The organism is Promicromonospora xylanilytica (assembly GCF_054782895.1).
In genome coordinates, this window is record NZ_BAAGRP010000066.1 from 1 (window position 1) to 55,657 (window position 55,657).

Consider the following 55,657-nt stretch of genomic DNA (forward strand, 5'->3'; position numbering starts at 1 on the left):
CAAGCCCTGCGCCATCACGCCAGAGACATCGACCGGCCCATCCACGCACTCCTACAGTCATGACTTTGCCGGGGCCCTGGGTGCTCGGCGTGGCACGAGTGGTGTCAGGAGAGCTGTCGAGAGAGTTTGGCCAGACCGTCACAGCCGCCGATTACGAAGATCTGCTGTGACTGCTCCGCTCGCCTTCCTGCTTCGCCGCGACCCCTGTCCCGTTGGGTAGCTCGAACAGGTCGCCCAGGCCGCAGGCATCAACACCGTGAAATACCAGCCGCTCCACCCTCTCCCCCTGCAACCAGTCGGTCTCGCACTGACTCTGGACGAACTCAGGTCCAGTCCGAGCGTGGGGGCGGGGACCGCCATCACGCAGCCCCCGCCCCGTCACGCTCAGCCGGCCACCAGAACCTCACCGCCCCCCGATACTCCCGTCCCGCCGGTAGTCGGCCCCGCCCACCAGCCCGTCCGAGGTCACCTGGATGACGCTCAGCCCGCTGGCCTGCTCCGTCACCGTGACGGGATGGCCGCGAGCCTCCAGCGCGGCCCGCAGTGCCGCCACGTCGTAGTCCAGCGTGACGCCAGGGATCGGCGGCTCCAGCGCGGTCGAGCCGTTGTTGTTCTGGACGTGCGGCACGTTGATCGCCTGCTGCGGATCCAGCCCGAAGTCGAGCACGTTGACGATCGACTGGGCGGTGTAGCCGATGATCCGGGAGCCGCCCGGGGAGCCCGTGACCAGCTCCAGCCCGCCGTCGGCGTCGCGCACGATCGTCGGCGACATCGAGCTGCGCGGACGCTTGCCCGGCTGCACACGGTTGGCGATCGGTGTGCCCTCGGCGTCGGCCGCGGCGAACGAGAAGTCGGTCAGCTCGTTGTTGAGCAGGAACCCGCCGCCGTCGACCATGACTCCGTTGCCGAAGCCGCTCTCGACGGTCGTGGTCATCGACAGGGCGTTGCCGTACCGGTCGACGACCGAGACCTGGCTGGTACCCGACTCGTTCGACTCGGTCTGCGGCGCCGTCGGGTCGAACTCCCCCGGCGGGACGCCTGGCTCGGCGGTACCCATGTCCTCGTCGGTGATCAGCCGGGCCCGCTCGGCGAGGTAGTCCGGGTCGAGCATGCCCTCGGCCGGCACGGTCACGAAGTCGGCGTCGCCCACGTAGAGGTTGCGGTCGGCGAAGGCGAGCCGCCCGGCCTGGGTGAACAGGTGCACCGCGTCGGGGCTGAGCGGGTCGTCGCCGAGGTCGAAGTGCTCGAGGATGCCCAGCATCTGCCCGACCGCCAACGCGCCGGAGGACGGCGGGCCCATGCCGCAGACCTCGTGGCCGCGGTAGTCGCTGCACACCGGCGACCGCTCGGCCACCTCGTAGCCGGCCAGGTCTTCCAGCGTCATGTCGCCGGGGAGGTGCGGGTCCTCCTGCACCGCCTCGACGACCGCCTCGGCCAGGGCGCCGCTGTAGAAGCCCTCCGCGCCCTCGTCGCGCAGCGTCCTGAGCGTGTCCGCGTAGTCGGGGTTGCGCATCCGGGTGCCGCCGGGCTTGGCCGCGCAGTCGGTCTCGGACCCGTTGGTGAAGTACTCGAACGCCACCGGGTCGCGAAAGAAGAGGCGGTCGCTGCAGCTGTCGTTCTCGGCCAGGTAGGAGTCGACCAGGGCGGCGGTCCGGTCGGTCATCTCGTAGCCGCCCAGCGCCAGACGCAGCCCCGGCGCGAACAGCCGCTGCCACGGCAGCTCGCCGTGCCGGGTATGGATCTCCTCCATCAGGGCGGGCGTGCCCGGCACGCCGGCCGACAGCCCGCTCTGCCAGGCGTCGGTGAACGACAGCCCGGCGAACCGGTCCTCGGTCGCTGCCAGCGGCGCTTTCTCCCGGCCGTCGTAGGTGGTGACCTCGCCACTCGCGCCGTCGTGCCACACGACGAACGCGCCACCGCCCAGGCCGCTGGACTGCGGTTCGACCAGGCCGAGCACCATCTGGGCCGCGACGGCCGCGTCGGCGGCGGTCCCGCCGTTGCGCAGCACCTGCTCGCCCGCTCTGGTCGCCAGCGGGTTAGCGGTCACCACCATCTCCTGAGCGGTGGTCACCGCCTCTGGAAGGGTCGCTGCCTCCGGAACGGCCTGTTGCAGCGCGGCCACCGGTGCCGCGGCCGTGGCGGCCAGGGCCACGGCCGTGGTCAGTGCGCCCAGGCCTCTCCTCGATCGAACTCGCATGGGTTCCCCTCTCCGGCGGGTGGCGAGCTGATCACGAGGTGAGGGCCTCGGCTCTCCACGTTGGAGAAGAACCTAGATGCGTGACGACGCCGAAAGATCCTCCCGGAAGGAGGATGCGCCGGCGCTGTGCCGGTGTTCGTGGACGCCTGGGTCCTGGAGTCGAGTCACTGGGCCAGCTCGGCGAGCAGATCCCGCCGGGTATCGACCCGCAGCTTGCGAAGAACGCTGCGCATATGGGTCTTGACCGTCGACACCTCGATCGTCAGACGTGCCGCGATCTCCGGGTTGGTGAGTCCGTCGACGACCAGGCCCAGGATCTCCTCCTCACGCTCGGTGAGCGGTTCCACAGCGTCGAAGCTCGCCGCGGCGACCTGAGGCGTCGGGCCCGTCCCCACGAACAGCGCCTGCCGACCGGCCCTCACCTGCTGGAGGGCACCGATGAAGACGTCGCTGGGTGCGGTCTTGCTGATCAGTGCGTCGGCGCCGGCCAGCATCGCGACCTGGACGTCGACCGTCCTGGTGAAGGACGTGAAGACGACCACCCGTGCGCCGCACACGCTCTTGATCGACCGGCAGAGCTCGATGCCGCTCCGGGTGCCCCCGAGCCTGACCGGGACGACCACCACGTCCGGCTGCAGCTCACGAGCGCACCGCAGGGCCTCGGCCGCGGTCGCGGCGTCCCCCACGACGTCGATCGTGGGGTTGTCGGTGCAGATGGCACGCAGGCCGTGCAGCACCACGGGGTGGTCCTCGACCAACAGGACTCGCATCCGAGCGTTCATATCCTGTGCCCTCTCTCTGGATCAGGCCCTCGTGCTGCTCGCCGGAGCATAGCCCCTGCACGGTTGCTTCGCGCTCGAGCGACGACCCGGCCGTGAGGAGGGATCAGGCGGTGCGCAGCGCGCGGCCGTACCTCATCAGCCGGCCGTCGTACCGGTCCGGGCCCAGCCACGCGTCGTCGGCCGGCTCGACGCCGTCGACGACGGCGTCGGTGATCATCCGGGCCGTGACCGGGGCCAGGATCATTCCCCACATCCCGTGCCCGGTGGCGACCGAGAGGTTCTCCACCGTCCTCGACCGGCCGATGACCGGCACTCCGTCCGGGGTGCACGGCCGCTCGCCCGCCCAGCGGTCGATGACGACGGCGCGCTCCAGCCCGGGGAGCACACGTGCGGCCACGGACTTCAGCGCTTCCGCCCGGCCCGGATCCATCGGTCTGCGCTCGTCCCCGAACTCGATGGATCCGCACACGCGGACGCGGTCAGCGAGCGGCGTCACGACGACGCGGTGCTCCTTGATGCGAACGGGCATCGTCGGGGCGTGGTCACCGGCAGCGACGTCGATGACGTAGCCCCGGCCACCGCGTAGCGGAAGATGCAGGCCGGCCTGAGCCGCCAGCGTCGCTGACCCGAGCCCGGCCGCGAGGATCACGTGGTCGGCGATGAGGGTCGTCCCGTCCGTCGCGACCCCCACGACCCGCCCGTGCTCCGTCAGCAACCGCTCGGCCGACATGCCGAAGAAGACGTCGGCGCCCTGACGGGTCGCGTCGTCCAGCATGGCCTTGACGTAGCTGCGGCTCTCCAACGTCCACTCCTCGGCGTCGTGGGTTCCCGCAGCGACCGGCGCCAACGACGGTTCGATGGCTCGCAGCCGTTCGAAGGAGAGCAGGTCGGCACGACGGCGACGCGGTGGGCGGAGATAGACGTCGATGGCCCCCGTCTTGCGCAGCGTCGGGCTGAGGCCCTCGTCGGCCAGCCTGCAGTGGAGCCGGGTGCTCTCGGCCGCCAGCCTGCTCAACCGCTCCCCGGCCAGGTGGGCGCGCCGAGGAGCGGCGGACGCCACCAGGCTCCCGGCCCACGGCAGGATGCTCGGATCGGGCTGCATCCGCACGGCCGGCGGTCGGCGGAGCATCTGGACCGGGGCCTCGCGGAGCAGTGCGGGCGTCGCCAGGGGCGTCACGTGGTGGGGTGCCACGATCGCGGCGTTCGCGTAGGAGCAGCCGCCGCCGATCCCGGGCGCACTGTCGATCAGTGCGACCCGGACGCCGCGGCGGGCGAGCTGTTGGGTGATGGTCGCTCCCACGACGCCCGCGCCGACGACGACGCAGTCGACGCGGCGGACGCGCGGCAGGGCGCTGCGGGACTCCATGCTCCGACCGTAGATACCAGGTTCCGGTCCGCGCCTCCTCCCTCAGGAGGGAGATCTTCGACGGGGTGCGGCGAAGGCCGCGACCGGGCTCGCGAAGGGGATCGCGAGGTCGGGTGGGTTCCGGAACGCGATGAGCAAGGGGTGGTGCAAGCTCGGGTTCGGTGCCTGCTTCGTGGCCGGCACCTCCTGACCGCGGACGGCACCAAGCCCATCGAGGACATCCGGGTCGGCGACAAGGTCTGGACCCGCAACCTGGTCACATGGCTGGACGAGCTGCAGCTGGTCGCCGAGACCTTCGTCCACCAGACCCTGGCGCTCTACCACCTGACGATCAACGGTGCGACCGTGTCCACCACGGCGGAGTACCCGTTCATGGTCGAGGGCCGTGGCTGGCAGATGGCAGGGAACCTGCGCCCCGGTGACGTGCTGATCACCCCCGACGGCGCCACCATCCTGGACGCGATCGCCGTCGAGGAACGCGACCTGGCCGACATCGAGAACGTCTACAACCTCCACGTCGAGAACAACCACAACTACTACGTCCACGCCGGCGACACACCCATCCTGGTCCACAACAACCACGGGAAGCTTCCGAAGGGGATTCAGAAGGCTTCCAAGGGCATGAAGGATCTTTTTGCGGATGGATCGGTCCGCGGAAAGCCGATCATCAGCATCCGTGACACGCTCAAGCGCGACGGATTCACACAGGAGCTCGCGAAGAACAAGAAGGGATACCTCTTCCGGAACAGCAGCGGGGAGAAAGTCCGCGTCATGCGCAGGAACGGCGCCTGGGACATCCGGGCACGTAACGGGTTCGGTAACTACCGTGACGAGTTCGGGAACGTTGCCGCCCCTGGACAGACTCATCAGATCGGAGTTGTATCCACATGACCGGGGTAGACGAAGCGGCAAACCGACTCGAGTCGATGTCCGGCCTCGAAGAGGCGATCCTCACGGACCTGACGACGCGGAACTTCGGGTTCAGCGTGGACCTCTTGTTCCTCATCCCTGTCGGAGCTGCGAGCGGAACTGGCCATGAGCGACGAGTGCGGATCGAACTCGACGGTGTGCACAGACTGCTCCTTCAGGGCGGCCTTACTGAGCAGATGATCAGCTCCCCCGAATCGATCAACTGGGGACTTGGTGAGGTTGCGCTCGTGAGGATCGGCCAAGAAGAGGAAGGCCGCGCGAGCATCGAGGTGCTCTGGGAAGGCGACCGAAAGATCGAAGCGATCTCTCAAGGGATCGCGATCGTTGAACTGTGACACCTCATGGAACGCCGCCATGAAACGTCCAAGGCGTTTTCCGCTCGACCCCGAGTTCGCCGCCATACTCAGCCGAACCCTCGACTCGATGATCGCCCGCGAAGCTTCGGAAGCGGCGCTCGAGTCGCAGATCAATACGGTCTCCGAGATCTCTGCACCAGGCCTCGAAGACTTGCAGGAGAACTGAGCGATCGCGTCCCGGTAGAGGCCGAGCTCCGAAGTAACTGATCGAGCCGGGCTCGCGCAGGCGGACAGCTTCGGCACACTCAAGGACGTTCGAGGAGATCCAGGTCAGGGATGAATTCTGGGTTCATAACCTCGAGACCGAGACCGAGACCGAGGCCGAGGCCGAGGCCGATGAGCCGGAGCCAGTCGTGGAGGTGTTCGTACGCACAGCCGCCGAGACCACCGTGGTGCGGTCGCCTCCTCCATGCCTGAGCATCCGTTCATGGCCCCGCGGCCGCGGAGGGCTGGACGCCACGTTCCTGGAGTTCAGCGACCCACCGCCCCCGGGACAGGCCGAATTCACCCAGCACTCAACAGAAAGCCGGGTGCGGTTCACACGTGATCGCCAGAGTGCGACCTGCCGGCCGTACGGGTCGGCGTCGCTACATCGAGGAGATCTCTGTGAATCCGGTACCTGGATCACGTACCCGCTCCCCGCGTTCGGCGCGGTTGACCGTCGGCGCCCTGGTCGTCACGCTCTCCGGCGCCCTGCTGGCACCGGTGGCCAGCAGTGCCGCACCCGCGAACAGCACGGCCCCGGAGGCGTCGTCGGCCACGGAGGGCTGGAACGAGACCGCCTACCGCGGCGGCGTCGACGTCGTCGAGGGGTCCGACACGGACCGGAAGACCGTCACGGGCACGGTCTTCGTCGACAGGAACCGCAGCTCGGCGCAGGACCGGGGCGAGCGCGGGCTCGCCGGCGTCACGGTGTCCAACGGCCGCGCGGTGACCACCACCGACCGTCAGGGCCGCTACGAGCTGCCGGTCGAGGACAACATGACGGTCTTCGTCACCCAGCCGCGCGGCTACCAGGTGCCGGTCGACGACGACAACGTGGCCCAGTTCCACTACCACCACCTGCCGGCCGGCTCCCCGGAGCTGCGCTACGGCGGCCTGGAGCCCACCGGCCCCGTGCCGGACGAGCTGAACTTCCCGCTCACCGCCAGCACGGAGACGCGCACACCCGAGCAGCACTGCGCGATCGGTGCCGACGTTCAGACGTACAACCCGAAGGAGGCCGAGTACGCCAGGGCAGGCGTCTTCGCCGACCTGGCCGAGCGGGACGACTACGCCGGCTGCGGCGTCCTCTTCATCGGTGACGTGGTGGGCGACGACCTGTCGATGTTCGACGAGACCCGCGACCTGACCGCGACGCTCAACGGTCCCGCCCGGTTCCTGCCCGGCAACCACGACCTCGACTTCGACTCCCCCGCGCGGGAGCACAACTTCGACACCTTCCGTGCCCAGCTCGGCCCGGAGTACTTCTCGTACGACGCCGGCAAGGCCCACGTCGTGGCGCTGAGCACGATCGAGTACCCGGGCACCACCAGCAGGTACACCTACGGTCTCGGTGAGCGCCAGCTGGAGTGGCTGCGCAACGACATCGCGGCGGTGCCCGAGGACCGTGCCATCGTGCTGGCCGGGCACAGCCCCCTGCTGGAGTTCTGGTACAGCGACTCGCACCGCACCAAGCAGCTGCGGGAGATCTACGACATCCTCGAGGGCCGCGAGGTCATCTCGCTCGGCGGGCACACCCACATGTCGGAGAACCTGCGCGAGGGCGACCTGATGGCGGGGTGGAAGGACCTGCTGGGCGAGGACGGTCTCCCGTTCACGCACCTCACCGTCGGGGCCGTCTCGGGTCACTGGTACGCCGGCCGCCAGCTCGACGCCGGCTACCCCACCTCCGTGCAGCGGGACGGGACGCCTCCCGGTGTGCTGACCCTGGACATCAAGAACACGGAGATCACGGAGCGCTACACCGTCCGCGGTGACGACGGCTCCCACCAGCTCGCTCTCGGGCTGAACACCCCCCGGTACCGCGACTGGTTCACCGCGAACAGGAGCAAGGTCGGGTCGGCGCCCGAGCTGGCCGAGCCGTTCACCGTCTCTCGGGGCGAGCTGGCCGAGACCTGGCTGACCACCAACTTCTGGATGGGCTCCACCGGCTCGACGGTCGAGGTGCGGGTCGACGGCGGGCACTCCGTCGAGGCCGAGCGCACCCAGCAGCTGCGGGGCGAGGACGTGCGGATCGGCGCCGAGTGGTCCGACCCGACGGCCAACCTGGAGACGCTGCCCCACGGTGGTGGCCTCGTGGAGCGGACCATGCACCTGTGGCGCCTGGAGCTGCCCGCCGACCTGACCGTCGGTGAGCACACGGCCGAGGTGACCGCCACGGACGTGCACGGGCGGCAGTTCACCGAGTCGCTGACGTTCGAGGTCACCGAGTAACCGCCGACCACCTCGGCGTCGCCGGTGGCGGCGCCGAGGTGGTCACGGCACTCGGCCGGATCGTCAGTCGCGGTCGAGCTGCTTCTCGGGCGTCTCCCCGCCGGCCCCGACCTGGAGCTTGTCGGCGCGCAGCTCCCAGAACGTCGCGTTCTCGATGCCGAGCCGCCGCGGGTCGAACTGCGGGTCGAGGCCCTGCCGCTTCTGCTCCCGGAAGTCCTTGAGCGCCTTCAGGGCGGGGCCCTGGAGGAACAGGATGCCGACGATGTTCAGCCAGGCCATCGACCCCACACCGATGTCCCCGAGCCCCCAGGCCGAGCCGGCGGTCGTCACGGCGCCGTAGGCGACCGAGACCAGCACGAGCGCCTGCAGCGCCCGCTGCATGCCCCGCGCCGCAAGGCGGTTCTTCATCTTGCGGGTGAGGTAGGTGAGGTTGGTCTCGGCCATGTAGTAGTACGCCACGATCGTGGTGAACACGAAGAACGAGAGGGCGATCGCGATGAAGGTCGGGCCGGCGCCCGGGAACACCGAGTCCAGGCCCTGCTGCACGAAGCCCGGCCCCGGCTCGACGTCGGCGCTCAGACCGCCGTGGCCCTCGTAGATCACGTCGCTGGGCCAGCTCTCGCCGGAGAAGGAGTTGAACATACCGGTCGAGATGATGATGAACGCGGTGGCGGAGCAGACGAACAGCGTGTCGACGTACACCGCGAAGGACTGCGCGAAGCCCTGCTTGGCCGGGTGCGAGACCTCGGCGGCCGCGGCCGCGTGGGGCCCGGTGCCCTGGCCGGCCTCGTTGGAGTAGATGCCGCGCTGCACGCCCCACTTGACGGCGAGGCCGAGGATCGCCCCGAACACCGGCTGCACGCCGAAGGCGCTGGCGAAGATCAGCTCGAACACGCGGGGGATGTCGCTGAAGTTCATGAAGAACACGACGACCGCGATGAGGATGTAGAGCAGGGCCATGGCGGGGACCACGACCACCGCGAAGTGCGCGATGCGCTTGACGCCGCCGATGACGATGAAGCCCAGCAGGATCACCAGGCCGATCGCGGTGACCCAGGTGGGGATGTTCCAGGCGTTGTCGATGGCCGAAGCCATGCCGTTGGCCTGGACGCCCGGCAGGAAGAAGCTCATCGCGAGGATCGTGACGACCGCGAAGATGATCCCGTAGGTCAGGGACAGGCCGCGCGCCTTGTGCTTGTACGCCTTCTCGAAGTAGTACGCCGGGCCACCGCGGTACTCACCGGTGTCCGGGTCCTTCTCCTTGTAGATCTGACCGAGCGTGCACTCGATGAACGAGGTGGCGGCGCCGAGGAAGGCGGAGGTCCACATCCAGAACACAGCGCCGGGGCCACCGAAGGCGATCGCCGTGGCGACACCGCCGATGTTGCCCATCCCCACGCGACCGGCGAGCGACATCATCAGCGACTGGAACGAGGACGTGCCTTCCTCCGACTCCTTGCCCTTCTTGAGCTGGTTGAGCATGTCGGGAAGGTGCCGGATCTGGAGGAACCCGGTGCGGAGGGAGAAGTACAGACCGGCGAGCAGACAGAGGGCGATCAGCGGGATCGACCAGATCAGCTCGTTCGCGGTGACGATGCTTTCGGCGAAGCTCATGGTTCTCCTGGGTAGGAATATTTGGACACGCGCACGCGCGCAGACCAGCGTGTCCGCGACGACACACGCGCACGCCCCACCCGTGGCAGCGAGCGACCTGTGAGCGCGGTCACGAACCAGCAATGGCGGCACACTAGCGGGTCACCCGGGGTCGAAGGTGAATTTCGGTTCGTGCATGACCGTGACATGACCTGACCTGGACGGTCCGATGACTTCGGGCCGGCCGCGCGCCGGGCGGACCGTCTCCCAAGAACCACGGACCGGCCGGCACGGCCTTGACAGGACGGACGGCGCCGCGCAACCATCACCATATGGTTATGAAACTGGTTGGTTATGAGCACGGCGACCACTGAACGGCTCGACGCCACGTTCGCCGCCCTCGCCGACCCCACGCGGCGTGCCATCGTGGCCCGGCTCGCCGTGAGCGATGCGACGGTCACGGAGCTGGCCGCACCCTTCGCCATCAGCCAGCCCGCCGTCTCGAAGCACCTGAAGGTGCTGGAGCGGGCAGGACTGGTCACCCGGAGCCGCGAGGCACAGCGCCGGCCGTGCCGGCTCGATGCGGGGCCCTTGCGGGACGCCACCGCGTGGCTGGCGAACTACCGCGACTACTGGGACGAGAGCTACCGGCAGCTCGACGCGCTGCTCGCCGACCTCACGGCCGACGCCGGCCCGGCGAACGACGCCGGGCCCACCAATGACACTTCCCGAGCAGCGGACGAGGAGCGCGCCGCTCCCCCGCGGGACGGCCGGCCGTGAGAGCGGACGGACGCCTGCACGTCACCGCACCGGGTGACCGCGAGATCGTGATGTCGCGAGCCTTCGCCGCTCCGGCCGGCCTGGTCTTCGACGCGTTGACCGTGCCGCACCTGCTGACCCGCTGGTACGGCGCCCGTGGGTGGCACCTCGTCGACTGCACGGTCGACCTACGAGTGGGCGGTCGCTGGCGGTTCGTGTCCCGCGGCCCCGACGGCGCCGAGATGGCCCAGTCGGGGACGTACCGCGAGATCGTCCGGCCGTCGCGACTCGTCTGCACCGAGGTGTTCGACGACCAGTCCTACCCCGGCGAGACCCTGGTCGCGCACAGCCTCACCGAGCACGCCGGGGCGACAACGCTGGAGACGCGCTTGCGCTACCCGTCCCCGGAGGCCCGCGAGATCACGCTCCGCTACCCGATGACCCGAGGGGTCGGCCAGTCGTACGACCGGCTCGACGCGGCCCTCACCGAGCTCACGCAACAGCAAGTCACCCACCCGCAGGAGGAGCAACCATGAAGTGGACACTCGAAGTCGTCGTCGTCCCGGTGTCCGACGTCGACCGTGCCAAGGAGTTCTACAGCGACAAGGTCGGCTTCCACGTCGACCACGACACGAGGATCGGCGACGGCCAGCGCGTCGTGCAGCTGACCCCGCCCGGATCGGGCTGCTCGATCGTCATCGGCGAGGGGGTGGTGCCGCCGATGCCGCCAGGGTCGCTCAAGGGCCTGCAGCTCGTCGTCAGCGACGTCGCCAAGGCCCGGGCCGAGCTCGCCGGACAGGGCGTGGAGGTGTCCGACGTCCAGGTGCTCGGAGCGAACCCGGCGCCCACGCCGGACCCCCTCGACAACGTGGGGTTCTGCTACTTCAACGACCCCGACGGCAACGCGTGGGCGGTCCAGCAGATCTCGACCCGCCCGTGAACCGCCCCACATCACCCTGACGTGGAGCAGGGCAGGCCCGAGGCCGCCCCGACGGCCCGGAGCCAGGTCCGCGGACCGCACGCGCCGTCGGGGCAGGGTCCTCGCGAGACGTATCACGCCGACCCCGGCACCGGAGCCCATTTGCGGTCCGGCGGACCGGGACCGTATGTTAGCGCTCACATCGATGGCGATGTTTCTCTTCAACGACGAAGGAGCCAGCATGCATGGTGTTCTGCCCACCCGGTCCGGACCTGATCGGCGACAGATTCTGCAGGTGGGAGGTCTCGCCGCCGCGGCGATCGCCCTGACGTCCGCGCCGGCCTCGGCCCTCGGCCGCGACAGCGCCGGCTCCCCGCGTCCCGGCGGGCCGGTGATGCCTTCCGGCCAGCTCTCCGAGGTGTCGCTGCGTGACGTGGCGCTGCTCGACAGCCGCTACCGGCAGAACATGGAACGCACCGTCGCGTACCTGCGGTTCATCGACCCGGACCGCATGCTGCACACGTTCCGGACCAATGTGGGGCTGCCGAGCTCCGCGGAGCCCCTGGGTGGCTGGGAAGCCCCGGACGTGCAGCTCCGTGGGCACTCGACCGGACACCTCCTGTCCGGGCTGGCGTTCGCCGCCGCCAACACCGGCGACGCCGAGCTGGCCGCCAAGAGCCGCTACCTGGTCGCAGAGCTCGCCGCGTGCCAGGCCGCGAGTCCCGCAGCCGGCTACACGCCCGGCTACCTCTCGGCGTTCCCTGAGGAGGCGTTCGTCGGCATCGAGGCCGGCCGCAACTTCTGGGCGCCGTATTACACGATCCACAAGATCCTTGCCGGTCTCGTGGACCAGTACGTCCACCTGCAGGACGAGCAGGCGCTGGCGGTCGCCGAAGGGATCGCGTCCTGGGTCGACGCGCGCATGACTCCCCTGGCGGACGACCACCGGCAGCGGGTGCTGAAGATCGAGTTCGGCGGGATGAACGAGTCGCTGGCGGATCTCCACGCCATCACGAAGAACCCCGACCACCTCCGGCTCGCGCAGCTCTTCGACGAGGCGGTGTTCTACGACCCGCTCGCCGAGGGGCGCGACGTGCTCAGCGGCCGCCACGCCAACACCGACATCCCCAAGGCGGTCGGCGCCGTCGCTGAGTACGTGGCGACGGGCGACACGCGCTACCGCAAGATCGCGTCGTTCTTCTGGGACCAGGTGGTCCACCACCACAGCTACGTCATCGGCGGGAACAGCAACGCGGAGTTCTTCGGCGAACCCGACCAGGTCGCGAGCTTCCTGGGCGAGAACTCCTGCGAGAACTGCAACAGCTACAACATGATCAAGCTCTCGCGGCGTCTGTTCCTGCTCGACCCCCGGCGTTCCGACTACATGGACTACATCGAGTGGACGCTGCTGAACCAGATGCTCGGTGAGCAGGATCCCGACTCGGAGCACGGCTTCGTCACGTACTACACCGGGCTGTCCTCCACCTCGAGCCGCAAGGGCAAGGAGGGCCTGGACAACGCCCCCGGTTCCTACAGCAGCGACCACGGCAACTTCTCCTGCGACCACGGGTCCGGCATGGAGACGCACACGAAGTTCGCGGACAGCATCTACTTCACCGAGCCCGACGCCGTCTGGGTCAACCTCTACATCCCCTCCGAGCTGCGCTGGCGTGACGGCACCCTGCGCCTGCGGACGAGCTACCCGTACGACGAACAGGTGGTGCTCGACGTCGAGACCTCCGGCCGGTTCGCGATCAAGCTCCGCATCCCCTCCTGGGTCCGGGGGCGCAACGCAGCGGTCGTGCAGGTCAACGGCCGCGTCGAAGCACGGTCTGCCGGCGGAAGCTACGTCACGGTCGAGCGTTCCTGGCAGCGCGGTGACCGCGTCGAGGTCCGGCTCCCCATGGACGTCACCTGGCTGGCCGCGCCGGACAACCCGGCGGTGCAGGCCGCCACCTATGGCCCGCTGGTGCTGGCCGGCCGGATGGGCACCGACCCCCTGCCGACGATCCCGGTCGTCGAGCCCGGTACCCTGCTGCCGCGCGGCGGCCACGACTACACCCTCGACGTCGGCGGACGACGGGTGGTGCTCTCACCGTTCCTTGACGTGCACCACGAGCACTACAACGTGTACTGGGCGGTCCCGCCCAAGAAGCAGGGCCCGAAGGTCATCGCGAGCTACGGCTTCGACGAGCGCGACGGCGCGGCGCGCGAGGCACGACGCCGATGAGCGGATGCCGAGCTCGTCGACGGCGCGGTGCGCGAGCCGCGCGGCGACGGGAACGCCGTCCTGCTCGACGGCACAGGCAGCCACGTCCGCCTGCCGGAAGGGCTGCTGTCGGGGCTCCAGGAGCTCACCGTCTCGCTCTGGACCCGGGTGGACGTGCTCGTCAACAACTCGCACGTCTTCAACTTCGGGTTCAACCCGAACAGCTACTTCTTCCTCAACGTGCGCACCGGAGCCAACCGGGCCCGCGTCGCCCTCAAGCTCTCCGGCATGGAGCGCGAGGACTTCATCGACGCCGACGGACCCTTGCCCGAGGGGCGATGGACGCACGCCGCCGTCACCCTCGGCCCGGACGGCGGAAAGTTCTACCTCGACGGCTCGCTGCGAGGTCACAACGCGGCGTTGCAGATGTCCCCGTTGCTGCTCGGCGCCACCCAGCACAACTATCTCGGCAAGTCCCAGAGCCCCAAGCACCCGTACCTGACCGGGGCGGTGGACGACCTCCGCGTCTTCGGACGCGCACTGGACGATGCCGCTGTCCAGGCACTCTTCAGCGGAACGAACAGGGGGAACCGCTGACCTACGGGTGACCGGCCGGCGGTAGGTGGTGCTCTCTCCGAGGCCACTCCTGACCTTGGTTCAGCAGGCTGCAGGGGACCGGAACGACCTCGGTAACGGTCCTCTGGAGCCTGCTGAACCGGGTCGGCTCAGGCGACCCGGAACCGCACGAAGTCGACCACGTCGTCGTCGACGACGTCGGGGTAGTAGGAGGTCCGCAGGGCGCCGCGCAGCTCGTCGGCCGTGCACCCCTCCAGCGCCGCCTGGGCGTCGGTGATGTCGGCGAACCGGACCTGCTCGACGGAGTCGACCACCCCGGGCAGGGACCGGTACCGGTCGTCGAACTCGAACAGGAGCGTGGCCGGCCCCGGCGCCGCGGGGTCGTTGAACCGGGTGGTGGCGGTCTTGACGCCGTCGATCACGTTCTGCCAGTGGCCCGGGGAGAACCGCAGCAGGCGAGGCGGCTTCGCGTCAGGGTGCTGGGACGGGTACGGGAGCAGCTCGCGGGCCGGGACGGATGACGCAGCACCGCCGTCCGGCACGATGACGCGGCTGTCCGGCTGCTGGTCGAGCAGCACCTGGCGGCAGCGCCCGCACGGCGGCATGACGCCCCGGTTCCCCGGGAGCACGGCTATCGTCGACACGATGACGGCGCTCCGTCCTGGTCACGCCGGACGAGGCTGTGGCCCTGGCCATGCCGGAGGGCTACCGGACGGCGATCCGCGAGGCCGCCGGCCGGGGGCACCTCCGGCAGCGCTGACACCCGACATGTACGGCATTCCTCATGAGTCAGGCTAGACGAAAACCCCATGTCAGACACCAAAAATGGTCGGGCACCGGAGCACGCCGTCCGCACCCGGACAGCCGAGCCCCAGCGCCTCCGCCGTCGGATACCTTGAGCCCGTGCCCGACCTCATGATCGCCCCGCGCCACGCCGCCCACCTCGACCGGGTGGCGGACGCGCTGCGGCTGGTCCATGAGCACGACGGCTATCCGATGGTCTGGCCGGACGATCCGACCGCCTGGCTCAGGCCTCCCGGCACCATCGACGGGTGGGTGGCCCTGGCCGACGGCGAGATCGTGGGCCACGTCATGCTCGTCGACGGCGCGAAGGTCGAGTTCGCCGCCGAGCTGGCGGTGGCCGCCGGCGTCGCCATGACGGGGCTCGCCGGCGTGAGCCGACTGTTCGTCACGCCCGCGGCCCGCGGCGGGCGAGTGGCCGCCACCCTCCTGGAACGGGTCGAGGACGCACCCGCCCGGCGCGGGCGCCGCCTGGTGCTCGACGTCGTGGACGACGGCGGCCCGGCGATCCGTCTGTACGAGCGGCTCGGCTGGACACGAGTGGCCGCGGGTCCGGCGAGCTGGACCGACCCGGCCGGCGTCCGACCGCGAACGGCCGCCTACCTCTGCCCACGCTGATCCGTTGAGTGCTGGGTTCTTGCCCCTCGGAACGCCTCCGAGGGGCAAGAACCCAGCACTCAACGGGTCAGACGGTTCTGGCGCCCAGCCACGGGGCCAGGTGGTCCTCGCGCCACAGCCACTCGACGCCCGCGGCCACCTCCTCGGGCGTGCACAGCGCGGCGTGGAACGCCTCGCGCAGCCGCTGTCGGTCGTCCTGGAGTCCCGGGCCCGCGCCCCGGTCGTCGGCGACCCCGACCACCACGATGCGGGTGTGCGGCGCGGTCCCCGCGCACACCTCCGACCACGGGCCGAGGTCCGCGACCGCCAGCTGCCCGCCCGCGCCGTCCCACAGGCACGCCAAGCCGGGTCGGTCGGCGACGTGGAAGACGCCCCTGGCCCGCAGCCCGCCCGAGCTCAGGTCCTCGATGCGGTCCAGCAGTCGCTCCGGGTGGAACGGCAGCGGTGAGCGCAGCTCGAGCGTCCAGCTCCGGTCGCCGGGCGCTCCGCCCGGGCCCGTGACCAGGCGCGCGCCCAGGGGATGAGCTCGGCGCTCGGCGCGGGAGGGTGAGTGAGTGGCGGTGGCGAGGTCGTGCGCCGACAGGGCGTGCAGCCCGTCCACGCGCCGCGTCCCGGCTCCGCGCAGCCGGTCCAGCAGGCCTGACGTCGTCGCGGACCACTCGTCCGGCGGCGAGCTCGTCACGACCAGGTCCGCCTGCTCGATCTGCGCCGCGAGCGCCTCCCCGACCGAGCGTTCGTCGTCGGCGGTGAGCTCGAGGCCGCGTTCGACGAGGGTGTCGTCGCCGAAGAGGTCCTGTTGGAGCGTGCCGAGGTCGACAAGGGCGACGGAGGCGGCGACGCGGGTGTGCGCGAGCGTCTCGCCGGGCGCGGTCGCGGCCGCGAGGGCGCGGGCGGCGGGCAGGGGTTCGGCGCTGACGGGGAGGGCGAGCAGCACGTGGTCCCAGCGGCCGTCGTGGGCGAGGCGGGCGATGGTCGGCACGGCGTCCTCGCGGACGGCGCAGGAGAGGCAGGCGTGCTCGAGCGGTACGAGCACGTCGTCGAGCACGCCGGTGGCGTCGAGGACGACGCGTCGGAGGTGGTCGGGGTGGATGTCGTGCCGTACGGCGACGACTCCGGGGGCGTCCATGAGGAGGCCGAAGAGTGCGGAGTCGCGGAGCACGGGATCGCTGCCGGCCAGGACGCTCACGGGGATGGTTCCGCTGGTGTTTGCGGTGGGGTGCATGGTGCCTCCTCGCCCCGGCACGGCCGGGAATTATTGATAACCGTTCTCAGTTCTGGTTCACTGTAGCGCGTTATGAGAACCGTTCTCACACGCGGCGGCCACGTCGCCGTCGCAACAGCAGGAGGTCATGTGTCAGCCAGATGCCAGGTGCTGGGCACCGTGCCGGGGTTCGGCCACTCGGTCTCGCACTCCCACGTGCGTACCAAGCGCCGGTTCGACCCGAACATCCAGAAGAAGCGATACTGGGTCCCGTCGCTCGGCCGCAACGTCACGCTGCGCGTGAGTGCCAAGGGCATCAAGACCATCGATCGCCGGGGCATCGACGTGGTCGTGGCCCAGATCCTCGCCCGAGGGGAGAAGGTCTGATGGCCAAGAAGTCCAAGATCGCCGCCGACGCCCGGCGCCGCGAGGTGGTCGCCCGGTACGCCGAGCGACGCGCCGAGCTGCGCGGCATCATCCGGAACCTGGAGCTGCACCCGACGGTGCGCGCCGCCGCCGTCAGCGAGCTGGCCAAGCAGCCCCGCGACGCCAGCCCGACCAGGCTGCGCAACCGCGACGTCGTGGACGGCAGGCCCCGCGCGTACTCGCGCAAGTTCGGCCTGTCCCGCATCCGGCTGCGCGACATGGCGCACCGGGGCGAGCTGCCCGGCGTGACGAAGTCCAGCTGGTGACCACTCGCCGACGAGCCGCCCGGCGTCAGGTTCAACATCGAAGGAGTGGCACATGAAGGTTCGCGCGTCCCTGCGGTCCCTGAAGAGCAAGCCCGGCGCGAAGGTAGTGCGCCGGCACGGCAAGACGTTCGTGATCAACAAGCTCAACCCGCGCTGGAAGGCGCGCCAGGGCTGAGCGGAAGGAGCCAGTCATGAAGAACATCCACCCCACCTACGGCCCCGTGGTGTTCCGGGACGCGAGCGCAGGATTCACGTTCCTCACCCGCTCCACGCTCGCGGCCGACACGGACTCGGGACCCGGGCGCCCGTCGGCCACCATCGAGTGGTCCGACGGCAACACCTACCCCGTGGTCGACGTCGAGATCAGCAGCGCGAGCCACCCGTTCTGGACCGGCTCGGCGCGCGTGGTCGACACGGCGGGGCGCGTCGAGAAGTTCCGGCAGCGCTACGCCAAGCACGGCGGCACCAACAGCAACACCGACGACAGCAAGGGTGGTAACTGATGGCCTCACGCGTCGACCTCCGGCCGATCATCAAGCTGCGCTCGACGGCGGGCACCGGCTTCACCTACGTGACCCGCAAGAACCGGCGTAACGACCCCGACCGGCTCGTCCTGCGCAAGTTCGACCCCGTGGCCCGCAAGCACGTGGACTTCCGCGAGGAGCGCTGACCGCAGCGCTCCTCGACGGAGCGCCGAGAGGAAGGAGGCCGCGATGGCGGTCCCCAAGAGAAAGATGTCCCGGTCGAACACCCGGTCGCGGCGCTCGCAGTGGAAGGCAAAGGTTCCTGAGCTCGTTCCGGCGACCACCGTGGACGGGCGCCAGGTCATGGTCCCGGCCCGGCTGGTTCCCGCCGTCCGGCGCGGACTGGTCGTTCCGGACTGACCCGCCCGTTCACCGCGGAGCGAACGACGCCCCGGCGCGCACAGCGCCGGGGCGTTCGTCGTGGGTGCGATCGTTGCGGCTATGCGTCGGTTCCGGCCGCAACGGTCGCGCCCACGACGATGTCCAGGCTTGCCGCCAGGGCGTCGGACCAGGCCTTCGCCTCGCCGCCGGTCGGGTCAGCGACCAGGACGTGGCCGATCCGCTCGTTGTTGTCCCCCGGCCGCACCACCCGGCCGGCCGACGGCGTCTCGTGGCTGAGCACGCGGTCGTCGTCGGCCAGGCGCTGCGCGCCCCGGACCTCGCGCACCACGCCGTCGGACGGCGGCAGCAGGAACGTGACCGCTGCGCTCGAGGCGACCGCCGGACCCGGCGCAGGCTCGCGACCGAGCGCCAGGTCCACCAGGACCTGCAGCGGGTTGAAGCCCGTCACCAGGCGCACCAGCTCGAAGATGTAGCCGCCGCCCTGGCGCGGGTTCAGCTCGATGAGTCTCGGCCCGCCGGCGGTCATCCGCACCTCCGTGTGGCTGATCCCGTGGGTGAGCCCCACGGCGCCCAGCACCGCCACGACGTGCCGCTCTATCGCCTCGCTCTCGTGCGGCGCGAGCGGGGCCGGGAACAGGTGCCCCGACTCGACGAACCCGGAACCGGCTTCGCCGACGGGCTCGGCGACCGACTTGGCCGTGATGCCCAGCACTCGCGTGACGCCGTCCCGGGTCACGGACTCGACGCTGTACTCGGAGCCGTCCAGGACCCGTTCGAGCAGCGCCAGCCGTTCGAGCGGCTGGTCCCTCGTGTTGCGCTCCGGCCCGGTCGCCGCGGCGAAGGCCATGGCCAGCCCGGCCTCGTCGGTCACCTTGCGCACACCGGTCCCGGAGTTCATGTCGACCGGCTTGACCACGAGCGGGTAGCCGAGGTCGGCGGCCGCCTTGTGCGCCTGGTCCCAGGTCGCGGCCACCGCGAACGGCACGTCCGGCACTCCCCCGGCGGCCAGCGCCCGGCGCACCAGGTGCTTGCGGGTGGCGGTGCGCAGCGCGTCGGCGGGCGCGCCGGGCAGCCCCAGCGCCTCGGCGACCAGCGCGACCGCCGGCAGGTAGTAGTCGCAGGTCGTCAGCACGCCGTCGACCTGCCGCCGGGCGGCGACCGCGCGCACGGCCGCGAGCAGCGCGGCGTCGTCGTTGGTCTCGGCGACGACCACCTCGGCGGCGAGCGCCAGCACCGGGTGCGGCGCACCGCCGGGCAGGCGGTACAGGTCAGGGTCGCGGGTCACCAGCACGTAGCGGTGGCCGCCGTCGCGCAGGAGGGGCGGGAGCATCAGGCCGGTGGACTGGAGCCAGCTCTCGATCATCAGCAGGTCGGCCACGTCAGGACGCCTCGCGAACGATAGTCGTTCTCAACATGCCGCCCAGCCTGCCACGGATCGCGTGGAGGTTCTTGTCCACGGACGGCCTGCGCTGCGCCGTTCGCTACAGGACCCCGTCCGGCAGCGACGGCCGCTCGTCCTCGCCCAGCCTCGGCCGCGGGATGAGCAGCGCCAGCACCGTGCACACCACGGCCGCGAGCAGGCCGAGCAGCAGCGCCGTGCGGAACGCGTCGTCGGAGGGCACCGGCACGCCGTCCAGCTCAGCACCTCCCGCGGCGAGCACCCCGCCCACGACGGCGGCGGCCGACGTCGTGCCGAGGGACCGCATCAGGGTGTTCAACCCGTTCGCCGCGCCGGTCTCGCGTGCCGGCACGACCTGCATGATCAGGGCGGGCATGGCCGCGAACCCCAGGCCGATGCCGATGCCGAGCACGGTGTTGACCACCAGGACGTGCCACACCTCCAGGTCCACGACGACGGCGATCACGTAGGAGAGCGCGATGATGGCCGCGCCCGACGCGAGCAGCGGCTTGGGACCGAAGCGGTGCTCGAGCCGGCCCGCGACGGGCGACATGGCGAGCATCGCCAGGCCGGCCGGCATGAGGATCAGGCTCGCCTGCATCAGGGTGAGCCCCAGCCCGCCACCGCCGGCAGGCAGCTCGAGCAGCTGCGGGAACACGACCTGCGACGCGAACAGCGCGAAGCCCATCGCGATCGAGGCCAGGTTGGTGAACAGCACGGTGCCGCGCGCGGTGACCCGGAGGTCCACCAGGGGCGACTCGACCCGCAGCTCGTACCAGCCCCACACGAGGAGGACGGCCACGCCGCCGAGCAGGAGCCCGAGCGTGCGTGGCGAGCCCCAGCCCCAGTCGTTCCCGCGGGAGACCGCGAGCAGCACCCCGGTCAGACCGACGGCCAGGCCGATCACGCCGACGACGTCGAGCGTGCCGCCGGCGCGCATCGTGCTGACCGGCACCACCCAGGCCACCAGCGCGAGCGCGAGGAGCCCGATCGCTGACGCCACCCAGAACATCACGTGCCAGTCATAACGTTCGGTCACGAACGCGCTGATCGGCAGGCCGACGGCGCCGCCGACACCGAGCGTCGCACTGACCATCGCGATGCCCGAGCCGAGCCGCTCCTTGTGCAGCACATCGCGCAGGATCGAGATGCCGAGCGGGATCACGCCCATACCCATGCCCTGCAGCCCCCGCCCGGCGATGAGGAACGCGACGGACGGCGACAGCGCGGCGACGACGGAGCCCAGCACGAGCAGGCCGAGCAGCACGAGCGCCACCGTCTTCTTGCCGTACATGTCGCCGAGACGCCCCGATATGGGCGTGCAGATCGCCGCGACCAGCAGGGTCACCGTGACGGCCCAGGCGGTCACGTCACGCGACTCGTCCAGCAGGAGCGGAAGCTCGGACTGGATCGGCAGCAGGATCGTCTGCATGAACGACGCCCCCATCCCGGCGAACGCGAGGACCGCGATCACCACGCCCGGCCTGGGCACGCGTGTGAGCCGGGAGCGATCCTGACGGCCGGGTGGGAAACGAGATCTCATGGGTGACAGACGTTCCTTCGACAGGGTCGGGTCCGTGCGCCCGCGGAGGCGCAGCACGGGCTGCGCCGGCGGCGAGGGGATGTCCGCAGCCTACATAGTTGCCTGCGCGAACGGTGTCACGGCCGACCGATTCACCCTTCCATATATGCGGCGTCTCATATATGTGTTGTAGAGTATGAGTCATGGCACTCGACGCCCTGATCCTCGGCCTGCTGGACCTGAAACCGATGACCGGCTACGACCTCAAGAAGACGTTCGACGGCACCGTCGCGCACTTCTGGTCGGCCGACCAGGCCCAGATCTACCGCACGCTCGCCCGCCTGGAACGCGACGGCCTCGTCGCCGTCCGGGTCATCCCGCAGCCCGGCAGGCCGGACCGCCGCGAGCACCGGCTCACCGACGAGGGCCGGGCCTCGCTCGCGGCCTGGCTCCGGTCCCCGCTGCCCGACGAGAAGCCTCGGGAACCGTTCCTCGGACGACTCTTCCTCGTCGGCCGGGAGAACGACCCCGACCTGGTCCGCGCGCTCCTCGCGGAGCGCAGGGACGCGGCCCGCCGCCTGCTCGCCACGCTGGAGGACATCCCGGTGGCCGACGGCGACCTGTCCGCCCGGCTCCGGTCGGCGACGCTGCGCAAGGGCATCCTTGAGGTCCAGGCCGAGCTCACGTGGCTCGACGAGCTGGAGGCCGCCCTGTGAGCCCCGCGACGAACCGCCCCGCGAGCATCTACGTTGCCGAGCAGCGCCCCGATGCCGGCGAGTCGGTCCTGTTCCTGCACGGCGGGAACGTCGCGGGCTGGATGTGGACCGAGCAGGCGGCAGCGCTCGCGGACCATCACGCGCTGGTCCCTGACCTGCCCGGCTTCGGCGCCTCGGCCGGCCGGCCCTGGACCGATCTCACGGCGGTGACCGACGACCTGGCCGACCTCGTCCGCAGCCGGGCCCACGACGGACGCGCTCACGTGGTCGGGCTGTCCCTCGGCGGTGTCCTCGGGACACTGCTCGCCGCCCGCCATCCCGGCGTCGTCCGCAGCGCGCTCGTGACGGGCGCCGCGCTGCGCGGCGTCGGGCGGCTCACCCGCTGGAGCGGGCTGGCTCAGGTGTCGTTCTGGTCGAGTCCGGGGTACTGGAACGGTCTCGCCCGAGCGTTCCGCCTGCCCGCCGACTCGGTCGACGCGTTCGTCTCGACGGGCCTCGGCATCGACCGCGACTCCGCCCGCCGGATGATGACCCAGGTCTACGACGGCGTCCCGGCCGCCGACCTGGACGGGCTCCGTGACCTCCGGGCACCGATGCTCGCGATCGCCGGCGAGAAGGAGCCGCGGACCGTACACCGAGCGCTCGACGACATCGTCTCCCGCGCGCCCCATGCCGTCGCCCGGCTGGCACCCGGTATGCACCACGTCTGGAGCGCCGAGGACCCCGAGCTGTTCCACGACGTCCTGGCCCACTGGCTGACGACGGCCGAGCCGTCCCCTGCCCTGCTCCCGGTCGAGCCGGCACCGCGACACAGAGCCACGGACGCCGGCGTCTGAGCCGGACGCCGGTGTCAGACGCCCTGGTGTCTCCCCCGCCGGTCCCGCTCGGGAGCACCCCTGCGTCCTCGCACCCGGAGCCTCAGCCCCGCACCCGCGCCGTCGAGGCCCGCACCATCAGCTGCTGCTCCGCCGTCCGGCGCCGGGCGCGCGCGGCCCGCGGCAGCAGCGCGAGCTCGAGCGCCTGGCGTCCCATCTCCTTCATCGGCAGGCGCACCGTCGTCAGCGCGGGCGACAGGTGGCCGGCCACGCTCACGTCGTCGAACCCGGTGACCGAGACATCACCGGGAACCGCCATGCCCCGCTCCCCCAGCACCGACAGCACGCCGACGGCCATGTCGTCGTTGAGCGCGAGGATGGCCGTGACGTCCGGGTGCTCGTCGAGGATGCGGCGGGCGGCCTCCTTGCCGCCCTCGAGCGTGAACTCCGCCTCGACCACGGGCAGGTCGCGCAGCGTCAGGCCGTACGCGCCGAGCGCCTGCTCGACGCCGGCGAGCCGGTCGGCCATCGTCGCCAGCCCCCGCGCCCCGGCCGTGACACCGATGCGCCGGTGCCCGAGCTGGAGCAGGTGCTCGGCGATCGCACGGCCACCCTCGACGTTGGCAGGGACCACGGCATCGACCCCCAGCTGGGGATGGCGCCCGATGACGGCGACGCGCCCGCCGGCCGCCTCGAAGCCCTGCACCTCGGCCTTCATCCGGGCCTGGATCTCGCGGTCCAGGTGCCCGGAGCCGGCCACGACGATGATCCCGACGCGGGCGTTCACGAGCGCCCGCAGCTGCGCCACCTCGGTGAACGGGTCCCGACCGGTGTGGCAGATCTGCACCATGCGCCCGTGCGTGCTCGCGACCTCCAGCACGCCGCTGGAGATCTCGGCGAAGTACGGGTCACCGATCTCGTGCACCACGAGCCCCACGCCCGGGCTGGCGCCGCTGGCGAGCGAGCGAGCATGCACGTTCGCCACGTAGCCCAGGTCGGCAGCCACGGTGCGCACGCGCTCGGCCAGTTCCTCGGAAACCCCGGCCGCCCCGGAGAGCGCGCGTGAGGCGGTCGCGATCGACACGCCTGCCTGGTCGGCGACATCGATCAGGCGCAGCCCGGCGGTGTGCTTCGGCATGAGGCCTCCTCGCCACGGATGGTTCGCCACGGATGGTGCACAGAACTTATGGATCGGGCCAAGACCCTTGTCACCAAGCGTCCCAGGTTCCTAGAGTGCCGTAAGCGGTTACGGAAGCGCTTGCCACAAAGGAGTGGACCATGAGAGCAACCCGACGCCTGACGGTAGCGGCTGTCGCCGCGACCACGGCGCTGACCCTGTCCGCCTGCTTGGCCAGCCCCGACCAGGGCGGCGAGGGCGGGGAGTCCGCGGGCCCCGACGACCCCATAGTCATCGGCGTCTCCCTCCCCCTGACCGGTGACTTCGCCGAGCCGGGCAAAGGCGTGCAGCGCGGCTACGAGGCCTGGGCAGCACACGTGAACGAGAACGGCGGGCTGCTGGGCCGCCAGGTGGAGCTGATCATCGTCGACGACCAGTCCAACGCCGACCGGGTCGCCTCCGACTACGAGCGCCTGATCAACCAGGACGGCGTCGACCTGGTCTTCGGGCCGTTCTCGACCCGGCTGGTGGTGCCTGCCGCGCAGGTCGCCCAGGACTACGGGTTCCTCTTCGTGGAGCCCGCCGGCGCCGCCGCCGAGGTGTTCGAGCAGGGCTTCGACAACCTGTTCTACGCCGCACCGGCCATCGCCGACGACCACTACAACCACCTCGCCGACCACATCCTCGCCCTGCCGGAGGACGAACGGCCCGAGACGATCGCCGTCGCATCCATGGACGACCCGTTCGCCCAGGGCACCGCCTACGGCCTGCGTGACGCGCTGGCCGCGGAGGGCATCGAAGTGGTCGTGGACGAGGTCTACCCGCCGAACACCACCGACTTCAGCGGCATAGCGGCGAAGATCGCGGACTCCGAGGCCGACCTGCTGGTCGTCGGGTCGCAGTACCAGGACGGCGTCAACCTCGTCGTCGCGCTGCAGCAGCAGGGCTACCAGCCCGAGATGGCGGCCATCTCCGGCGCCCCCACGAACGCCGAGTTCCCTGCCGCCATCGGCGACAAGACCGAGGGCATCCTCGCTCCCACCGGCTACACGCCGGATGCGCCATATCCCTCCAACGAGGAGTTCGTGGCGGCGTACACGGCGGAGCACGGCGCCGAGCCTGCGGAGGACGAGGCGAACGCCTGGACCACCGGCCAGGTGGTGGCTGCCGCGGTCGAGGCCGTCGGCTGCGCCGACGCGTCGCCCGAGTGCCAGCAGCAGCTCGTCGACTGGCTGCACGAGAACGAGGTCGAGACCGTCGTGGGACCGCTGAGCTGGGACGCGCAGGGCCGCCCGCAGAGCGCGCACCTGATCCAGCAGTACGTCGACGGCGAGATCACGATCGTGCTGCCGGACGACGTCAAGGACACCGACCTCGTCCACCCCAAGCCCGAGTGGTGATCTCATGACCGGTGCCCTGTTCGCACAGAGCCTGGTGCTGGGCATCCTCCTGGGTGGGCTGTACGCCCTCCTGGCTGCCGGCCTGACGCTGTACTTCGGCGTCATGCGGGTGGTCATGATCGCCCACTCCGCGTTCCTGATCCTCGCCGCCTACCTCGCCTGGTACTTCCACGAGCGCTCCGGGCTCGACCCGCTGCTGTCGCTGGTCATCACGGTGCCCCTGTTCTTCGTGGTCGGGTACGGCATGCAGCGGTTCCTGGTGTCGCGGCTGCGGCCCATCAGCCTCACCACCATGTCGGTGCTGCTGACCTTCGCCGTCGCACTGACCATCGAGGGGCTGCTCGGCTTCGTGTGGACAGGGACGCAGCGCCGCGTACAGCTCGAGTACTCCGGGGCGAGCGTCGAGGTGGCCGGCGTCAGCATCGCCGTCGTCAAGCTGATCGCGTTCGCGCTCGCCGCGGTGTCGCTCGGGGCGCTGTACCTGGTCCTGCGCAAGACCTCCTTCGGGCGGGCGCTGCGGGCCACCACCCAGCACCCCGAGGCCGCACGGCTGATCGGCATCGACACCGACCGGGTGGCCGGGCTCGGGTTCGGGCTGGGCCTGGCGACGGCCGCCGTCGGCGGCACGGCGCTCGCGCTCGACTACACGATCTACCCGTCGCTGCACTGGCACTGGATCGGACCGCTGATGGCGATCATCGTCGTCGGCGGGCTGGGCAGCATCCCTGGCGCCGCGATCGCGGCCATGCTGCTCGGCGTGGCCGCGAGCCTGCTGCAGGTACCGCTCGGCACGACCTGGGCCCAGACCGTGTTCTACCTGGCCCTGTTCGTCACCCTCATGATCCGTCCGCAGGGATTCTTCGGAGGTCGCCTTGCCCAGAGATTCTGAGCCGACGACGTCGGCTCCCCCGCCACCGACGACACCGGCACCGGCGTCGCCTGCGAAGCGGCGCGACCTCGCGCGGTGGGCCCGGATCGCCGGCCTGCTCGCCCTCGTGGCGATCGTCGTACTGTTCCCCTCCCTCGCGGCCGACCCGTTCATCCTTTCCGTCGGCGTGGTGATCCTGAGCTACGCGGTGCTCGCGACGTCATGGAACCTGGTGGGCGGGTTCACGGGCTACATCTCCCTCGGGCACGCGGCGTACTCGGGGCTCGGCGGGTACGCGACGGCGCTCCTGATCCTCCGCACCGGCCTCGACCCGTGGCTCGCGCTGATCTCGGGCGGTCTGATCGTGGCGGTCATCGCGGTTCCCGTCGGCATCGCGTCGCTACGTGTGCGGGGCGCTTCCTTCGTGATCGCGTCCATCGCTCTGGTGCTCATCGTGCAGCTCGTGTTCCAGAGCTGGCACACGTTCACCGGCGGCTCGAACGGGCTGCGGGTGCCGCGGCCGTTCGGCCCCGACGTGCTGCGACCCGAGCAGCACGAACGCTTCTTCTACCTGCACGCCGTTCTCCTCGCGCTCGCGCTGCTGACCTGGTGGCTCATCGAGCGCTCCCGGCTCGGCGCCGGGCTCAAGGCCATCCGGGAGGACGAGGACAAGGCGCAGGCGCTCGGCGTACCGACCTTCACCTACAAGCTCACCGCGCTCGTGGTGAGCGCGTTCTTCACCGCCCTGGGCGGCGGCCTGTACGCGCTCTGGTTCGGCTACCTGGACCCGATCTTCCAGTTCTCGATCCTCATCGGCAGCTACATGGTGCTCATGTCACTGCTCGGCGGGATACGCAGCCTGTTCGGCCCGCTGCTGGGGGCCGTCGTCGTCGGCTACGCCGTCGAGGTGTTCAAGTCCCAGTACGGCGACACGCAGCTCCACCTGGTCGCCACAGGCGTCCTGCTCGGCCTCGTCGTCCTGTTCATGCCCGACGGCGTCATCCCCGCCCTGAGCTCGGCCCTGAACCGGCGCCGTCAGGCGGCGTCGATCCGCGAGATGAGCGCGGAGGAGCTGGCGAACCAGCGCGAGGAGGCGGCCCGATGAGCGGTTTGACGAGCAGTGCGACGGGTTCCGTCACGACCCGTGACCTGACCAAGTCGTTCGGTGGCGTCCGCGCGATCGACAGCGCCTCCGTCGCCTTCCACGAGGGCGAGATCAACGCCCTGATCGGACCCAACGGCTCCGGCAAGACGACGTTCTTCAACTGCGTCACCGGCATGATCCGGCCCGACAGCGGCACCGTGTACTACCAGGACCGGGACGTCACCGGGCTGGCTTCGCACCGCATCGCGCGGTCAGGGATCGGCCGCAGCTTCCAGCTCTGCCGCATCTTCCCGCGGCTCACGGTGCTGGAGAACATGCTGGTCGCCGTACAGCCCCACGGGCTGCTGCAGCGGCTGCGCGGCTCGCGCAACCCCGCCGACATCGCGCAGGCGCGCGAGCTGCTGTCCCGGGTCGGCATCGACCACCTCGAGCAGTCAGAGGCCCGCGACATCTCCTACGGGCAGCAGAAGCTGCTCGAGCTCGCCGGGGTGCTCATGGGCGATCCCCACACGATCATGCTCGACGAGCCCGCCGGCGGGGTGAACCCCGCGCTGGTGGACCGCATCGCCGACCTCGTACGCGAGCTCAACGCCGAAGGCCGCACCTTCATCATCGTGGAGCACAACATGGAGCTGGTCATGGGCCTGAGCGACCACGTGGTCGTGTTCGACAGGGGCCGGCCCATCGCGCAGGGCGCCCCCGCCGTCGTGCAGGACGACCCCCAGGTCCTGGAGGCATACCTTGGCGTCTGAACCGACCACCGGACCGGCGGCAGCGCCGGCTGCCGAACCCCTTCTCCGCCTGGTCGGTGTCCAGGCCGGCTACGGCCGCGCGGCCCTCGTGCTGCGCGGGCTGTCGGTCACCGTCGCACCGTCCAGCGTGGTCTGCCTCGTGGGCCCGAACGGCGCGGGCAAGTCGACGGTGCTCAAGGTCGCCAGCGGTCTGCTGACGCCGCGTGCCGGCCAGGTGGTGGTCGACGGTGTCGACGTCACCGGGCGCACCCCGCAGCAGCTCCTGGCCGCCGGGCTGTCCCACGTGCCGCAGGGGCACAGCGTCTTCCCCGAGATGACGGTCGCCGAGAACGTGCTGCTCGGCGCCTACACGGTGCGTGACAGGTCGGTGATCGCCGAGCGCACCGAGTTCGTCACGAACCTGTTCCCACTGGTCGGCGAGCGCTGGTCCGCCCTGGCCGGCGCGCTCTCGGGCGGGCAGCAGAAGCAGGTCGAGTTCGCCCGCTCGCTCATGGTGCGGCCCAAGGTGGTGCTCCTGGACGAGCCCTCCATGGGGCTCGACCCCAAGGCGACCGCGATCGTGTTCGAGCAGGTGCAGCGCATGCGCGACGCCGGGACGGCGGTGCTGCTCGTGGAGCAGAACGCGCGACGTGCGCTGGAGGCGGCCGACGTCGGCTGCGTGCTGGACCTGGGCACCGTGCACATCACGGGCCCGGCTCCGACCCTCCTGGCCGACCCGAGACTGGCCCAGCTCTACCTGGGCGGCCGCCCGAAGGAGGTGCCGTAACCCACCCCGTTGAGTGCTGGGTGCTTGTCGTTCCACGCCGCGCGGACCGACGAGTACCCAGCGCTCAACGAGACAGGACTGACTGCTGGCTGTTCAAAGGAGAACCGTCATGTCGCTCAGAACCATGCTCGGAAAGTCGCTCGGTGGTGCGGGACAGGTCGTGCTCGGCCTGGCGATCCTGGCCGCGCTGCTCGCGGGCCTGCACCTCGCGCCGACGGCGGGGAGCGGGCCGCCGCCGTCCGCGGATCACCAGAACACCTACCAGGACAAGCTCGCCGACTACGGCGTCTGCCGGGGCACCGACCCCGCCTGCTACAACGACTGGGACCTGCCGCGGGCCGACGACGGAGTCGTGCGCGTGCTGGTCTTCACCGCGACGGGCAGCTCCCGGCACGCGCACCTCGGGCCGCTCCTGCCCGCCGGGATGAACCCGCCGCTCACGTCCGCGCACGTCGCACAGACCGCGGTGGTCCGGTGGGGCCAGGAGCACGGGTTCGAGGTCGACTGGACCGAGGACGTACGCCAGCTCGACGCCCCGGCCAAGCTCGCGCCGTACGACGCCGTCGTGTTCCTCAGCAACTCCCGCACCATGCTCGACGACGCGTCCCAGACGGCGCTGCTGCAGTACGTCCGGTCGGGCGGCGGCTTCGTGGCCGTCCACAACACGCTCGGCGCGATGTACCACTGGCCGTGGTTCCAGGGCCTGCTCGGCGGGGCCAACTTCTACGACCACGGGCCGCACCGCGACGGGCAGGTCGTGACCGTCGACCGGCGCGACGCCTCGACGCGCGACCTGCCGCGACGGTGGGACTTCCGCGACGAGTGGTATCACCTCGAGCCGTTCCCCACGGGCGTGCGGTTCCTCGCCGAGGTGGACACCGCGACCATCGGTGCCCACACCGGGTTCAACGGGCACCCCGGCCACCCGGGCGACCACCCCGTGTCGTGGTGCCACTACTACGACGGCGGCCGCGCCTGGGTCACCACGCTCGGCCACGATCCTGCGGCCTGGACCGAGGACTCGGCGCTCGCGGGCGCCGGGTCGTTCGAGGCGCACGTGGTGGGCGGGATCCTCAGCGCGGCCGGGGACCAGGCGTTCTGCCGGTAGGTCTCGACGGAGTCGACCACCGAGACGGCTCGACCAGCGACAGCAAGGCACTCCGCAATGACGACGACGACATTCAGGAGGCACCATGAGCAAGCGACGATGGCGGTCGGCGGTGGCCGCGGTGGCGATCACCGCTACCGCACTGGCCGGGCTGACCACGGCGACCATGACGGCCGCTGCAGCCGATCCTGGTCCGATCGCCGACCCCGCCCCGGAGGAGATCCAGTCCACGCTGGGCCTCGTGCTGGAGGAGTACGCGCAGTTCCCCAGGACGGAACCCATCCCTGCGCCCACCGACCGCCGGCTGATGCGGCACGCCCGCATCAACGGTCTCGGCGAGCTGCCCGACGGGTCGGGCCGCACCTACGTGCCGGACCTCAACGGCCCCCTCTACCTCGTCGAGGACGGCGAGCCGCAGGTCTACCTGGACGTCGCCGCCGAGTTCGCGCCCGAGTTCTTCTCGGGGCGCGGCATGGGCAGCGGTTTCGGGTTCGCGACGTTCCACCCGGACTTCGAGGACAACGGCACCTTCTACACGGTGCACACGGAGCGTCCCGGCAACGCGGGACCGCCACCGGACCCCACGACGTACCCGCCGCAGAACCCGACGTTCCTGCACTCCGTGGTGACCGAGTGGGTCGCGGACGACCCGGCCGCCGACGTCTTCTCCGGGACGAGCCGTGAGGTGCTGCGCCTGGGCTTCGGCGGTCAGATCCACGCGATCCAGCAGATCGACTTCAACCCGACGGCGCGGCCGGGCGCCGAGGACTACGGCCTGCTCTACCTCGCCGTCGGCGACGGCGGCCGGGGCGTCGGGACCGGTATCCCGCAGGACATGGGGACCCCGGCGGGCAAGATCCTGCGCATCGACCCTGCCGGGAACGACGGGCCGGGCGGGACGTACGGGATCCCGCCGTCGAACCCGTTCGTCGGCACGCCGGGTGCGCTGGGCGAGATCTACGCCGTCGGCATGCGCGACCCGCACCGGTTCAGCTGGGACCGGCAGGGCGAGCACGGCGACACGCGCATGTTCCTCGGCCACATCGGCGAGCACGCGATCGAGGCTGTCTACGACGTGCAGGCGGGCGACAACTTCGGCTGGGGCGACCGCGAGGGCAAGTACGTCTTCGACGCGGCCGACCGCTGCAACCTCTACCCCCTCCCGGAGAACGACGCCGAGCTCGGCTTCACCTACCCGGTCGTGGCGTACGACCACGACCCGCCGCCCGGCTGGCCGTGCACGTCGGACAGCGGCTACGCGATCAGCGGCGGATTCGTCTACCGCGGGCACGACCTGCCCGCCCTCGACGGCAAGTACCTGTTCACGGACCTGGTCGAGGGACGGGTGTTCTTCGCCAAGGAGTCGCAGATGCGGCGCGGCGGGCCGGAGGCGCAGATGTACGAGCTCGCGCTCTACGACACCGGCGGCACCCGCAAGCGGATGCCCGACTTCACCGGCGACGAGCGGGCCGACCTGCGGATGGGCCGCGACCGCTCGGGCGACCTCTACCTGATCGCCAAGGCGAACGGGAAGATCTGGAAGGTGGTCGACACGATCAGCGCGCCGGTGCCACGGGACGTCACCCGCTCGCTGGAGCCGAACCAGGTGAGCCTGTACGACTTCGAGCACCCGTTCCAGCAGGACGGGGCCGTCGAGGTCGACCGCGGCGCGTCCCGCACGTACCTGGATCTGGTCAACGGCGGGGAGGACATGCGCGTCGCCGACGGCGCGCACCCGGGCAGCAACAACTCCGTCCGGCTCATGCAGGTGGACCCGGCAGCCGCCGGCAACGACGACTGGAAGGCGGGCGTCTACGACGCCGACGGGGTGGACACGCTGTCCGCGTTCAGCGGGGTGGACGGGATCACGGTGATGGGCTGGGTCAAGATGACCGGCCAGAACCCGAGCCGGAACACCAACAGCGCCGACCCGGACGACCTCTACAACGCCATCGGCCTGGCGGGCGTGCTCAGCGGCGACTCCGACGGGCACGGCGTGCGCGCGCTCCTCGAGGTCATCGAGGTGGACGGCGAGCTGCGGCTCGTCGCGCTCGGCCGGCGGGTCGACGGCGGCGAGTCGCAGACCTTCGCCGCGCAGGAGGACTGGCGCACGCTCCTGCCGCAGGACGAGTGGGTGCACCTGGCCGCCACGTTCGACTACACCACCGGCAGGATGGCGCTGTACCGCAACGGTGAGCAGGTGGCCGGCTTCTACACGAAGGACGGCGACCCGTGGCGGGTCGACGGTTCGGGTGCCTCCGCGACGACACCGCGCGGGATCAAGATCGGCGGCAGCTTCCCGCAGGACACGCGGGAGGCCAACCCGTGCAACTGCAGCATGGACACCCTCCAGTTCTTCGACAGGGCCGCGACGCCCCGAGAGGTGGCGCACCAGTACGCCCTCATGACCCGCTGAACCGTCGAGTGCTGGATGTCTGCGGGGAATCGCCTGCTGGGCCCGCAGACATCCGGCACTCGACCGGGTCGATAGCATGTGCCGCATGGCCGCCGAGAAAGCGCTTACCTCCGCGCTGCGCATCGACAGCTCGCGCCCCGCCCGATCGATCCTCCGCCTGCTCGCCCGCCGGCCCGGCCGCATGGCGGTGGCGATCGGTGCCTTCACGGTCAAAGAGATCCCGATGTGGTTCCTCCCGGTGGTCACGGCCGCCGTCATCGACATCGTGGCCGCCGGCGGCCAGGTCCGTGACGTGCTCGTCTGGTTCGCCGTGGCCGCCGCCCTGCTTCTGCAGAACTTTCCCAACCACCTCGTCTACACGCGCAACTTCATGACCGTGGTGCGCGACACCGGAGCCGGCCTGCGCAACGCGCTCGCCGCACGGCTGCAGAGCCTGTCGATCGGCTACCACACCAGGGCGAGCGCCTCGGTGGTGCAGTCCAAGGTGGTGCGCGACGTGGAGAACATCGAGGTGATGCTCCAGCAGGTCACCCATCCGCTGCTCTCGTCGATCATGGTGCTCGCCGGCGCCGTGACGATGACGGCCCTCAAGGTCCCCCAGTTCCTGCCCGTCTACGTGCTGGCCGTGCCGCTCGCGCTCGGGCTGCGCTGGGCGACGGCCCGCCGCTCGCGCGACCGCAACGAGCACTTCCGCCGCGAGGTCGAGGGCTTCGCCTCCCGCGTGGGCGAGATGGCCTCGCTCATCCCGATCACCCGCGCCCACGGCCTGGAGCACACGGCGGTCACGCGCCTGGCCGCGGGCGCCGACGGCGTGCGCCGCGCCGGTCTGCACCTCGACATGCTCAACGGCCGGGTCGCGTCGCTGTCCTGGGTGACCATGCAGCTGCTCGGCGTCACGTGCCTCACGCTCGCCGCGATCTTCTCCCTCACCGGCTTCCTGCCCGTGACGCCGGGCGAGGTGGTGCTGCTGTCCGCCTACTTCACGCTGCTCACCCAGGGGCTGACCCAGCTGCTCATGCTGATCCCGGTCACGGCGCGCGGCATGGAGTCCGTGCGCTCGATCGCCGAGGTGCTGGAGGAGCCGGACCTCGAGAAGAACGCGGGCCGCCGCACCGTCGACGCCGTCGACGGCGAGCTGACGCTGGAGCACGTGCACCACCGCTACCCCGGCTCCGACGACGACGCCCTGCGCGACGTGACGCTCACCATCCCGGCGGGCCAGACCGTCGCGTTCGTCGGCTCGTCCGGGTCGGGCAAGTCGACGCTGCTGAACCTGGTGCTCGGCTTCATCCGCCCGACGTCCGGCCGGGTGCTGGTGGACGGCGCCGACGCGCAGGAGCTCGACCTGCGCACCGTGCGCCGCCACGTCTCGGTGGTACCGCAGGAGTCGGTGCTGTTCGAGGGCACCATCCGCGACAACGTCACCTACGGGCTCCCGGACGCACCCGACGACGTCGTCCGCGCCGCCCTTCGGGACGCCAACGCGCTGGACTTCGTGGACGCGCAGCCGCGGGGGTGGGACACCGTCGTCGGCGAGCGCGGTGCCCTGCTGTCGGGCGGGCAGCGCCAGCGCATCGCCATCGCCCGCGCCCTGGTGCGCGACCCGCGCATCCTGCTGCTCGACGAGGCGACCAGCGCTCTGGACACCGAGTCCGAGGCTCTCGTGAAGGAGGCGCTCGGCCGCCTCATGACCGGGCGCACGACGCTGGTCGTCGCACACCGGCTCTCCACCATCCGGCAGGCCGACCGCATCGTCGTGCTGGAGCACGGGCACATCGTGGAGCAGGGCACGCACGACCAGCTGGTGGCCCACGGTGGCCGCTACGCGACCCTGCACGCGACCCAGGCGGGCTGACGCCCGGACTGGCCCCGGGGAGCGAGTCAGCACACCCGGCATATCGGTGGCGTATCAGAAACCGCATACGCCACCGCAACGGGCCAGGCCCTTCACTCGCGGTATGAACCACGACGCGCCGCCGTCCGCGCCGGCCCATCGCGCACGCCGCACACCGGACCGTGCACGCCGGCCCTCGACCTAGGCTGCAGGTATGCGCGTGCTGATCGTGGAGGACGAGCCCTACCTGGCCGAGGCCGTCCGGGACGGACTGCGGCTGGAGGCCATCGCGGCCGACATCGCCGGCGACGGCGACTCCGCCCTGGAGCTCCTGGGTATCAACTCCTACGACCTCGCCGTCCTCGACCGCGACATCCCCGGGCCGTCCGGAGACGAGGTCGCCCGGCGCATCGTCGCCTCCGGCAGCGGCGTCCCGATCCTCATGCTGACCGCCGCCGACCGGATCGACGACAAGGCCTCCGGGTTCGAGCTCGGCGCCGACGACTACCTCACCAAACCGTTCGAGCTGCGTGAGCTCGTGCTGCGGCTGAGGGCGCTCGACCGCAGGCGCGGGCGGGCCAGGCCCCCGGTCAGCGAGATCGCGGGCCTCCGGCTGGACCCCTTCCGCCGGGAGGTCTTCCGCGACGGCCGTTACGTGGCGCTCACCCGAAAGCAGTTCGCCGTGCTCGAGGTGCTCGTCGCAGCGGAGGGCGGCGTCGTCAGCGCCGAGGAGCTGCTGGAGCGGGCCTGGGACGAGAACGCGGATCCCTTCACCAACGCCGTGCGCATCACGGTCTCGGCCCTGCGCAAGCGCCTCGGCGAACCCTGGATCATCGCCACGGTGCCCGGCGTCGGCTACCGCATCGACACCGCCCCGGGCACCAACCGTGGATAGCCGGGCCGGGGACAGGGCGCCCGGGATGAGCGTCCGCCTCAAGCTCGCGCTCAGCTACGCCGGGTTCCTCATGGTCGCCGGTGTGCTGCTGCTCGCGGTGGTGTGGGTCTTCCTGCTGCGCTACGTACCCACGGATATCTATTCCATCGCCGGGGACTCCCCCGGCCGCCCGGGGATATTCGTCCCCGACCGCGCCGACCTCGAGCGCGCGTTCTTCCCGCGCGCGCTGGTCGCGCTCGGGTTCGTGCTGGTGCTCGGGCTCCTGGGCGGGTGGCTCCTCGCCGGCCGCATGCTCAGCCCGCTGCGCCGCATCACCCACGCCGCACGCCTGGCCACGGACGGGTCCTTGTCCCACCGGATCAGGCTCGAGGGACCCCACGACGAGTTCCGCGAGCTGGCCGACACGTTCGACGGCATGCTGGCCCAGCTCGAGGCCCACATCGCCGAGCAGCAGAGATTCGCCGCCAACGCCTCCCACGAGCTACGGACCCCGCTCGCGATCACCCAGACCCTCCTCGAGGTCGCCCACAACGACCCGGGCCGCGACACCGGCGAGCTCGTCGACCGCCTCCGGTACGTCAACACCCGCGCGATCGACCTCACCGAGGCGCTGCTCGTGCTCAGCCGAGCCGACCAGCGGTCCTTCGTCCGGGAACCCGTCGACCTGTCCCTCATCGCGGAGGAGGCCACCGAGACGCTCCTCCCCCTGGCGGAGAAACGCGGCCTCACCATCGAGACCTCCGGCGAGGTCGCCCCCGCCGTCGGCTCGTACGCGCTCCTGCTACAGCTGACCACCAACCTCGTCCACAACGCGATAGTCCACAATCTCCCCGAGCGGGGCAGCGTGCGCGTCACCACCGGCGTGCGCCCCGGGACAGCGGTGCTCACCGTCGAGAACACCGGCGAGCCGGTCCCGCCACAGCTGGCCACGACCCTCACCGAACCGTTCCAGCGCGGCGCCGAGCGTATCCGCGGCGACCACGCGGGCGTCGGCCTCGGTCTGGCGATCGTCAAGAGCATCACCACGGCGCACGACGGCACCCTCACCCTCGCGCCCCGCCCCGAGGGCGGGCTCCGCGTGACGGTGCTGCTTCCGTCCGCGCACGACCCGGGAACCATGCGGCGGTCGTGACCGCCCGGTGTATCGCCGGCGTATCGAGAAACGGAGACGTCCTGGCAACGCCCGCCACGATGGGCTGGGGACATGACCCGACAGGACCTCCTCCAGCCCCCGACCCACGCCAGCGCTCGCACCTCCCACGGCACCGGCCGACGCCCGGCGATGGCCTGGCTCGCGGTGACGGCCGTGCTGCTGGCCGCCGCCTTCGGCGCCTACCCCCTGCTCGACCGCGCCGACTCGCCGGTGGTCCAGGCGGTCGACGACGCACTGGGCCAGACCTCCGCGTCGTCCGGCTCGACCGGCGTGGACGGCGGCGAGATCCCCGACGGCGCGGCGACGCTCGACGACGACCTTCCCGCGATCACCGGGCTCGACCCGGCGCTCGCCGACGCCGTCCGCCAGGCCGCCGCCGACGCGGCGGCCGACGACATCGACTTCTGGATCACGAGCGGCTGGCGCAGCCCCGCCTACCAGCAGCGGCTGCTCGACCAGGCGGTCCGGAAGCACGGCGGCCTCGAGGAGGCACGGAAGGTGGTCGCGACGCCCGAGACGTCGGCGCACGTCAGCGGCGAGGCCGTCGACATCGGGCCGACCGAGGGCGACTACTGGCTGATCGAGCACGGCACCGACTACGGGCTGTGCCAGGTGTACTCGAACGAGATCTGGCACTTCGAGCTCCTGACGGAGCCGGGCGGCACGTGCCCGCCGATGCTCGACGGTGCGGCCGGCTGACCGGCTAGGCGCCAGCCGGCTCGGCGACCCCCGCGACCGCCTTCGTCCGCGACCGCCCCGACGCGTCCTTGAGGACCACGTACTTCAGGTCGACGTGCGGTTCCAGGGCGCTGTACTTGTCGTTGGGCGCACCGATGATGAGCTGGAAGCCCAGCCCACGCCAGGCACCGACCGCGCGGCCCGTGAACCGGGCGTCGGCCTTGATGAGCGCCTCGTCGAGGAACACCGGCGCGTACCGCGGCCGCTCCGCCCCCGCGTCCCCGAGCTGGTAGCGCAGTGCCGCACCGACGATGAAGGCGACCAGCTCCTGCGACTCCCCACCGGACTTCTCCCCGATGCCGTCGTAGTGCGCCACGTGGTTGCCGTCGAGGTCCACCTTCTCGGCGCTGAGGCGCACGTGCCGCCGCACGTCCACGAGGTCGGCGAAGTCGGGCGCGTTCCGGCGGATGCGGTCGATCACCCTGGCCATGCGCAGGTACCGCCGCTCGCGCTCGGCGTCGGTGGCGTCTCGGGAGAGCGACTCGCGCAGGGCGCGCAGCTCCTTGCGGAACGCCCCGACCACGGAGGACTGGTTGTCGCGCGCGTCGATCCGGAGCCGGTGCTCGTCGTCGGCGAACGGGAGGTTCGCCAGGATGTCGTTGACCGGGCCGATCCGCTCCTTGATCTCGCGGACCGAACCGGCCAGCGCCCGGTACAGGTCGGTGAGGTCGTTCCCGGACAACCGCAGGAGGCTGTTGCGCCAGTCCGTCTCCAGCTCGTGGAGCCCGCTGGTCTCCAGGTCCGTCAGGATCCGGTCGTAGTCGGCGAAGGACGCGTCCGGGTCGGCCCCCAGGTTCGGGTCGTGCCAGCGCTCGCGGAAGTTCTCGAAGGTCCGGCGCAGCGCGTCGCGGGCAGCGCCGAGCGCGGTCTGCGCGGCCTCCCGGTCGGCCTTGAGCCGTTCGGTGGCCTGCCGCAGCGCCCCGTCGAACGCCTCGAGTGCGGCTGCCGCGGCAGCACCACCGCTCGCGGCGTCGAGGTCGGCGGCGCGGAACAGCGCGTCGAGGTAGTCCCGCTGGTCAGCGCCGACGGCGACCTCGGCGGCCTCGGCGTCGTCGAGGGCCTGCTGGGCGGCGTCGACGTCGTCGGTGACGGCCGTCCAGCGCGCCTCCAGCGCGTCGGCGCGAGCCGTGGTCTTGCCGAGGTCCTGGTTGAGGGCGTCGATCTGCTTCTCGAGCGTGCCGGACTGGTCCCGCAGGCGAGTGACCTCGGGGTTGCCCGCCGTGACCTCGTGGATCACCTGCGTCCAGCGGGACCGCTCCGCCTCGACCGCTGCGACGTCGACCTGGTCCCAGGTCAGGCCACTGACCGTGCGGTACGCGGCGAGCTCGTCGTCGTGCCGGTTCAGGTGCGCGTCGGCGGCCTCGACGCGGCGTTCCGCCTCGCCGAGCAGCTCCCGTGCCTGTCCGATGCGTTCGTCGAGCTCGGCCAGCGCGCGGCCGTTGGTGAAGCCGAGCACGTTGGACCGGAGGTTTCCCCCGTGCGCGCCGCGGTGGCCCTCGGACTGCTGGCCGGACCGGGTGAGTGCCATCTTGTGCTGACCCAGCTGGCCCGGCGTGTCCACGCAGACGTAGGCGAAACGCTGCGCCAGCTCGTGCTTGAGCCAGCCGGCGAAGGGTCCGCCACGGACGTCGAGCCGGCCGGGGAGCGTCCGCGTGTCGAGCCCCAGCTCGTCGCGCATCCCGGTGGGCACGCCCTCGAACCGGATCCGGGTGGACGTCGGCACGGTGTCGATCGCCTTGCGGAAGGCCTGGATGCGCGCCGAGTCGATCAGCATCTTGGTCGCGAAGCCACCCAGCGCGAGGTTGAAGGCCCCGCGCCACGGCTCGAACTCGGTGCGGACCTCCAGGAGCTCCCCCACGAAGGGCAGGTCCTCGGGCGTCAGCCCAGCGGCCTCGGCGAGCGTGGCGCGCGCCCGGTGCAGGTGGTCGGGGATGTTGCCGCGTCGGTCGGCGGCCGCCGACCGGTCCGCCTCGAGCTCGGACAGGCGGGTGCGCGCGGCGTTCCTCGCCGACATCGCCTCACCGAACGCGTCACGCGCGGCCTTCTTGGTGCCCACATCGGTCAGCGCCGCACCGGCGCGGGCGGCCACCGCCGAGAACTCGGCCTCCGAGCCGGCGGACGCGCCCAGCACACCGAGGGCGTCGTCGAGCCGGCCGCGGGCACGCCCGACCTCGGCCAGTCGCGAGTCGACGCTCTTGAGCTCGCGCTGCGCGGTCGCCAGCCGGTCGCCGCCCGACGCGCGGAGGGTCTCCAGCACGCCGTCCAGCTCGGACTTCGCGGCGGTGATCCGGACGGCGATCTCCTCCGCGCGTCCCGCCGCGGCGCGGTGCTCGGTCCGCAGGTCGTGCTCGACCGCGCGCAGGAGGCCGAGCCGGCGCTCGTTGCGCCACAGCGCCGCGGGTGACGCGGCGTCGGCGAAGGACCCGATCTCGTCGATGACCCGCAGCCGCTCGACCGCACCCTCGACGGCCGCGTGATAGCCACGGATGGGCGAGAGCGCGGCCACCTGCTGGCGGGCGGTGATCATCTGCTCACGGGTGCCGGCCAGCTTGTCGAAGTGCTCGACCACCTCGTCCGCCTTGGCCAGGGTCTCCGGCTCCTCCAGCACCATGGCCTTGTACAGGGCGTCCACCGTGGTGATCTGCTGGCCGGCCTGGATGCGGCCGAGCAGCCCCACGGCCTTGTTGCCGTCGCCGGACGCGCCGATGCCGAGCGTCGAGTGCAGGCGCGCCGTGAACTCGCGGTCGGTGTCGAAGCAGGTCAGACCAGCCGCGGTGACCTCGGTGCGAGAGAGCCGCTGGGCGGCAGCGCGCTCCAGGTCACGCAGGTCGAAGGCGCCGTCACGGGTGGCCCGCAGCGGCACGACGTCGTCGAGGGTGCGCGCGGCCGACGGGACGTACCAGGCGCGGACGGCGGTGAAGTGCGTGCCGGACTGGTCCACCCAGGTCATCGCGATGGCCGACCAGGTGTCCCGGCCGTCGCCGCGCAGCACCCGCTGGCGGGTGCCGTCGTCGGTCCGGGACTCGTCGATCTTGCCGCGCGCGTACGACAGGATGTTGCGCTGGTCCTTGCCGCGCGGCCGCCCGACGACGCTGCCGTTGGACGCACCGTTGAACGGCGTGGTGTGCGGCATGAGGAGCGCGATGTAGGCGTCCATCAGCGTGGACTTGCCGGAGCCGGAGCCGCCCGAGAGCAGGGTCGCCGTGGTGGCCAGGCGCACCTGGTGGTGTCCGTCGTAGCCGCCCCAGTTGACGAGCTGCAGGTCGCGCGCGACCCACTGCTGGCCGGTCGACGCCGCGGGGATCATCCCGAACAGGGTGTCGATCATCGTCATCGCGGGTTCTCCTGGTTCTGCTGGTTCTGCGCGCGCAGCCACTGCCGCAGCTCACCGAGGCGCTCGTTGCTGAGCACGATCTCGACCAGGGGCGTGACGCGGTACCGGCCCTCGGACTCCTCCTCGATGAGCCCCTCCTTCTCCAGCCGCCGCACGGCGGTGCGGATCTCCGTCTGCCGGGCGGCCAGGTTCTTGTCGTCGGGGTCGAAGAACGTCAGCACCGTCTGCTCGACCTCCTCGACGTCCACCCGGGCCGAGGCCTCCCCCGCACCCTGCTCCCGCTGGAAGACCGTGCGCAGGTGGACGAGGACCAGCGTCTCGGCACGGGTGTACGGGTCGTCCTTCAGCAGGATCGGGACGTCCAGCTCGGCGGAGCGGACCTGTCTCTTGTACGCGATCCCCCGGTCGTGGTCCACGACGAGGTGAACGAACAGGTCGTGCAGCCGCGACTCGATCACCTGCTGGTTCTCCAGGAGGGTGCGCCACTGCGCCCGGTTGCGGTCCGCGACGAGGAACCTGCCGCGCAGCAGACGCACCAGCACCCGGCGCACCGGCGCGTCCAGCGTTCCCGAGTCGCCGGCGAAGAGCTGCTCCGGGTCCTCCTCCATCGGCACCGGCTCGATGAACCCGCCGTCGTTCTCCGCGACGTGCTCGTCGACGGCGGTCTCACTCATCTGTGTCGTCCTTCGTGCGTCGCTCGGTGTCGTGCCTGGTCTCTGGCTTTGTCGTGTCGTGCTTCGTGTCGGGCGACGTCCGTACCGTGACGCCGCCGAACGCGAACCGCCGCCGTGAACCGTCGGGCCGGACCGCCTCGACGACCGCCACCTGGTCGGTCTCGGTCATGCCCTCGTGGTCCGCGAGCTCGAGCAGTCCGAGCAGGTCCACCGGCCGCCGGATCGCCTCGGGCGCGGCGCTGAACACAGCGGCGAGGTCCGTGCCGCCGTCGCCGTCGGTGGTGGCAGCGAACGAGTCGAGATGCTCGCGCAGCTCCGCGTAGTGCGGCCCGCCCCACTCGCGGGCGCCGTCCTCCAGGTCGGTGTCCGCGCCGTCGTCCAGCGTCTGCAAGGGGGCAGGGGGCTGCGGAGGGCTCAGGTCGCTCGTCGTCTGGCGCAGGTGCGCGACGTCCGCGACGGGCAGCCTGCGCAACGGGTCGACCTCCTGGCCGCGCCGTGTGGTCGGCACCCAGGCCTGGAAGCTGATCATGACCTCGCGCAGCAGCTCGTCCACCTGCCGGTCGCGCAGCGGGTCGTGGTTACGCACCTGGGCCGTGATGACGTGGGACGCCTGGCGCTGGGCCTTGATGACCTCGGCCACACCCTGCTCGATCCGCCGCCCGACCTCGCGCAGCTCGGCGCGCTGCTGTCCCGGCAGCCGCCCCGTGAACCGGTGGCGCAGCACCGTGTCGAGCTGGAGCGAGAGCTCGTCGATCCGCTGCGGGTCGCCGATCAGCCGCAGGGCGCCGGCGAAGGCCCTGCCCTCGGGCGTGGTCGTCATCACCTGCTCGCCGCGCTCGAGGTACTCGCGCAGCACGTCGCCGGACGGTCGCTCGTCCTGGCGGAGCGCCGTCACCACGTCCCGCTGCATCGCCTTGATCGACTCGGCCACCCGCGCGAAGTCCGCCGGCAGCTCACGCACGAGGTGCAGGACGTTCTCCGCCCCCTCCAGCAGCTCCTCGTCGTCGACCTCGTCGATCACGCCGCCCCGGTCGAGGCGCAGCAGCTCGGCCTGCAGCCGGTCCACCTGGGTCTGGAGGCGGGCCATGCGGACTGCCACGTCCGGGTCGGCGTCCTGCGCCAGCCGCTCCACGGCGTCCAGCAGCGTGCGGACCCGCGACTCGGAGACCCTGGCCCGTGCACCGCCGGCCCGCCCCGCGACCTCCAGCGCGCCGACCGCGTGCGCGGAGAGCTGGTAGACCTCGATGTCCCCGTCGACGATCTGGCGTTTGAGCCAGCCGACGTCGGCCCACTGCCGGCACAGCTCACGTGCGCTGCCCACGGGGATCGCCCGGGTGCCGTCGGCGTTCAGCTCGTATCCCTGGGCGCGCAGCTGGTCCAGGGCATCACCGATCTCGGTGTGCGCCTCCGTGACGGGAACGGTCGGTCGCTCGGGTGTGAAGACGAGCGACAGCAGCGACACCACGAGGGGGGCGTACCGCCGGTGGAGCAGGTCGAGCATGGGCTCCTGGAAGGCGCGCAGCGCACCGAGATACGCACCCTCTGCACGAGTAATCATCGCCGCTCAGGGTACGTGGGACCGCCGACATCCACGCGCTCGTCATCCACAGGACCGGCCCGTACGGTTCAGCCCGCCGGGTTCTCGCGGTTCAGCCCGCCGGGTTCTCGGCCATGACGCTCTGTGCGGCGGCGGGCAGCAGCTGGTCCGCGAGCGATCGGGCCGTCGCCGCCAGCGTCTCGACGTCCATCCCGGTGCGCCCCATGTAGGTCACACCCTGCTGTGCGGCGAGCAGCGCCCGGGCGGTGGCGACCGGGTCGGCGGACGCCGGCAGGTCGCCCTCGACCTGTGCCCGGGCCACGCCCTCGGCCAGGACCGCCGTCGTCCTCTCGTACGCCTGGCGCGCCTCCGCGACGACGACGGGATCGGCGGACGCCAGCTCGGTGGTGCTGTTGGCGAGCAGGCAGCCACGCCGGGCGGACACTCCGTCGGGGTCACCCACCGGCGCCATGAGGAACGATCGCAACGCGTCGACGGCGCGCGGCGCGGACCTGACCGAGCGTCGCAGCGCACCGTCGATATCTGCGACGTACCGGCGCAGCACCCGGAGGAAGAGCTCGTGCTTGTCCCCGAAGGCGGCATAGAGGCTGCCCTTGCCCAGTCCGCTCACACGCATGAGGTCCTGCACCGAGGTGGCCGCGTAGCCCGAGTCCCAGAACTGGTCGCAGACCGCGCGCAGCACCGTGTCCTCGTCGAACTGCCTCGGCCTCGCCATGCCCCCACGATAGTCGTTCTTGACCGGTCGGTCCAGCACGCCCGGTGTGGACCGGCCGGTCAACAAAGGTGCGCGGCGTCCGTGACGGACACCGGCCCAGCGAGGTGCAGGTCTACCCCTGACCCCGCTCGACGAGGACCTGCGTCAGCCGGACGCGCAGGTCCTCGTCGGTGAGGGTGCCGACGTCGTCCACCCACTGCTCGATGCCCCCGCGGTGCGCCAGCGCGCGCACCTCCGGGTCGGTGATCGCGCCGCGCAGCGTACCGACGACCCCGTCGCGCAGGCCCGTGAACGGCCGGTCGTAGAAGTCCTCGCAGGCCGGCCCGTCCAGCGTCGGCAGCCCGACGGCGCGCTGCCGCTCGTGCAGCGCCTCGCACGCCGCGCGCAGAGCGGCGTCGCGCGCCTGCCAGCCCGAGGCCGCGAGCGCGTCGGCCAGGACCCCGGTGGCGGACGGCGCCACCGGGAGCCGCGCGAACAGGGTGCCCGCCCACTTGGGGTACGGGGGCCAGCGCCGCTCCAGCAGGAACCCGAGGCGGACCAGTGCCGTGACCAGGCGCGCGGCGATCAGCCGGGAGCCGAGGTCGTCGCCCCGCTGCCCCGTGCGGCCCACGAACGGCAGCTCCTGACCCACGCGGGCCCAGTCCGCGGCCAGGACGTGCAGCCACACGTCCTGCGGGTACCAGTCGAGCTGCTCGCGCAGCGCGGTGATCTCGCCGGCCGTGTCCTCGAACACCGGCCCCGCGGTGACCTCCAGCACGGACTGTCCGGTGAGCGACAGCCAGTCGGGCACGGTCAGCCCCGCACCGACGTCGAGTCCCGTACGCGACCGGACGAATCCGGCGGGCGTCGCCACCTCGACCCGGTGCCGCGCGGCCGGGTCCCACGTGAGCGGGAACGCCGTCGGCCACCCCTGGTACTCGGCCGGGAGGGAGGCGGCCAGGACCTCGTCGACCTCGTCCGCGCGGTCGCCAGGGACCAGCAGTGTGAGCCGGAGCCCCCAGTCGTGGTCGCGGGAGGTGTCGTCGTCGAGCCCCAGCACGTCCGAGCCGGTGCCGAGCCGGCCTGCCGCCCTCGGCACGTCGGGCAGCGTGCGCTCCAGGATCGGGCGGACGACGTCGGCCCAGTAGGCGTGGGCGATCTCGGTTCCGGACATCCGACCAACCTAGGAGTCGGGCAGGTACTGGTCCAGGTGAATCGGCAGCGAGCGCCGAGCCCGGGGCCCGCTCACCGCACGTTCGCGGTGACCGCCCGGGCGGTGAGGCAGGTCGAGCCGCCGACGTAGATGCGGTCGCCGTCGGACAGCCAGCGCCGCTCCCCCTGCCGCAGCGGCTCCTCCGGGACGGCTTCGCCGCGCGCGGCGACGTAGGTGCCGTTGGCCGAACCGAGGTCGATGACGCTCCAGCCGCCCTCGACCCAGGCGATCTCGCAGTGCCTGCGGGACACGCCGGTGTCGTCGCAGACGATGTCCGGCACGACGCCGCGGCTGCGCGACGCGCGACCGACGACGAGGCGCGCACCGGTCAGCGGCACGAGGGCGTCGACCGCCGAGGTGACCAGCGTGTCGGTCGGGGCCTGGTCGGCCGACCACTCGGCGTCCGACCGGATCTCGACCGCCCAGGCCGCTGGCTCGCTCTCCATCCGCATCGGCCGGACGACCGGCAGCCGCACGCGCGGCAGGGTGATGGAGTCGTCCAGCCGTGGTGCCGCCCCGACCCGGACCGCCAGCAGAGGAACGTGCTCCCGGACGACGAGCGGGTGGGCGGCGAGCATCCTTGCCAGGTTCAGCGCCCCGTCGAGCGGCAGTCCGGCGCTGGGCTGCACGCGCACGTCGTCGCGCTTCTCCAGGAGGTGCTGGAGCACCATCGACCGGAACATCGGCGCGTACATCAGGAGCTTTCCCGTGGTGACCGCCACGGGCTCGACGCCGGGATGGTTCAGCACGGCGCACAGCCCGTCCGCCAGCGACCGGGCCGCCTCGTCGAGGATCTCGCGGCATGCCAGGTCGCCGACGCTGGCGGCCCCGATGACCTGCGGCGCGAACCCCGCGAACAGCGACACGTCGGTGACGGCAGCCCACCGCTCCCGTCGCCCGAAGTGCCGTTCGGCGGCCTGCACCAGCCCGGGCGACGCGCCCACCCGGCGGCCGTCCATCGACCGCGCCGCCGCGTCGAGCCCGCGCTTGCCGATCCACGCACCGCCGCCGTTGTCGCCCACGTACGGGCCCATGCCGTCGGCGAGGTGCCACCGCCCGACGTCGTCGCACGCCACGGCGACCGCTCCGGTCCCGACGGCGAGCGTGGCGCCCGGACCCGAGCCGAGGGCGCCCAGGTGGGCCGTGACGGCGTCGCTCGACACGGCGGTCGAGCTGGTGCGCAGCTCCTCGGCGAGGATGTCGTGCACGAGGTTGGGGTCGAGGCTCCCGGCCTGCGTCTGGGAACGGAACCCGCGCATGCCGACGGCGGCAGCCGCCACCCGGGGACGCCCGCCGAACTCTGCCGCGAAACCCCGGCACAGGCCCCGCACCACGTCGGGCACGGTCGACCGCCCAGCGACGACGGCGGCCGGCGGCCCGGTGACCTCGTAGGACCGGCCGCCCGGTCCCGTGCTGACCCGCAGGCGCGAACCCGTGCCGCCGATATCCACACCGGCTACCCCGGCGTCCGCTCTCGGAGCCGTTGCCCCGCCCTGCTGACCAGTCACTATCGGCACCGGCCCATACTCACCCGAGACGTCGCGGTCCGCTATGCGTCGAGTGTCATATGCGCCCGCCGGCCGTCCGGCTCTCGCGTAGCGAGCGGAGCGGGGCGGGGACAGGCTGGTGCCGAGAAGACCGAGGAGGTCGACCGTGCCACGTGCCACAGGACGCAGGCCCGTCCGCCCGGGCGCCCAGGAGTGGGTGCCCGCGAGCGCAGACGTCGGGGAGCTCGCGCGGGCGGTGCACGACTGCCGTGGCTGCGAGCTCTGGGGCCCCGCGACCCAGGCCGTCTTCTCGTCCGGGCCGGACGACGCCGGGCTGATGCTGGTCGGCGAGCAGCCGGGCGACCGGGAGGACCAGGAGGGCGAGCCGTTCGTCGGCCCGGCGGGTCGGGTGCTGGCCGACGCGCTGGAAGCCGCCGGCCTGGACCCCGAGCAGGTCTACCTGACGAACGCCGTCAAGCACTTCCGGTTCACCGAGCGTGGCAAGCGGCGGCTGCACAAGAAGCCGGACGTCGCGCACGTCCGCGCGTGCCTGCCGTGGTTGGAGGCGGAGCTGTCGTCGGTGCGCCCCCGGGTGGTCGTCGCGCTCGGGGCGACGGCGGCGCGGGCGGTGCTGGGGCGCGAGGTCCGGATCGGTGCCGAGCGTGGGCAGCTCCTGGACGGTGAGGCGCACGACGTGGTGGTCACGACGCACCCGTCGGCGCTGCTGCGCCTGCGCGACCGGTCCGTGTACGGCGAGGAGCTCGGTGCGCTGGTCGCCGACCTGCGCACGGCGGCGCAGGCGGCTGCCTGACACGGCTCACGCCGGGCACCCTCAGGCCGGGCGCCGCACGGCGAGCAGCGCCCTCAGGCCGCCGGGTCGAGCACCACCTTCACGCAGCCGTCGTCCTTGCGCTGGAACATGGCGTACGCCTCCGGGGCGCGTTCGAGCGGCCAGCGGTGGGTCCGCAGGTCGAGCACGCCGAGCGGGTCGGCGGGGTCGGTCGCGAGCCACAGCAGACTTTCGGTCCAGTGCCGCACGTTGGCCTGCCCCTGCCGGATCGTCACGTGCTTGTCGAACAGCCGCAGCATGGGCAGCGGGTCCTGCGCTCCCCCGTAGACACCGGCGAGGGAGAGCACGCCGCCGCGCCGCACCAGCTCGATGGCGGTGCGCAGGGCGGCCAGGCGGTCGGCGCCCGCGCGTTCCACGAGCGGTCTGCCGACCACGTCGGGCAGCACGCCTGCGGCCTTCTGCAGGGTCTCGGCGACCGGTGAGCCGTGCGCCTCCATGCCGACCGCGTCGATGACGGCGTCGGGGCCGCGACCCCCGGTGAGGTCCCGGACCTCCGCGACGACGTCGTCGTGCCGGCCGTCGAGCACGGTGGCGCCGTACCGGGCCGCCATCGCCAGCCGTTCCGGTACCCGGTCCACGCCGATGACGCGCCCTGCCCCGCGGTGGCGTGCCACGCGGACCGCCATCTGCCCGACCGGGCCGAGGCCGAGCACGACCACGGACCCGCCGTCGGGCACGTCGGCGTACTCGACGGCCTGCCAGGCCGTCGGCAGCACGTCGGAGAGGTACAGGTACCGCTCGTCGGGCTGGCCGTCGTCCGGCACCACGACGGGGCCGTACTGCGCCTGCGGCACCCGCAGGTACTCCGCCTGGCCGCCCGGCACCTGCCCGTACAGCCGGGTGTAGCCGAACAGTGCCGCCCCGCTGCCCTCCGCGGTGACCTGGGTGGTCTCGCACTGGGACTGCAGGCCGCGACGGCACATCCAGCAGTGGCCGCAGGCGATGCCGAACGGCACCACCACGCGGTCACCCACGCACAGGTCGCCGACCTCCGGGCCCACCTCCTCGACCACGCCCATGGCCTCGTGCCCGATCACGTCGCCGGCGTCGAGGAACGCCCCCAGCACCCCGTAGAGGTGCAGGTCGGAACCGCAGATCGCCGTCGAGGTCACGCGCACCACCGCGTCGTTTGGCTGCTCGATCCGTGGGTCGGGAACGGTCTCGACGCTGACGTTCTCCCGGCCCTGCCACGTGACGGCTCTCATCGTCCCTCCTCGCGCGTGCCGATTCGTCCACGCTCGCACCCCCCTCTCCCACCCGCATCCGCTCGCACGGACACCGCTGAGTGCTGGACATCTGCCCGTCCGAGGGACCCGATGCGACAAATACCCAGCACTCAACGGTCGGGGGTGGAGCTATTCGTAGCGGAGGGACGAGATCGGGTCCTGCCGGGCCGCCCGCAGCGCGGGCAGGGTGCCCGCGAGGAACGCGATGCCCATGACGGCGAGCACCACGGTCGCGACCGTCACGGGGTCGAACGCGACGAGCGTCAGGCCGGGGAGGTCCGCCAGCAGCGTCCCGGAGAAGCCGTTCACGAGCAGGCCGGCTCCGACTGCCCCGAGCACGCCCAGGGCGCTGCCGACCAGGCCGATGACGACCGCCTCGATGCTGAACAGCGAGAACACGCGCCCGCTGGACAGCCCCATGGCCTTCATGAGCCCGACCTCGCGGGTGCGTTCCTGGACCGCCATGAAGAGCGTGTTGATGATGCCGATCCCGGCCGCGACCAGGGCGATCACCGCGAACCCGTTCAGGACGAGCACGATGCCGTCGATGACGGCGGTGAAGGTGCCGAGCTGGTCCTCCAGGGTGCTGCCGGTGTAGCCGGCGTCCTCCAGCCGGTCCTGGAGCGCCTGGGCCTCGCCCGCCCCGGCGGTGGCGTCGAACCAGACGGACGCCTGCCCGTACCGGGTGGACGCCGCCTCGGACGCGCCGGTGGTCTGCAGGTCGAAGAGGGTCTCCACGAGCACCTCGTTCGGGATGGCGCCGCCCATGCTGATCACACCCGGCTCGGCGACCCCGACGATCGTCGCGTCCGTGGTCACCTGGGTCCCCGTGCCGTCGGTGACGGCGAGCAGCACGGTCTGCCCGACGGCGTCCTGCGCGCCGCCGAGGCCCAACGGCTCCAGATGGCTCTCGGGCAGCACGAGCTGCGGCTCGTCGGCGTCGAGGTCGACCTGCTGGCCGGACGCCAGCTCGGCCTTCATCCCCGGCACGAACTGCGAGACGGACAGCTGGTACTTGTCGCCGCCGTCGTACTGGACGTAGTCGGTCGCCACCTGCTTGACCGGCTCGACGCTCCGCACCCCGTCGATGTCCGCGATCGTGTCGATGTCGTCGTCGGACAGGGCGACCGCCGTCGTCCCCGGCGGCCCGTCGGCCTCCACCTGGTCGGGGTCGTACTCCGCCGGGCCGTCCGTGGGCGCTTCCTCGTCCGTCTTCGTCACGGTCATGACGTCCTCGACCCCGACGGAGGCCACCGTGTCGTCGAGGTAGCGGTTGACCCCGGTGCCCAGGCCGTTCGTCAACGACAGCGTGAAGGCGCCGATGAAGATGGCCAGCACCGTCAGGCTGGTGCGCAGCCTCGACCGGAAGGAGTTGCGAAAGGCGGTGGTCACGACGTCGGTGGCCTTCATGCCGCCACCCCCTCGGGGACCGCGACGAGACCGTCGCGGATGAAGACGCTGCGGTCGCACCGCGCGGCGAGGTCCTTGTCGTGCGTGACGACCACCAGGTTGATGCCCTGGCGCCGGTTGAGGTCGAAGAGGATGTCCTCGACCACGCCACCGGTGGCCGTGTCCAGGTTGCCGGTCGGCTCGTCGGCGAAGATCACGCGCGGCTCGTTGATCAGGGCGCGGGCGATGACCACGCGCTGCTTCTGCCCGCCCGACAGGTCGTTGGCCTTGTTGTCGGCCTTGTCGTCGAGCTCGAGCTGGGCGAGCGCCGCCAGCCCGCGGGCGGTGCGCTCGCGGCGCGCGACCCCGGCGATCTTCAGCGGGAGGGTCACGTTGTCGAGCACGCTGGCCTGCGCGTTGAGGAAGAACTGCTGGAAGACGAACCCGAAGGCGCTGTTCCGGGTCTGGTTGAGCTGCCTGGCCGAGAGCCGGGAGGTATCCGTCCCGTCCAGGGTGATGGTCCCGGAGGTGGGCCGATCGAGCAGCGCGAGCAGGTGCATCAGGGTCGACTTGCCCGACCCGCTCTTGCCGACGATCGCTATGGACTCGCCCTCGGCGATGTCCAGGTCCAGGCCTCTGAGCGCCTCGAAGGCGTTGGCGCCGGAGCCGTAGGTCTTGTGCAGGTTGCTGACGGAGAGCAGTGGGGATACGGAGCGCAGTGGGGATACCACGTCGGTCGCCTCTCGTGGTGCCGGAGATGTTGACGTGCTCCAATCTCGCCGACACCGCGCCGGCGCGAATCGCCCTGACGATGACTCCCGTGTACCGCGCTGGTACCGGGCCGGTACGGACTGGCACCGGGCTGGCACAGGGCTGCACCGGCGACACCATGCCGGCGTCACTGATGACACCATCGGGGTTGCAGTGACACCAGAGTGGTGTCATAGTTGCGTCATGGACCTGACGAGACATGTCGACGAGCTGCAGCGCCAGCTCTCCACCGCGGCCGCGGCGGGCGGGGACGACGCCCGCGAGCTCGCCGGCCGCCTGACCGCCCCGCTCGACGCGGCAGCTCGCCTGGTCCTGCTCGAGGCACTGTCCGCGGCAGCCGGCGAGATCTCCGCCGAGCTCGCGCCGGGCTCCGTCGACGTACGGCTGCGGGGCGGCGAGCCAGAGTTCGTCGTCGCCGTGCCGGCCGCCACCCCAGCACCTGTCGCTGCGCCCGCCGCGGCCCCCGCACCCGCGCCGCAGGCGACCACGAGCGCCGACACCGACGCGGGCGCCACCACGCGCACCACCCTGCGCCTGCCCGACCACCTCAAGGCCCAGGCCGAGGCCGCCGCCGCCCGCGAGGGCGTCTCGGTCAACACGTGGCTCGTCCGGGCGGTCGCCGCGGCACTCGACCAGCCCACCGGTCGCCCCGAACCGCAGCCCCGCCCGGGGCAGCCCGCGACGAACCGCCTCACCGGCTGGGTGCGCTGACCCACAGCGGCACCACGCGACACCACACCGACACCACTCCCGCCACCACCACCGCCCTTCGCCCTCACCTGGAGCCGTCATGCCCACTTTCGCCGCACCCAACCCTGTCCCGGTCGTCGTGGACGTCCCCTTCGGCAACCTGCACGTCGTCGCCGGCGAGCGGGACGACGTGGTGGTCACCGTCCTGCCGGCCGACCCGTCCAAGTCCGGCTCGGTGCGCGCAGCGGAGGACACGCGTGTCGAGCGGGACGGCGACGCCGTCACGATCATCTACCCGGCAGCCTGGAGGCAGTACGTCCTGCCGTTCTCGGCGGGCGGCGCGCTCGTCACCATCGAGCTGCCCGCCGGCTCGGACCTCCGGGGCAAGGCTGGTTCGCTGCTCGCCGAGGGCCGGCTCGGTACGGTCGACCTCACCCTCAACGGCGGGGACGCCCGGGCCGACGAGGCCGCCCGCCTGGACCTCAAGGTCTCGGCCGGGAACGTCGTCGTCGGCCGCGCCACGGGCCCTACCTCCGTGCGGACGAGCGCGGGTTCCGTGCGGATCACCGAGTTCGCGGGCGAGGGCACCGTCCGCGCCAGCAACGGGACCACGACCGTCGGGTCGGTGACGGGCACGCTGGACGTCGTCGGGGCGCACGGCGAGATAGCCGTCGGGAGCGTGGACGGCGTGCTCACCATCAAGTCGGCGCACGCGGGCATCCGCGTCGATCGCGTCGAGTCCGGCAGCGTCACGGCCAGCACGTCCTACGGGTCCATCGAGGTCAACGTGCCGGAGGGCACGGCGGCCTGGCTCGACGTCGCCTCGGAGCACGGCACCGTGCGCAATCTGCTCACCCCCACCGAGGGCCCGGTCGAGAACGAGGCCACCGCCGAGATCCACGCCACCACCGGCTGGGGGGACATCATCGTCCGCCGCCCCTGAGCGCTGCCCAGCCCTGCCCGGCCCTGACCTGCCTGGGACCGAGCTGAGCTGAGCACCCGGGACCGGCACGCCGGTCCCGGAACCACCCGAACCACCCCAACCACGCGCCTGGCTACCCCCTACCCAAAAACCGTCCCACCCGTCTCCCCCAGCGAAGGAAGAACCATGAACATGACCACCGAACGGGGTCGCGAGCCCGCGATCCGGGTACAGAACATCGAGAAGTCGTACAAGGACCTGCACGTCCTGAAGGGCGTGGACCTCGAGGTCGCGGCGGGCAGCATCTTCGCGCTGCTCGGCTCCAACGGCGCCGGCAAGACCACCGTGGTCAAGATCCTGTCCACGCTGCTCAAGGCCGACGCGGGCACCGCGAGCGTCAACGGGTTCGACGTCGGCACGCGTCCAGCCGACGTCCGCGAGTCGATCAGCCTGACCGGGCAGTTCGCCGCCGTCGACGAGGTGCTCACCGGCCGCGAGAACCTGGTCCTCGTCGCCAGGCTGCGCCACCTCGCCAATCCCCGGAAGATCGCCGACGACCTCCTGGCCCGGTTCTCGCTGACCGACGCCGGCGGGCGCAAGGCCGCCACGTACTCCGGCGGCATGCGCCGGCGCCTGGACATCGCGATGAGCCTGATCGGCGACCCGCCGGTCATCTTCCTCGACGAGCCGACGACCGGACTGGACCCGCAGGCCCGCATCGAGGTGTGGGACGCGGTCAAGGAGCTCGCGCGTGGCGGCACCACGGTGCTGCTGACCACGCAGTACCTCGACGAGGCCGAACAGCTCGCCGACCGGATCGCGATCCTGCACCAGGGCCGCATCATCGTCGACGGGACGCTGGGCGAGCTCAAGGCGCTGCTGCCCCCGGCCACGGTCGAGTACGTCGAGAAGCAGCCCACTCTCGAGGACGTCTTCTTCTCCGTCGTCGGCACGGACAAGTGAGGAACAGGACCATGAACAAGCACTTCTTCGGTGACACCGCCGTCCTGACCGGACGGTCCCTGAGCCACATCATGCGCAGCCCGGACACCATCATCACGACGGCGATCACGCCGATCGCCCTGATGCTGATGTTCGTCTACGTGCTCGGCGGCGCGATCGACACCGGTGCCGGCAGCTACGTGAACTACCTCCTGCCCGGGATCCTGCTCATCACCATCGCCTCGGGCATCGCCTACACCGCGTACCGGCTGTTCCTCGACATGCAGGGCGGCATCTTCGAGCGATTCCAGTCCATGCCGATCTCCCGCTCGGCGGTGCTGTGGGGGCACGTGCTGACGTCGCTGGTCGCCAACCTGGTCTCGGTGACGGTCGTCGTCCTCGTCGCCCTCCTGATGGGCTTCCGCTCCGGTGCCGGGGTGCTGGCCTGGCTCGCCGTCGCGGGCATCCTGATCATGTTCACCCTGGCCCTGACCTGGCTCGCCGTCATCGCGGGCCTGTCGGCCAGGACCGTCGACGGCGCGAGCGCGTTCTCCTACCCGCTGATCTTCCTGCCGTTCATCAGCTCGGCCTTCGTGCCCACCGAGACCATGCCGGGCCCGGTGCGCTGGTTCGCCGAGAACCAGCCGGTCACCTCCATCGTGGACGCGATCCGCAGCCTGCTGGCGGAACAGCCTGTCGGCACCGACATCTGGGTGGCCCTCGCCTGGTGCGTCGGCATCCTGGCCATCGCCTACGGTTTCGCGATGGCCGCCCACCGGCGCCGGATCGCCTGACCGGGCTGCACCGACCGACCGGTCGTCGGCGGCACGCCGAGTGGTGTGCTGCCGACGACCCGGTCGGTATCGGTGTGGTGGGTGCCGCGCGGTCGAGCTGGGACATTCCGCTCGCCACCGGGCGCCGAACCGCAAGCTCCGCTCACCACCGGGCACCGAACCGCAAGCTCCGCTCACCACCGGGCACCGAACCGCAAGCTCCGATCACCACCGGCGCCGAACCGAACGATGTGGGTCCACCACTGCCCGAATCGACCAGCATCTTGCGGGTCGCCCCCTGTAGGGACCAACAACCTTCGGTTCGGCACACCTTCGGCGTTCGGAAGACCAAGATGTTGCGGCTCGGCGACGCATCAACCCCTGTCGACCACCAACGTGCGGCTCGGCGCCCCGTCAGAACAACATGTTGCGGCTCGCCATCCCGGCGAACCCAACAGGTCGCGGCTCACCGCCCGAACACCGCAGGCCAACCCAACAGGTCGCGGCTCACCACCCGAACACCGCAGGCCAACCCAACAGGTCGCGGCTCACCACCCGAACACCGCAGGCCAACCCAACAGGAGCGCCCCCGACCCGCCTACTCCCAGACCGCGATGCTCCGGCGCACGGGCACGGAGCCGTCGTCCGTGGCGAAGAGCTCCGGAGAGCGCCGGCGGGTCTTCTCGATGTCGTCGAACACCGCGCGGAGGTGTGCCCGCAGGCCGGCGCGCGCGCTCGGGATGTCGCCCGCGACCACCGCGTCGAGAATGGTGTGGTGCTCGTCGACGAAGCGGCCCATGCCGTTCGTCTCGTGCAGCCCGAGACGGCGCGCCCGGTCGAGGTGCCCCTTGGCGGCGACGACCGTCGACCAGGCCCTGCCGTGCCCGCTCAGGCGGAGGAGCCCGTGGTGGAACGCCTCGTCGAGCTCGAAAAACCTCTCGAGGTCGAGCCGCGCCTCCCGCTGCTGCTCGAGGTTGGCGCGCAGCTCGGCGACCAGGTCAGGGTCGAGGGTCTCGGGGATGTCGTCGAAAGCGGCCAGCTCGACCGCCTCGCGGAGGAACTGCGCGTCGGCCACGCGTTCGGCGTCCACCCGGGACACGAACGACCCCACCTTGGGGAACACCCGGACCAAGCCCTCTTCGCCGAGCAGGATCAGGCTCTCGCGCACCGGGGTCCTGCTGACGCCGAGGGACGCGGCGAGCTCGTTCTCGGACAGGGAGGCGCCGGGCGGCAGCTCGAGGGTAAGCACCTTGCGGCGCAGCGTCTCGTAGACGACTCGCCTGTTGGACCGGTTCGAGACTTCCCTCATGCCCGGAGTCTAGGCGAGGCGGGCCGCTCTTCCACACCAGCGCCAGTTGACACGTTCTTGTCGCCACTGCTTACATACAAGCCCTGCCACACATCGGTCGTCGGCATGTCGACAAGGACGTCAGTCACGAAGGAGCACTTCCCATGGCGGAAACAGCTATGACCCCGCCGGGTAACGCGGTCACCCGGTCGACGAAGGACCTCACACGGGCCGCCATGTCCGGCTGGCTCGGTACCGCCATGGAGTTCATGGACTTCCAGCTGTACTCGCTGGCCGCCGCCATCGTCTTCAACCAGATCTTCTTCCCCGAGGCCAGCCCGGCGATCGCCCTGATCGCCGCGATGGCCACCTACGGCGTCGGCTACGTGGCGCGGCTCGCCGGCGCCATCTACTTCGGTCGCATGGGCGACCGCCTGGGCCGCCGCAAGGTCCTCTTCATCACCGTCGCGCTCATGGGCGTGTCCACGACCCTGATCGGCGTGCTCCCGACGTACCAGATGGTCGGCATCACCGCCCCGATCCTGCTCGTCGTGCTGCGCCTGATCCAGGGGTTCGGCGCGGGCGCCGAGATCGCCGGCGCCACCGTGCTGCTCGCCGAGTACGCCCCCGTCCGGCGCCGCGGCCTGGTCGCCTCGCTGGTCTCCCTCGGCACCAACTCCGGCACCCTCGCGGCGTCGGCCCTGTGGGCGCTGCTGCTGGCGGTGCTCAGCGAGGAGCAGCTCCTGAGCTGGGGCTGGCGGCTGCCGTTCCTGCTCAGCTTCGTGCTCATGATCTTCGCTGTCTGGATCCGGACCAACGTCAAGGAGAGCCCGGTCTTCGAGGCCCGCGCCGACGTCGTGGACGGCGTCGCCCTGACCCGCGACGAGGTCGCGTCCGCCACCGCCGAGCCGGTGCTCCAGGCCGCCATCAAGCAGCGCAAG

Annotated in this window: 54 protein-coding genes (1 of these 54 cut by a window edge); 35 read left to right on the plus strand and 19 right to left on the minus strand. The window is 71.3% G+C overall.

From position 1 onward, the window contains the following. Positions 1–403: 403 nt before the first annotated feature. The 3 genes from ggt to ACYVK7_RS19185 all read right to left on the minus strand — a co-directional run bounded on the left by ggt (position 404) and on the right by ACYVK7_RS19185 (position 4,345). Positions 404–2,197, minus strand: a complete 1,794-nt coding sequence (gene ggt, locus ACYVK7_RS19175; RefSeq protein ID WP_460889313.1) for a gamma-glutamyltransferase — start codon at positions 2,195–2,197, stop codon at positions 404–406. 164 nt (positions 2,198–2,361) lie between these two features. Beyond that, the gene (locus ACYVK7_RS19180; RefSeq protein WP_460889314.1) at positions 2,362–2,967 is read right to left on the minus strand and encodes a response regulator; all 606 of its coding nucleotides are present in this window, start codon (positions 2,965–2,967) and stop codon (positions 2,362–2,364) included. A gap of 115 nt (positions 2,968–3,082) precedes the next feature. Next, positions 3,083–4,345 carry an NAD(P)/FAD-dependent oxidoreductase gene (locus ACYVK7_RS19185; protein ID WP_460889315.1) on the minus strand — a complete coding sequence of 421 codons (1,263 nt, stop codon included), beginning with the start codon at positions 4,343–4,345 and terminating at the stop codon, positions 3,083–3,085. A gap of 144 nt (positions 4,346–4,489) precedes the next feature. Between ACYVK7_RS19185 and ACYVK7_RS19190 the strand changes: the two genes are divergently transcribed. The 4 genes from ACYVK7_RS19190 to ACYVK7_RS19205 all read left to right on the plus strand — a co-directional run bounded on the left by ACYVK7_RS19190 (position 4,490) and on the right by ACYVK7_RS19205 (position 8,067). Continuing rightward, a complete protein-coding gene (locus ACYVK7_RS19190) occupies positions 4,490–5,236 on the plus strand; it encodes a polymorphic toxin-type HINT domain-containing protein (protein ID WP_460889316.1) in 747 nt (248 codons plus the stop codon). After that, the gene (locus ACYVK7_RS19195) at positions 5,233–5,610 is read left to right on the plus strand and encodes a hypothetical protein (RefSeq protein ID WP_460889317.1); all 378 of its coding nucleotides are present in this window, start codon (positions 5,233–5,235) and stop codon (positions 5,608–5,610) included. Before ACYVK7_RS19190 ends, ACYVK7_RS19195 begins: the two co-directional genes overlap by 4 nt. Positions 5,611–5,629: 19 nt before the next feature. Further along, positions 5,630–5,797 (plus strand): hypothetical protein, encoded by a 168-nt coding sequence (locus tag ACYVK7_RS19200; protein WP_460889318.1) that lies wholly within the window; start codon positions 5,630–5,632, stop codon positions 5,795–5,797. A 440-nt stretch (positions 5,798–6,237) separates the two neighbouring features. Continuing rightward, positions 6,238–8,067: a calcineurin-like phosphoesterase C-terminal domain-containing protein gene (locus tag ACYVK7_RS19205; RefSeq protein ID WP_460889319.1), complete on the plus strand. Its 1,830-nt coding sequence runs from the start codon at positions 6,238–6,240 to the stop codon at positions 8,065–8,067. 63 nt (positions 8,068–8,130) lie between these two features. On the opposite strand, the gene ACYVK7_RS19210 is transcribed toward ACYVK7_RS19205, so the two are convergent. Beyond that, the gene (locus ACYVK7_RS19210; protein WP_460889320.1) at positions 8,131–9,681 is read right to left on the minus strand and encodes an alanine/glycine:cation symporter family protein; all 1,551 of its coding nucleotides are present in this window, start codon (positions 9,679–9,681) and stop codon (positions 8,131–8,133) included. A gap of 333 nt (positions 9,682–10,014) precedes the next feature. Between ACYVK7_RS19210 and ACYVK7_RS19215 the strand changes: the two genes are divergently transcribed. The 5 genes from ACYVK7_RS19215 to ACYVK7_RS19235 all read left to right on the plus strand — a co-directional run bounded on the left by ACYVK7_RS19215 (position 10,015) and on the right by ACYVK7_RS19235 (position 14,144). Beyond that, entirely contained in the window at positions 10,015–10,440 is a 426-nt protein-coding gene (locus ACYVK7_RS19215) for an ArsR/SmtB family transcription factor (RefSeq protein WP_460889321.1), read from the plus strand. Next, positions 10,437–10,955: an SRPBCC family protein gene (locus ACYVK7_RS19220; protein WP_460889322.1), complete on the plus strand. Its 519-nt coding sequence runs from the start codon at positions 10,437–10,439 to the stop codon at positions 10,953–10,955. Before ACYVK7_RS19215 ends, ACYVK7_RS19220 begins: the two co-directional genes overlap by 4 nt. Continuing rightward, positions 10,952–11,359: a VOC family protein gene (locus ACYVK7_RS19225; RefSeq protein ID WP_460889323.1), complete on the plus strand. Its 408-nt coding sequence runs from the start codon at positions 10,952–10,954 to the stop codon at positions 11,357–11,359. The genes ACYVK7_RS19220 and ACYVK7_RS19225 overlap by 4 nt, the downstream gene beginning before the upstream one ends. 274 nt (positions 11,360–11,633) lie before the next feature. After that, complete coding sequence (locus tag ACYVK7_RS19230) at positions 11,634–13,568, plus strand: glycoside hydrolase family 127 protein (protein ID WP_460889324.1); 1,935 nt, start codon at positions 11,634–11,636, stop codon at positions 13,566–13,568. A 27-nt stretch (positions 13,569–13,595) separates the two neighbouring features. After that, entirely contained in the window at positions 13,596–14,144 is a 549-nt protein-coding gene (locus ACYVK7_RS19235) for a LamG domain-containing protein (protein ID WP_460889325.1), read from the plus strand. Between the two features lie 128 nt (positions 14,145–14,272). Here the strand turns inward: ACYVK7_RS19235 and ACYVK7_RS19240 are convergent, their stop codons facing one another. Then, positions 14,273–14,767 (minus strand): ASCH domain-containing protein, encoded by a 495-nt coding sequence (locus ACYVK7_RS19240; RefSeq protein WP_460889326.1) that lies wholly within the window; start codon positions 14,765–14,767, stop codon positions 14,273–14,275. A gap of 259 nt (positions 14,768–15,026) precedes the next feature. On the opposite strand from ACYVK7_RS19240, the gene ACYVK7_RS19245 reads away from it, so the two are divergent. Then, positions 15,027–15,542, plus strand: coding sequence for a GNAT family N-acetyltransferase (locus ACYVK7_RS19245; RefSeq protein ID WP_460889327.1), 516 nt, complete (start codon positions 15,027–15,029; stop codon positions 15,540–15,542). Between the two features lie 67 nt (positions 15,543–15,609). Here the strand turns inward: ACYVK7_RS19245 and ACYVK7_RS19250 are convergent, their stop codons facing one another. After that, positions 15,610–16,764 carry a GTP-binding protein gene (locus ACYVK7_RS19250; RefSeq protein WP_460889328.1) on the minus strand — a complete coding sequence of 385 codons (1,155 nt, stop codon included), beginning with the start codon at positions 16,762–16,764 and terminating at the stop codon, positions 15,610–15,612. 129 nt (positions 16,765–16,893) lie between these two features. Between ACYVK7_RS19250 and rpmB the strand changes: the two genes are divergently transcribed. Genes rpmB through rpmF form a run of 6 tightly spaced genes read left to right on the plus strand, consistent with a single transcriptional unit; the run spans position 16,894 to position 18,319 of the window. Then, complete coding sequence (gene rpmB, locus ACYVK7_RS19255) at positions 16,894–17,130, plus strand: 50S ribosomal protein L28 (RefSeq protein WP_460889329.1); 237 nt, start codon at positions 16,894–16,896, stop codon at positions 17,128–17,130. Continuing rightward, on the plus strand, positions 17,130–17,435 hold the full coding sequence (gene rpsN, locus ACYVK7_RS19260) for a 30S ribosomal protein S14 (RefSeq protein WP_460889330.1): 306 nt from the start codon (positions 17,130–17,132) through the stop codon (positions 17,433–17,435). The genes rpmB and rpsN overlap by 1 nt, the downstream gene beginning before the upstream one ends. 52 nt (positions 17,436–17,487) lie before the next feature. Next, on the plus strand, positions 17,488–17,610 hold the full coding sequence (gene ykgO, locus ACYVK7_RS19265) for a type B 50S ribosomal protein L36 (RefSeq protein ID WP_377186050.1): 123 nt from the start codon (positions 17,488–17,490) through the stop codon (positions 17,608–17,610). Between the two features lie 16 nt (positions 17,611–17,626). Further along, the gene (locus ACYVK7_RS19270; protein ID WP_460889331.1) at positions 17,627–17,938 is read left to right on the plus strand and encodes a type B 50S ribosomal protein L31; all 312 of its coding nucleotides are present in this window, start codon (positions 17,627–17,629) and stop codon (positions 17,936–17,938) included. Next, positions 17,938–18,105, plus strand: a complete 168-nt coding sequence (rpmG, locus tag ACYVK7_RS19275; protein WP_253871463.1) for a 50S ribosomal protein L33 — start codon at positions 17,938–17,940, stop codon at positions 18,103–18,105. The genes ACYVK7_RS19270 and rpmG overlap by 1 nt, the downstream gene beginning before the upstream one ends. A 43-nt stretch (positions 18,106–18,148) precedes the next feature. Further along, positions 18,149–18,319 carry a 50S ribosomal protein L32 gene (rpmF, locus tag ACYVK7_RS19280; protein WP_460889332.1) on the plus strand — a complete coding sequence of 57 codons (171 nt, stop codon included), beginning with the start codon at positions 18,149–18,151 and terminating at the stop codon, positions 18,317–18,319. 79 nt (positions 18,320–18,398) lie between these two features. On the opposite strand, the gene ACYVK7_RS19285 is transcribed toward rpmF, so the two are convergent. Both ACYVK7_RS19285 and ACYVK7_RS19290 read right to left on the minus strand, forming a co-directional pair. Next, positions 18,399–19,679 (minus strand): ATP-grasp domain-containing protein, encoded by a 1,281-nt coding sequence (locus ACYVK7_RS19285; protein WP_460889333.1) that lies wholly within the window; start codon positions 19,677–19,679, stop codon positions 18,399–18,401. Positions 19,680–19,782: 103 nt separating this feature from the next. Continuing rightward, on the minus strand, positions 19,783–21,192 hold the full coding sequence (locus ACYVK7_RS19290; protein ID WP_460889334.1) for an MFS transporter: 1,410 nt from the start codon (positions 21,190–21,192) through the stop codon (positions 19,783–19,785). 233 nt (positions 21,193–21,425) lie between these two features. On the opposite strand from ACYVK7_RS19290, the gene ACYVK7_RS19295 reads away from it, so the two are divergent. Together ACYVK7_RS19295 and ACYVK7_RS19300 are read left to right on the plus strand one after the other, a co-directional pair. Further along, positions 21,426–21,938 (plus strand): PadR family transcriptional regulator, encoded by a 513-nt coding sequence (locus tag ACYVK7_RS19295; protein WP_460889335.1) that lies wholly within the window; start codon positions 21,426–21,428, stop codon positions 21,936–21,938. Then, entirely contained in the window at positions 21,935–22,774 is an 840-nt protein-coding gene (locus ACYVK7_RS19300; RefSeq protein WP_460889336.1) for an alpha/beta fold hydrolase, read from the plus strand. The genes ACYVK7_RS19295 and ACYVK7_RS19300 overlap by 4 nt, the downstream gene beginning before the upstream one ends. 82 nt (positions 22,775–22,856) lie before the next feature. On the opposite strand, the gene ACYVK7_RS19305 is transcribed toward ACYVK7_RS19300, so the two are convergent. After that, complete coding sequence (locus ACYVK7_RS19305) at positions 22,857–23,891, minus strand: LacI family DNA-binding transcriptional regulator (protein ID WP_460889337.1); 1,035 nt, start codon at positions 23,889–23,891, stop codon at positions 22,857–22,859. Positions 23,892–24,031: 140 nt separating this feature from the next. On the opposite strand from ACYVK7_RS19305, the gene ACYVK7_RS19310 reads away from it, so the two are divergent. The 11 genes from ACYVK7_RS19310 to ACYVK7_RS19360 all read left to right on the plus strand — a co-directional run bounded on the left by ACYVK7_RS19310 (position 24,032) and on the right by ACYVK7_RS19360 (position 36,866). Beyond that, the gene (locus ACYVK7_RS19310) at positions 24,032–25,270 is read left to right on the plus strand and encodes an amino acid ABC transporter substrate-binding protein (RefSeq protein WP_460889338.1); all 1,239 of its coding nucleotides are present in this window, start codon (positions 24,032–24,034) and stop codon (positions 25,268–25,270) included. A gap of 4 nt (positions 25,271–25,274) precedes the next feature. Beyond that, positions 25,275–26,159, plus strand: a complete 885-nt coding sequence (locus ACYVK7_RS19315) for a branched-chain amino acid ABC transporter permease (protein ID WP_460889339.1) — start codon at positions 25,275–25,277, stop codon at positions 26,157–26,159. Then, a complete protein-coding gene (locus tag ACYVK7_RS19320; protein WP_460889340.1) occupies positions 26,143–27,243 on the plus strand; it encodes a branched-chain amino acid ABC transporter permease in 1,101 nt (366 codons plus the stop codon). The genes ACYVK7_RS19315 and ACYVK7_RS19320 overlap by 17 nt, the downstream gene beginning before the upstream one ends. Beyond that, positions 27,240–27,995, plus strand: coding sequence for an ABC transporter ATP-binding protein (locus ACYVK7_RS19325; protein ID WP_460889341.1), 756 nt, complete (start codon positions 27,240–27,242; stop codon positions 27,993–27,995). The genes ACYVK7_RS19320 and ACYVK7_RS19325 overlap by 4 nt, the downstream gene beginning before the upstream one ends. Further along, a complete protein-coding gene (locus ACYVK7_RS19330) occupies positions 27,985–28,761 on the plus strand; it encodes an ABC transporter ATP-binding protein (protein ID WP_460889342.1) in 777 nt (258 codons plus the stop codon). The genes ACYVK7_RS19325 and ACYVK7_RS19330 overlap by 11 nt, the downstream gene beginning before the upstream one ends. A 109-nt stretch (positions 28,762–28,870) precedes the next feature. Further along, entirely contained in the window at positions 28,871–29,869 is a 999-nt protein-coding gene (locus tag ACYVK7_RS19335; RefSeq protein WP_460889343.1) for a ThuA domain-containing protein, read from the plus strand. Positions 29,870–29,954: 85 nt separating this feature from the next. Next, complete coding sequence (locus ACYVK7_RS19340) at positions 29,955–32,285, plus strand: PQQ-dependent sugar dehydrogenase (protein ID WP_460889344.1); 2,331 nt, start codon at positions 29,955–29,957, stop codon at positions 32,283–32,285. 85 nt (positions 32,286–32,370) lie between these two features. Then, positions 32,371–34,140, plus strand: a complete 1,770-nt coding sequence (locus ACYVK7_RS19345) for an ABC transporter ATP-binding protein (RefSeq protein WP_460889345.1) — start codon at positions 32,371–32,373, stop codon at positions 34,138–34,140. 193 nt (positions 34,141–34,333) lie between these two features. Continuing rightward, the gene (locus ACYVK7_RS19350) at positions 34,334–35,014 is read left to right on the plus strand and encodes a response regulator transcription factor (protein WP_460889346.1); all 681 of its coding nucleotides are present in this window, start codon (positions 34,334–34,336) and stop codon (positions 35,012–35,014) included. A 25-nt stretch (positions 35,015–35,039) separates the two neighbouring features. Then, entirely contained in the window at positions 35,040–36,146 is a 1,107-nt protein-coding gene (locus tag ACYVK7_RS19355) for a sensor histidine kinase (RefSeq protein ID WP_460889347.1), read from the plus strand. Between the two features lie 72 nt (positions 36,147–36,218). Beyond that, positions 36,219–36,866, plus strand: a complete 648-nt coding sequence (locus ACYVK7_RS19360; protein ID WP_460889348.1) for a M15 family metallopeptidase — start codon at positions 36,219–36,221, stop codon at positions 36,864–36,866. A gap of 4 nt (positions 36,867–36,870) precedes the next feature. Here the strand turns inward: ACYVK7_RS19360 and ACYVK7_RS19365 are convergent, their stop codons facing one another. The 6 genes from ACYVK7_RS19365 to ACYVK7_RS19390 form a co-directional block, all read right to left on the minus strand. Further along, the gene (locus tag ACYVK7_RS19365; protein WP_460889349.1) at positions 36,871–40,239 is read right to left on the minus strand and encodes an ATP-binding protein; all 3,369 of its coding nucleotides are present in this window, start codon (positions 40,237–40,239) and stop codon (positions 36,871–36,873) included. Further along, entirely contained in the window at positions 40,236–40,913 is a 678-nt protein-coding gene (locus tag ACYVK7_RS19370) for a DUF4194 domain-containing protein (protein WP_460889350.1), read from the minus strand. The genes ACYVK7_RS19365 and ACYVK7_RS19370 overlap by 4 nt, the downstream gene beginning before the upstream one ends. Next, positions 40,906–42,471 carry a DUF3375 domain-containing protein gene (locus tag ACYVK7_RS19375; protein ID WP_460889351.1) on the minus strand — a complete coding sequence of 522 codons (1,566 nt, stop codon included), beginning with the start codon at positions 42,469–42,471 and terminating at the stop codon, positions 40,906–40,908. Before ACYVK7_RS19375 ends, ACYVK7_RS19370 begins: the two co-directional genes overlap by 8 nt. A 91-nt stretch (positions 42,472–42,562) precedes the next feature. Further along, entirely contained in the window at positions 42,563–43,186 is a 624-nt protein-coding gene (locus ACYVK7_RS19380) for a TetR/AcrR family transcriptional regulator (protein WP_460889352.1), read from the minus strand. A 112-nt stretch (positions 43,187–43,298) separates the two neighbouring features. Then, the gene (locus tag ACYVK7_RS19385) at positions 43,299–44,339 is read right to left on the minus strand and encodes a DUF4037 domain-containing protein (protein WP_460889353.1); all 1,041 of its coding nucleotides are present in this window, start codon (positions 44,337–44,339) and stop codon (positions 43,299–43,301) included. A 71-nt stretch (positions 44,340–44,410) separates the two neighbouring features. Beyond that, positions 44,411–45,829: an FHA domain-containing protein gene (locus ACYVK7_RS19390; protein ID WP_460889354.1), complete on the minus strand. Its 1,419-nt coding sequence runs from the start codon at positions 45,827–45,829 to the stop codon at positions 44,411–44,413. A 202-nt stretch (positions 45,830–46,031) separates the two neighbouring features. On the opposite strand from ACYVK7_RS19390, the gene ACYVK7_RS19395 reads away from it, so the two are divergent. Beyond that, positions 46,032–46,676: a UdgX family uracil-DNA binding protein gene (locus tag ACYVK7_RS19395; RefSeq protein WP_460889355.1), complete on the plus strand. Its 645-nt coding sequence runs from the start codon at positions 46,032–46,034 to the stop codon at positions 46,674–46,676. A gap of 53 nt (positions 46,677–46,729) precedes the next feature. On the opposite strand, the gene ACYVK7_RS19400 is transcribed toward ACYVK7_RS19395, so the two are convergent. From ACYVK7_RS19400 to ACYVK7_RS19410, 3 genes are all read right to left on the minus strand, one after another. Continuing rightward, on the minus strand, positions 46,730–47,920 hold the full coding sequence (locus ACYVK7_RS19400; RefSeq protein WP_460889356.1) for a zinc-dependent alcohol dehydrogenase: 1,191 nt from the start codon (positions 47,918–47,920) through the stop codon (positions 46,730–46,732). A 150-nt stretch (positions 47,921–48,070) separates the two neighbouring features. Continuing rightward, positions 48,071–49,351 carry an ABC transporter permease gene (locus ACYVK7_RS19405; protein WP_460889357.1) on the minus strand — a complete coding sequence of 427 codons (1,281 nt, stop codon included), beginning with the start codon at positions 49,349–49,351 and terminating at the stop codon, positions 48,071–48,073. After that, positions 49,348–50,061 (minus strand): ABC transporter ATP-binding protein, encoded by a 714-nt coding sequence (locus ACYVK7_RS19410; RefSeq protein ID WP_460889358.1) that lies wholly within the window; start codon positions 50,059–50,061, stop codon positions 49,348–49,350. The genes ACYVK7_RS19405 and ACYVK7_RS19410 overlap by 4 nt, the downstream gene beginning before the upstream one ends. A gap of 223 nt (positions 50,062–50,284) precedes the next feature. Between ACYVK7_RS19410 and ACYVK7_RS19415 the strand changes: the two genes are divergently transcribed. The 4 genes from ACYVK7_RS19415 to ACYVK7_RS19430 all read left to right on the plus strand — a co-directional run bounded on the left by ACYVK7_RS19415 (position 50,285) and on the right by ACYVK7_RS19430 (position 53,449). Then, positions 50,285–50,812 (plus strand): toxin-antitoxin system HicB family antitoxin, encoded by a 528-nt coding sequence (locus tag ACYVK7_RS19415; protein WP_460889359.1) that lies wholly within the window; start codon positions 50,285–50,287, stop codon positions 50,810–50,812. Between the two features lie 79 nt (positions 50,813–50,891). Then, positions 50,892–51,734 (plus strand): DUF4097 family beta strand repeat-containing protein, encoded by an 843-nt coding sequence (locus ACYVK7_RS19420; protein ID WP_460889360.1) that lies wholly within the window; start codon positions 50,892–50,894, stop codon positions 51,732–51,734. Positions 51,735–51,905: 171 nt separating this feature from the next. Then, the gene (locus ACYVK7_RS19425) at positions 51,906–52,676 is read left to right on the plus strand and encodes an ABC transporter ATP-binding protein (protein WP_460889366.1); all 771 of its coding nucleotides are present in this window, start codon (positions 51,906–51,908) and stop codon (positions 52,674–52,676) included. 11 nt (positions 52,677–52,687) lie between these two features. Continuing rightward, positions 52,688–53,449: an ABC transporter permease gene (locus tag ACYVK7_RS19430; protein WP_460889361.1), complete on the plus strand. Its 762-nt coding sequence runs from the start codon at positions 52,688–52,690 to the stop codon at positions 53,447–53,449. Between the two features lie 577 nt (positions 53,450–54,026). Here ACYVK7_RS19430 and ACYVK7_RS19435 read toward each other — a convergent pair. Beyond that, positions 54,027–54,737 (minus strand): GntR family transcriptional regulator, encoded by a 711-nt coding sequence (locus tag ACYVK7_RS19435; protein WP_460889362.1) that lies wholly within the window; start codon positions 54,735–54,737, stop codon positions 54,027–54,029. Between the two features lie 143 nt (positions 54,738–54,880). On the opposite strand from ACYVK7_RS19435, the gene ACYVK7_RS19440 reads away from it, so the two are divergent. Further along, on the plus strand, positions 54,881–55,657 hold the 5' portion of the coding sequence (locus ACYVK7_RS19440; protein ID WP_460889363.1) for an MFS transporter. The gene runs 597 nt beyond the window's last position; the window shows 777 of its 1,374 coding nt (coding positions 1–777); the start codon lies at positions 54,881–54,883; its stop codon lies off the right edge, out of view.

What these genes read in the sequence shown, in the direction of transcription:
- ACYVK7_RS19375 (WP_460889351.1), bottom strand. Translation starts at nt 42,471, where the DNA reads ATGATTACTCGTGCAGAGGGTGCGTATCTCGGTGCGCTGCGCGCCTTC.
- ACYVK7_RS19400 (WP_460889356.1), bottom strand. Translation starts at nt 47,920, where the DNA reads ATGAGAGCCGTCACGTGGCAGGGCCGGGAGAACGTCAGCGTCGAGACC.
- ACYVK7_RS19340 (WP_460889344.1), top strand. Translation starts at nt 29,955, where the DNA reads ATGAGCAAGCGACGATGGCGGTCGGCGGTGGCCGCGGTGGCGATCACC.
- ACYVK7_RS19315 (WP_460889339.1), top strand. Translation starts at nt 25,275, where the DNA reads ATGACCGGTGCCCTGTTCGCACAGAGCCTGGTGCTGGGCATCCTCCTG.
- ACYVK7_RS19405 (WP_460889357.1), bottom strand. Translation starts at nt 49,351, where the DNA reads ATGAAGGCCACCGACGTCGTGACCACCGCCTTTCGCAACTCCTTCCGG.
- ACYVK7_RS19310 (WP_460889338.1), top strand. Translation starts at nt 24,032, where the DNA reads ATGAGAGCAACCCGACGCCTGACGGTAGCGGCTGTCGCCGCGACCACG.
- ACYVK7_RS19200 (WP_460889318.1), top strand. Translation starts at nt 5,630, where the DNA reads ATGAAACGTCCAAGGCGTTTTCCGCTCGACCCCGAGTTCGCCGCCATA.
- ACYVK7_RS19250 (WP_460889328.1), bottom strand. Translation starts at nt 16,764, where the DNA reads ATGCACCCCACCGCAAACACCAGCGGAACCATCCCCGTGAGCGTCCTG.
- ACYVK7_RS19335 (WP_460889343.1), top strand. Translation starts at nt 28,871, where the DNA reads ATGTCGCTCAGAACCATGCTCGGAAAGTCGCTCGGTGGTGCGGGACAG.
- ACYVK7_RS19415 (WP_460889359.1), top strand. Translation starts at nt 50,285, where the DNA reads ATGGACCTGACGAGACATGTCGACGAGCTGCAGCGCCAGCTCTCCACC.
- ACYVK7_RS19225 (WP_460889323.1), top strand. Translation starts at nt 10,952, where the DNA reads ATGAAGTGGACACTCGAAGTCGTCGTCGTCCCGGTGTCCGACGTCGAC.
- ACYVK7_RS19295 (WP_460889335.1), top strand. Translation starts at nt 21,426, where the DNA reads ATGGCACTCGACGCCCTGATCCTCGGCCTGCTGGACCTGAAACCGATG.
- ACYVK7_RS19185 (WP_460889315.1), bottom strand. Translation starts at nt 4,345, where the DNA reads ATGGAGTCCCGCAGCGCCCTGCCGCGCGTCCGCCGCGTCGACTGCGTC.
- ACYVK7_RS19355 (WP_460889347.1), top strand. Translation starts at nt 35,040, where the DNA reads ATGAGCGTCCGCCTCAAGCTCGCGCTCAGCTACGCCGGGTTCCTCATG.
- ACYVK7_RS19345 (WP_460889345.1), top strand. Translation starts at nt 32,371, where the DNA reads ATGGCCGCCGAGAAAGCGCTTACCTCCGCGCTGCGCATCGACAGCTCG.
- ACYVK7_RS19195 (WP_460889317.1), top strand. Translation starts at nt 5,233, where the DNA reads ATGACCGGGGTAGACGAAGCGGCAAACCGACTCGAGTCGATGTCCGGC.
- ACYVK7_RS19370 (WP_460889350.1), bottom strand. Translation starts at nt 40,913, where the DNA reads ATGAGTGAGACCGCCGTCGACGAGCACGTCGCGGAGAACGACGGCGGG.
- ACYVK7_RS19180 (WP_460889314.1), bottom strand. Translation starts at nt 2,967, where the DNA reads ATGCGAGTCCTGTTGGTCGAGGACCACCCCGTGGTGCTGCACGGCCTG.
- rpmF (WP_460889332.1), top strand. Translation starts at nt 18,149, where the DNA reads ATGGCGGTCCCCAAGAGAAAGATGTCCCGGTCGAACACCCGGTCGCGG.
- ACYVK7_RS19420 (WP_460889360.1), top strand. Translation starts at nt 50,892, where the DNA reads ATGCCCACTTTCGCCGCACCCAACCCTGTCCCGGTCGTCGTGGACGTC.
- ACYVK7_RS19215 (WP_460889321.1), top strand. Translation starts at nt 10,015, where the DNA reads ATGAGCACGGCGACCACTGAACGGCTCGACGCCACGTTCGCCGCCCTC.
- ACYVK7_RS19365 (WP_460889349.1), bottom strand. Translation starts at nt 40,239, where the DNA reads ATGACGATGATCGACACCCTGTTCGGGATGATCCCCGCGGCGTCGACC.
- ACYVK7_RS19270 (WP_460889331.1), top strand. Translation starts at nt 17,627, where the DNA reads ATGAAGAACATCCACCCCACCTACGGCCCCGTGGTGTTCCGGGACGCG.
- rpmG (WP_253871463.1), top strand. Translation starts at nt 17,938, where the DNA reads ATGGCCTCACGCGTCGACCTCCGGCCGATCATCAAGCTGCGCTCGACG.
- ACYVK7_RS19360 (WP_460889348.1), top strand. Translation starts at nt 36,219, where the DNA reads ATGACCCGACAGGACCTCCTCCAGCCCCCGACCCACGCCAGCGCTCGC.
- ACYVK7_RS19210 (WP_460889320.1), bottom strand. Translation starts at nt 9,681, where the DNA reads ATGAGCTTCGCCGAAAGCATCGTCACCGCGAACGAGCTGATCTGGTCG.
- ACYVK7_RS19305 (WP_460889337.1), bottom strand. Translation starts at nt 23,891, where the DNA reads ATGCCGAAGCACACCGCCGGGCTGCGCCTGATCGATGTCGCCGACCAG.
- ykgO (WP_377186050.1), top strand. Translation starts at nt 17,488, where the DNA reads ATGAAGGTTCGCGCGTCCCTGCGGTCCCTGAAGAGCAAGCCCGGCGCG.
- ACYVK7_RS19385 (WP_460889353.1), bottom strand. Translation starts at nt 44,339, where the DNA reads ATGTCCGGAACCGAGATCGCCCACGCCTACTGGGCCGACGTCGTCCGC.
- ACYVK7_RS19430 (WP_460889361.1), top strand. Translation starts at nt 52,688, where the DNA reads ATGAACAAGCACTTCTTCGGTGACACCGCCGTCCTGACCGGACGGTCC.
- ACYVK7_RS19380 (WP_460889352.1), bottom strand. Translation starts at nt 43,186, where the DNA reads ATGGCGAGGCCGAGGCAGTTCGACGAGGACACGGTGCTGCGCGCGGTC.
- ggt (WP_460889313.1), bottom strand. Translation starts at nt 2,197, where the DNA reads ATGCGAGTTCGATCGAGGAGAGGCCTGGGCGCACTGACCACGGCCGTG.
- ACYVK7_RS19350 (WP_460889346.1), top strand. Translation starts at nt 34,334, where the DNA reads ATGCGCGTGCTGATCGTGGAGGACGAGCCCTACCTGGCCGAGGCCGTC.
- ACYVK7_RS19435 (WP_460889362.1), bottom strand. Translation starts at nt 54,737, where the DNA reads ATGAGGGAAGTCTCGAACCGGTCCAACAGGCGAGTCGTCTACGAGACG.
- ACYVK7_RS19325 (WP_460889341.1), top strand. Translation starts at nt 27,240, where the DNA reads ATGAGCGGTTTGACGAGCAGTGCGACGGGTTCCGTCACGACCCGTGAC.
- rpsN (WP_460889330.1), top strand. Translation starts at nt 17,130, where the DNA reads ATGGCCAAGAAGTCCAAGATCGCCGCCGACGCCCGGCGCCGCGAGGTG.
- ACYVK7_RS19425 (WP_460889366.1), top strand. Translation starts at nt 51,906, where the DNA reads ATGACCACCGAACGGGGTCGCGAGCCCGCGATCCGGGTACAGAACATC.